Below are 57671 nucleotides of genomic sequence, written 5' to 3'. Positions count from 1 at the left end.
CGGCATGCCGGTCGACATTCACCCGGAAGAGGGTGTGTCGGGTGTCGAGCTGATCCTCACCAAGCTGCATGCGGGCGGCAAGTTTTCCAACAAGAACTACCAGTTCTCCGGCGGTCTGCACGGGGTGGGTATTTCCGTGGTCAACGCCTTGTCGACCGAAGTCCGGGTGCGCGTGAAGCGTGACGGCAACGAATACCAGATGACCTTCAAGGATGGCTTCAAGGCCACCGAGCTGGAAATCGTCGGCACCGTCGGCAAGCGCAACACCGGCACCAGCGTGTACTTCGCGCCGGATCCGAAATACTTCGATTCACCGAAATTCTCCATCAGCCGCCTCAAGCACGTGCTCAAGGCCAAGGCTGTGCTGTGCCCGGGGCTGCTGGTCAGCTTCGAAGACAAGGGCACCGGCGAGAAAGTCGAATGGCATTACGAAGACGGCCTGCGCTCCTATCTGGTGGACGCGGTCAGCGAATTCGAACGCCTGCCGGACGAGCCATTCTGCGGCAGCCTCGCCGGTAATAAAGAAGCGGTGGACTGGGCCCTGCTGTGGCTGCCGGAAGGTGGCGACGCGGTGCAGGAAAGCTACGTCAACCTGATCCCGACGGCGCAGGGCGGGACCCACGTCAACGGTCTGCGTCAGGGCCTGCTCGACGCGATGCGCGAGTTCTGCGAATTCCGCAGCCTGCTGCCACGCGGCGTGAAGCTGGCGCCGGAAGACGTCTGGGAACGCATCGCTTTCGTGCTGTCGATGAAGATGCAGGAGCCGCAATTCTCCGGCCAGACCAAAGAGCGCTTGTCGTCCCGTGAAGCGGCGGCATTCGTTTCCGGCGTCGTGAAAGATGCATTCAGCCTGTGGCTCAACGCCAACCCGGAAACCGGTCTGGCGCTGGCCGAACTGGCGATCAACAACGCCGGTCGCCGCCTGAAAGCGAGCAAGAAAGTCGAGCGCAAGCGCGTGACCCAGGGGCCGGCGCTGCCGGGCAAACTGGCTGACTGCGCCGGACAGGATCCGATGCGTTCAGAGCTGTTCCTGGTCGAAGGTGATTCCGCCGGTGGTTCCGCCAAGCAAGCGCGGGACAAGGAATTCCAGGCGATCCTGCCGTTGCGCGGCAAGATCCTCAACACCTGGGAAGTCGATGGCAGCGAAGTGCTGGCCAGCCAGGAAGTGCACAACATCGCCGTGGCCATCGGGGTCGATCCGGGCGCTGCAGACATGAGCCAGCTGCGCTACGGCAAAATATGCATCCTCGCCGACGCCGACTCCGACGGTCTGCACATCGCGACGCTGCTGTGCGCGTTGTTCGTCCAGCATTTCCGCCCGCTGGTGGACGCCGGTCACGTCTACGTGGCGATGCCGCCGCTGTACCGCATCGATCTCGGCAAAGAGATCTACTACGCCCTCGACGAAGCCGAGCGCGACGGGATTCTCGATCGTCTGGTGGCCGAGAAGAAACGCGGCAAACCGCAGGTCACCCGATTCAAAGGTCTGGGTGAAATGAACCCGCCGCAACTGCGTGAAACCACCATGGACCCGAACACCCGGCGCCTGGTGCAGTTGACACTGGGCGATGATTTTGCCGAAACCTCGGAAATGATGGACATGCTGCTGGCGAAGAAACGCGCCGGTGACCGCAAAACCTGGCTCGAATCCAAGGGCAACCTGGCCGAGGTGCTGGCCTGATGCGGTTTGGCTGGGCCTTGGCGGGTGCATTGCTGCTGAGTGCGATGGGCGTGTCGGCGGAGCCGCTGCAGGAGTTGCGCGTGCTCTCGGAACATCCGGTCGAAGGCATGCGTGGCGGCAACCTGTCGGGACTGGCCATGTGTGGCAGCGAGTTGTGGACGGTGTCGGACCGCGATGACGATCAGATCTATCGGCTCAATACCGCCGGTCAGGTCTGGCAGGCCGAGGCCTTGCACATCGACGTGCCGCTGGTGCCGGAGACCGGTTTGCCGTGGGGATTGCGCTCGCGCAATTGGGCCGCGTCGTTCGTGCGCGGTGGCGACCTGGATTTCGAAGGCATCAGCTGCGACAGCGCCGGCAATCGCTACATTGTCAGCGAGGGCCACGCGGCGGTCTTGCAGGTGCCCGTCAGCGGCCCGGTCAACTGGCTGAAGATTTCGCCGATGATGGTTCGCGAAGCGCGGGCCAGTGGCATGCTCCTGCATTTCAATGCGATCTTCGAAGGTCTGGCGATCAACCCGGCGGGTGATCAGATGTGGCTGGCCGGCGAACGGCAAAACCGCGGCTTGCTGCTGATCAAGCGTCAGCAGACGGTGTGGGATTGCGACGGTCGTTGCGTGCTGCTCAGCGAGGGCGGCAAGGAGATGCAGCCGCTGCAGTTCCCGCATGCCAAAGCGGTCGACCGCGACTTTTCCGACCTTTCGTTGTTCAACGGCAAATTGTTTACCCTTGAACGCAACGCCTTCCAGATTTGTCGGCGCGACGCGCAGACTGCCAAGGTCGAGCGCTGCTGGTCGTACGCCGCTGAACTGTTGCAGGCCAACCGCCGTTACTCGCAGAACTTCGGGTTGGAAGAAGCATTGATCGTTGATGCTGAGGGTGCGTGGGTCGGCGTCGACAATAATTTCGGCCCCCGCGCCGACGGAGAGGTTCGCCCGATCGTCTGGCGCTTCGCCGCGCCTGAAGGTGGCTGGAGCGCCAAACCGTGAGTCAGCAACCGCCGGGCAAACGCGCCGGCCGGGTGTTGATGATTCTGGCCTGGTGCGCGGGGCTGTTTCTGGCCACGCGGTTTTTCGGCCAGTGGGAAGAACGTCAGCAGAATCCGAACGTGGTGGTCACGTCCGAGCAGCATGGCGGCGTGATCGAAGTGAAGCTGGCCGGCAACGCCCAAGGGCATTTTGTCGCCAGCGGCCAGATCAACGGTGAGCCGGTGGAGTTCATGCTCGACACCGGCGCGACCGATGTGGCGATCCCGGCGGATCTGGCCAAGCGCTTGAAACTGGAAGAGGGTTTCGGTGTGACCCTGAGCACGGCCAACGGCCTGAGCCAGGGCTACCGGACAAAGATCGACCGCCTGCAACTGGGCGACATCGTGCTGCGGGACGTCCGCGCGCTGGTGGCGCCAGGTCTGCATGGCGATCAGGTGCTGCTCGGCATGAGCGCCCTGAACAAACTTGAATTTACCCAGCGCGGCGGCACCATGCTGCTGCGCCAGACAACGAACCGATGAGGCCCGCATGAGCGACATCCTTGCAGACAGCTTAGACGGCGTAGAACGCCGATCGCTGGCTGACTTCACCGAAAATGCCTACCTCAACTACTCCATGTACGTGATCATGGACCGTGCCCTGCCGCATATCGGCGACGGCCTGAAGCCGGTACAGCGGCGCATCATTTATGCGATGAGCGAGCTGGGGCTGGACGCCGATTCCAAGCACAAGAAATCGGCGCGTACCGTCGGTGACGTGCTCGGCAAGTTCCACCCGCACGGCGATTCGGCGTGTTACGAAGCGATGGTGCTGATGGCCCAGCCGTTCAGCTATCGCTACACGCTGGTCGACGGCCAGGGCAACTGGGGTGCGCCGGACGATCCGAAGTCCTTCGCCGCCATGCGTTACACCGAAGCACGCCTGTCGCGCTATTCCGAAGTGCTGCTCAGCGAACTGGGCCAGGGTACCGCTGACTGGGGCCCGAACTTCGACGGTACCTTGCAGGAACCACTGGTGTTGCCGGCACGTTTGCCGAACATCCTGCTCAACGGCACCACCGGCATCGCTGTCGGTATGGCCACCGACGTGCCGCCGCACAATCTGCGCGAAGTCGCCACTGCCTGCGTGCGCTTGCTCGATGAGCCGAAAGCCACGGTCGAACAGCTCTGCGAACACATTCAAGGCCCGGACTATCCGACCGAAGCGGAAATCATCACCCCGCGCGCCGACCTGCTGAAAATGTACGAAACCGGCAAGGGCTCGGTACGCATGCGCGCCGTGTACCACGTCGAGGACGGCGACATCATCGTCACCGCGCTGCCGCATCAGGTCTCCGGGGCCAAAGTGCTGGAGCAGATCGCCGCGCTGATGCAGGCCAAGCCGTCGAAAGCACCGCAGATCGCTGACCTTCGTGATGAATCCGACCACGAAAACCCGTGCCGCATCGTAATCATTCCGGTCAACAGCCGCGTCGATCACGAAGCGCTGATGCAGCACCTGTTCGCCAGCACCGAGCTGGAGTCGACCTACCGGGTCAACGTCAACATTATCGGTCTGGATGGCAAGCCGCAGCTGAAGAACCTGCGTGCATTGCTGGTCGAATGGCTGGAATTCCGCGTGCTGACCGTGCGTCGCCGCCTGCAATTCCGCCTCGACAAAGTCGAGCGTCGGCTGCACCTGTTGGACGGTTTGCTGATCGCCTACCTCAACCTGGATGAAGTGATCCACATCATCCGCACCGAGGAGCACCCGAAAGCCAAGCTGATCGAGCGATTTGCCCTCAGCGAGATCCAGGCCGACTACATCCTCGACACCCGCCTGCGGCAGTTGGCGCGTCTGGAAGAGATGAAGCTGCGCGACGAGCAGGACGAACTGCTCAAGGAACAGGCCAAGCTGCAAGCCCTGCTGGGCAGCGAAGCCAAGCTGAAGAAGCTGGTGCGCACCGAGCTGCTCAAAGACGCTGAAACCTATGGCGATGACCGTCGTTCGCCGATCGTCGAACGTGCTGAAGCGAAAGCGCTGACCGAACACGATCTGCTGCCGAACGAGAAAGTTACCGTCGTGCTGTCGGAAAAAGGCTGGATCCGTTCGGCCAAAGGCCATGACATCGATGCCACCGGCCTGTCGTACAAGGCGGGTGACGGCTTCAAAACCTCGGCGGCGGGGCGTTCCAACCAGTCTGCCGTGGTGATTGACTCCACTGGCCGCAGCTATTCGGTCGCTGCCCACACCTTGCCGTCGGCGCGTGGCCAGGGCGAACCGTTGACCGGCCGTCTGACCCCGCCACCGGGTGCGACCTTCGAGTGCGTGCTGATGCCGGAAGACGATGCGCTGTACGTGATCGCCTCCGACGCCGGTTACGGTTTCGTGGTCAAGGGCGAAGACCTGCAAGCCAAGAACAAGGCCGGTAAAGCCCTGTTGAGCTTGCCGAACAACGCCAAGGTGATCGCGCCGCGTCCGGTGACTGATCGCGAGAATGACTTGCTTGCCGCCGTGACAAGCGAGGGGCGGATGCTGGTCTTCAATATCAGCGATTTGCCGCAGTTGGCGAAGGGCAAGGGCAACAAGATCATCGGTGTACCGGGTGACCGTGTCGCCAGCCGTGAAGAGTTTGTCACGGACATTGCTGTGATTCCCGCGGGTGCAACCTTGATCCTGCAAGCAGGCAAACGTCCGTATAAACTGAAAGCTGAAGACCTCGAACACTACAAAGGTGAGCGTGGACGGCGTGGCAACAAGCTTCCACGTGGCTTCCAGCGGGTCGATGCACTGCTCGTCGAAAACCTCAATTAGGCGAAAACGCCCATCTAGAGGCGTCGATCTACGATTTAACGCGTAGATCGACGCTTTGGCGCTGGAGTCGGAACGCATATTCACGGATGATATGGCCTTTCCAAGCGCCGGCGTGGCCGAGCGTTCTTCATATTTATTGAGTATTTTCACTGTGGTCAGCCTTGTGGCGGCCACCTGGACGGGATGATGACTGCTCTGCGCCCCCTTATTTTCCTGCTCGCCGGCGTTTTGGGCCTGGCGGGTTGCAGCGTTCACCAGCCGGTGTCGCTGTATCAGCTGGACAGCGGAAGTCCGGCTCAGCCTGCGCAAAGCACAGGCATGGCGGTTTTGTTGGGTCCGGTAGTCATTGCTGATTACCTGCAACGTGAAACTTTGCTGCAACGTCAACCGGACGGCAGCCTGCAGGCCTCGACCGACGGTCGCTGGGCGGGCAGCCTTTCGTCGGATATCGATCAATTGCTGATGCGTCAGGTGGCCGGTCATCTGGACAGCCAGCGTGTGGTATTGGCACCCGCCACTCTGGGATTTGCCCCGGATGTGCAGGTATTGCTGACCATCACGCGTCTGGACTCCGGTGAGAAGCAACCGGCGATCCTCGATGCACAATGGCGTCTGATCGACCGTCGTGGTCAGGTGCGCGATAACCGCATCGTTCATCTGCAGGAGCTGCATGCCGGTACCACGGCTTCGCAGGTGCAGGCGCAGGGGATTCTGCTGCAGCGTCTGGCCGAGCAGTTGTCGGTGGCGCTCAAGCCATTGGCCAACCAGCCTCCGGTGGCCGAAGCACCGCGTAAGGCAGCGCCTAAACCGGCAGCGCCGGCGGCGGATGCAGAGAAGCAGCCGAAGATTCCGATGGCTTCGCCGATTCGCACGGATATGGAAGTGTTCCGCTTCTGAGTCTGAATCAGCGTCAAACCAGAGCCCGCCTTGTGCGGGCTTTGTTGTATCTGGGGGCTGGAAATCTTTGCCGTCAGTGCGGGCCTCTTCGCGAGCAAGCTCGCTCCCACAGGTCTTGAAGGTGTTCGCAAGGTCTGTGGCAGCCACCGTCCACTGTGGGAGCGAGCTTGCTCGCGAAAGGGCCGGTACAGGCAACAAAAAAGCCCGCAGACAATCACTTGTCTGCGGGCTTCTGTGCATCTGGCCTAAGGCTTACGCCCGACGCTCATGCATCCGCGCCAGTTGTCGCTCGAGCATCGACGGATACGGCTCCATCAAGCGCTCGACACAGCAAGCCCCCTCAGGGCTTGCGATCGGGCGGATCCGCGCACGCTGACGAATCAGCGCATCGTCTCCGATCTTGCGCTCGACCAGCAGCAGGTTGCGACTGTGTTGCGACAGGGCCAGCGCATCCTGAGCCGAATCGGTCAGCAGCAGGTCGATCTGGCTCAGGCCGAACAGCTCGTCGCCCAGGGTCAGGCCCAGTTGCAATTGCAGGGTGATGCCGCTGTCGGCGACTTCAATCTGCAACTGATGGCCCAGCGCCCGCAGCAACTCGCCGCAGCAGATGGCGTTGGTCAGGTAGTCGTCACCGCTGTCTTCGGTGTGGAACAGCATCAGTGTGCTGCCATCGTTCAGGGTTTCGATTTCGCCCTGATACAGCGAAGCGGCCTGATCGAGACAATCGCGATAGCGCTCCAGCAACTCTTCCAGACGGGCACGCGGCAGGCGCCGCAGTTGCTCTTGCGAACCCAGCTGGATCGCCAGCACCGCGCTGTGCTGCGGCACGCTTGGTGTCGCTTTACGCGGCGCCGGAACAGCTTCGGTCAGCGACTCGTCGCGCAGATCGGCAAACGGATCTTCGTCGTCATCATCGTCTTCAACGGTGCTGACCACGTGGCGCGGCGCCGGTTTTTGCGCGGCCATCGGGCGGGTTTCGTCAAAGCTCGGGTCACGCAGGTTGCGCACTTCGAACTCTGGCTCATCCTCTTCCTCGAACTCGGGTTCCGGCTCTGGCTCAGGTTCAGGCGCAGGCTCCGGAGCGTAGTTGGCGTGCAGCTGACGCGCCAGATCGCCGATTTCGTCCTGACGATCTATGCCCGGCGTGTGTTCGTCGATGCGCCGCAGCCAGACGCGCAATTGCAGCAACGGCGTCGACAGATAGCGACCCATGCGCAGGCTCAGGGCCAGCGACAGCGCCAACAGAATCGCACTGAGAATGCCCATGCTTTGCAGGCTGATGGTCATCGGCTGCTGGAACTGATCCATGTCCAGGCTGATGCGCAGCTGCCCGGCCGTTACGTCCTGAAAAGTGATCTTGCTCTCGTACATGCCCTCGGCTTCGCCCAGCAGGCTGTGCTTGGGGCGCTGACCGGATTCGGCGAGGATGCGGTTGTCCACGCTATAGATAGCGGCGTGTGCCACCAGCTTGTTCTTGGTCAGGTTGTTGAGCAGCACGTTGAGGCTGAGGATGTCGTTGGACACCAACAGTTCGGTGGCAGAGGTGGCGGTCTGCGTGGTCAGGCTTTCGCCCAGCGCATCGGCCTGCTCGTGCATGGCCTGCTTGAACTGCAGGCCCATCACCCCGGCATAGATCACCAGGGCCAGAGCGACCAGGATCACGTTATGGCTGGCAATGCGCAATGCAATCGGCACACGGCGATGACGCAGTGCACGGAAGATCAGCAGGAAGAAGTTATCGGTTTTAACTGGCGTGGGCCGGTTCACTGAGCTCGGCTCTTTTGTCCGTGAAGTTGACGCGCAGTATAGCGACAGGCCCTAGACCGGCAAAGCGCTCGCGGTGCCCGATGGTCACTGAAAGTGGGTAGAATGCGGTTTTTTTCCAGTTGCGGGGGTGCGCGTTGCGCGAAATCGTCCTGATTAACATCACGGGAGTCGACCGTCCGGGTCTGACTGCGGCCATTACCGGCGTTCTGGCACAAGGTGGTGTGAACATTCTCGACATCGGTCAGGCGGTGATCCACGACACCCTGTCGTTCGGCATCCTGGTCGAGATTCCCGACTCCGAGCAAGGCAAAGCCGTGCTCAAGGACATCCTGTTCAAGGGCTACGAGCTCGACCAGCAGGTGCGCTTCACCCCGGTGTCCGAAGAGGATTACCAGCAATGGGTGGGCAATCAGGGCAAGAAACGCCACATCGTCACCCTGTTGACCCGCAAAGTGACCGCCGGCCAATTGCAGGCGGTCAGCTCGATCACCGCCAAATATGGCCTGAACATCGACCATATCGACCGTCTGTCGGGTCGCATGCCGCTGGACACTCCGGCGGACAAGGGCAAGGGCTGCATCGAGTTCTCCGTGCGTGGTGAAGCGGCTGATCCGCAGGCGCTGCGTGCCGAATTCCTCAGCGTTGCGCAGGAGCTGAACGTCGACATCGCCTTCCAGGAAGATTCGCTGTTCCGGCGCAACCGGCGTCTGGCGGTGTTCGACATGGACTCGACCCTGATCGAAGCCGAAGTCATCGATGAACTGGCCAAGGCGGCCGGGGTGGGCGAGCAAGTTTCGGCCATCACCGAGCGCGCGATGGCCGGCGAACTGGACTTCCGCGCCAGCTTCAAGGAGCGCCTGGCGTTGCTCAAAGGTCTGGATGTCAGCGTGCTGGACTCGATCGGCGCTTCGCTGCGCCTGACCGAAGGCGCGGAAACCCTGTTCGCCGAACTCAAGCGCCTGGGCTACAAGACCGCGATCCTGTCCGGCGGCTTCACTTACTTCGCCAAGCAGTTGCAGGCCAAACTCGGCATCGACTACGTGTTCGCCAACGAACTGGAAGTGGTCGACGGCAAGTGCACCGGCGTGGCCATCGAGCCGATCGTCGATGCGCAGCGTAAAGCGGATCTGCTGAAGGAACTGGCGCACAAGGAAGGCTTGCGTCTGGAGCAGACCATCGCTGTGGGCGACGGCGCGAATGACCTGCCAATGCTGGCGATTGCCGGGCTGGGTGTGGCGTTCCGCGCCAAGCCGCTGGTCAAACAGTCGGCGAAGCAGGCGATTTCCACCCTGGGGCTGGATGGCGTGCTGTATCTGCTGGGCTTCCGCGATCGCGACGGGCAGCTCTGAAATCTCGGTTGTCTGAGCGGGCCCTTTCGCGAGCAAGCCCGCTCCCACATTGGACTCGGTCTCCTGTGGGAGCGGGCTTGCTCGCGAAGGGCCAACCCGATCTAAAGCGATTTCCACAACGAATCGAAATCCTCCTCGCCCCCGCCATTCTGCGCGGCCTCCAGCGAGCGATAGGCAAACTGATTGAAACTGTGCGTACTCGCCACCCGTCGATCCAGCCCGGCGCGGTGTTCTTCGCCGTGGGTGTTGATCAGCACTTTATTGCCTTCCTGAAACGGCAGGCGTGGTGCGAGCAGGGTCGCGGGCAAGTCGATGGCGCTGATCTCCGGTAGCAGCAGACCGCGCAAATACTGACTGTGATCATCTCGCGAGCGCACCAGTTGCAAACCGCAGGGTTCGGCGTGTGGTGCGACCAGTTCTATGCCCATTTGCGGCCCGCTGCCGCGTACCTGACGAATCCAGCGCACCACCGCAATGCTCCAGCCCTGATTCGTACTGTCCTGAATCCCGAGCATTTCCCCGGCCTGCAATTCGGCGGGCACTTCGCTCGGCCACGCCAGACAATAGCCGCCGGGACTGTGGTTGATCACCGGCAAGCTGTAGGTCGGATAGTGTGGAGGGCTGTCCGTGTTGCTTTCGTCCTCGCCCAGATGGTCGTACTGGATTTCCTCGTAGGGCAGCAACTCTTCAGTTGCGCCCTGCGGTGCGGCGTCGAAGGCCTGGCTCCAGCTGTCCTTTTCGCCCTGGACCACGACGCGACTGAAATTGGCCGCGCGAGCACCGGGATGTTTCAGCAGTTCGCTGAAGCTGCGTTCGCCGCCCAGGTAAAAGTGCAGGGCGCTCATGCCGACGCACACGGTCAGGCTGCCTTGACCGGCGGTGCGCTGAAAACTGCGCTCAGCGGCCTGGCCCCAACTGGCGTGCACATGTTGCAGGGTATCGAGGCTCAGTCCTGCCGGAACCGGTAGCGGCGTCGACGTCTCCTGCTGCAGTAAATGCGCTTCGATCATGTTCACCAGCGGTTGCGGATCGAAGCCCAGCAATGCGCCCTGTTGTTCTTTGCGAAACATGCTGCGGTAGCGCGGGCCGGCGTCCAGTTCAGCGCTGATGGCGAACAGTCCATCCTGCGGGCTGCCGGGATGCAGCTTGAGCAGGGCACTCCACGGCTCCAGCACTTCGGCCAGCCGGGCGATCTGGTTCTGCCGCAGTTGATTGCAACGGGCGCTGCCCAGCAGCAGGGCGGAGATGTAGGTCTGTTCCAGGCTCAGTTCGCTGCTCAGGCTCGCCAGATCGTCATGCACCCGACGCTGTTGCAACTGCAAGGCGCAAGCGCAGCGATACAACTGATGCAGCTCGAACCACAGATGTTCCGGCGGCGGGCTGTACAGCTGCGTCGCCCGCAGCAGTTGCCCCTTGAGCGCATGCGCGGCCCGTTGCAGGGCCTGACTGACCAGCGCCGCACGATCCTTGTGATACTTGGGGACAATGCGCAGAACGATCTGCTTGTAGCCGATAGCCAGATGACTTTGCAGCGCCTGACACAGGTTGCTGATCTTGCGCGAACGGTCATCGAGCATGATCGCCTGATGCAGGAAATGCCGCTCCAGATGCTGGCAGACGAAGTAAACCTCAGGGCGCAGCAGTTCGAGGAGTTGCAGGCGATTGTCACTAGGGGTGAGCAATTGGTTGAGTTCGCCCAGGCCTTGATACAACTGGCGGGCGGTTTCGCCGATGTTGGCCTTGGGCAGGCCGGCGATCCAGCGCTTGAGGTCGCGCGGGGTGGCTTCGCAGAACGACAGGCGCGTTTGCGTCGGGATCGAGGCGCGCAGGGAGGGTTGGGGGCGTGACTCACTCATGCCGTGACTGGCTCCAGCGGCGAAATTGGCAACACCAAGAACTCTAGCAGCTGTGGTCTGTTTCGCCGGATGGCATCAGGCTTTTTGACCGCTGGTCTGCTGGCCGGATGCCATTCAACAAGCCCTACTAGTCTCTCAGACGTGCGATCGGAAACGCACGGTTGCACGGCCTGCCGTCAACCTCGGGCAGGTCTCCCGAAACTTCAAGGAGATGAGGTTCATGTCTAAATATGCAGTGGCAAATCAATGGGGCGGTAGTTCGGCACCGTGGCATCCGGGTGGAACCTGGGTGCTGGGCGGGCGGGACAACCAGCAAGTCGTCGCCATCGAGATCAAGTCGGGCGATGGCGGCAAAAGCTTCACCGGCACCATGACTTACGCCGGCGAAGGCCCGATTGGCTTCAAGGCGCAGCGCACCGGTCAGAATCAATACAACGTCGAGAACCAGTGGGGTGGCAATGATGCCCCATGGCATCCGGGTGGCAAGTGGGTGATCGGTGGCCGGGACAATCAGAACGTTGTCGCGTTGAGCGTCACTTCCAGCGATGGAGGGAAAAACCTCAGTGGCACCAATACCTACGCCAACGAAGGGCCGATCGGCTTCCGTGGGCAGATAGAGTAACGGCGCCTCCCAGGTCGTGTCCGCCCCTTCACAGACGTGTGAAAGGGCGGATCAGCCGGCTCAGGCCGTCGGCAGGGCCAGGGCCTGGCCCATTTGCACTGGCGAACCCGCCACCAGTTCTTCAGCCCATTTCACTTGATCCGGGCCAAACAGCACGATCGCCGTCGAACCCAGTTTGAAGCGCCCCAGTTCCGCACCTTTTTCCAGATGAATCGGTGCACGGGCGGCTTCGTCGTAGCGGAAGGTTTTCAGTTCGCGCTTCGGTGGGGTGACCAGACCGGCCCACACGGTTTCGATCGAGGCGACGATCATCGCGCCGACCAGCACCACGGCCATCGGCCCGCGTTCGGTGTCGAAAATGCATGCTACACGCTCGTTGCGGGCGAACAGCTCCGGAACGTTTTCCGCAGTGGTCTGGTTGACCGAGAAGATCCGGCCCGGGATGTAGACCATCTCGCGCAGGGTGCCGGCCAGCGGCATGTGCACGCGGTGATAATCCTTCGGCGACAGGTAAATGGTGGCGAAGTCGCCGCCCATGAACGGCGCGGCATTCGCCGTGTCACCGCCCAACAGTTCCAGCACGCTGAAGCTGTGGCCCTTGGCCTGGAACACCCGACCGTGTTCGATCGGGCCGAGCTGGCTGACCGCACCGTCGGCCGGGCTGAGGATCGCGCCCGGAGTCTGGTCCAGTGGCCGCGCGCCGTCTTTCAGGGCACGGGTGAAGAACGCGTTGAAATGCTCGTAGGCGGTCAGGTCTTCGACCAGCGCTTGCGACATGTCCACCTGATAACGCTTGGCGAACCACTGGGTGAAGGCATTCTTGAACCAGCGCACGCGGCACTCGGCGACGCAGCCGGCCAGGCGCGACAGCAGGTGATGAGGCAGCAGGTACTGGCTGAGGATAAACAGACGCTCTTTCATTAGTTGTCCTTAGAACCTTGAATCTCGACAGGCGTGTCAGGGTGGTTGCCCCATTCGCCCCAGGAACCGGCGTAGCCCTTGACCCGCGGATAACCGAGGGACTTGGCCACCAGATAAGTGAAGCCCGACCGGTGATGGGTCTGGCAGTGGGTAATGATTTCTTTGTCCTTGGTGATCCCGAGGTCTTCGAGGATCTGCGGCATGTCCGTGCGAATCCGCAATTGACGCGCCTTGTCCATGCCGGCGGTCCATTCGAAGTTCACCGCGCCGGGGATGTGTCCACCCTTGGCGGCCAGCACTTTCTCACCGGAATACTCCAGCGGCCCGCGTGCGTCCCAGATCGCCAGATCGGCGGCGCCGAGACGGCTTTGCAGGTATTCGCGGGTTGCCGTCGGCTCGTCGTGCAGGGTCAGCGCCACCGGGCCGCCGACCGCAGGCGGAACCTGGATCGACATCGGCATGCCCGCTTCCAGCCACGCCGGCAGACCGCCGTCGAGATAGTGATACTTGTCGTGACCGATCACGTCGAGCAGCCAGATGAAACGCCCGGCCCAGCCACCGCCTTCGTCGTCATAGACCACGTAGACCGCGTCCGGGCGATGGCCCAACTCACCGAACAACGCCTCCAGATCCGCTTTGGCCGGCAGCAGCCCCGGCGCCGGCGGCTGGCCGAGCTGGGTGCGCTTGGGATCGACAAAGCGTGCGCCGGGCAGATGGCCCTCGGTATAGCGGGCGGCACTGGTCAGGTCCACCAGAATCAGTTCGCTGGCATCCAGCCGAGGGAGCAGGTCGCTCGGTTCGATGACGAGCGGCAAGCCAGAGAAGTCAGACATGTGAGGTCTCCAGAGCACAAAGGGGGGGATTGTAGCGCAGCCTCATCGGCCACGGCTGCTAAAGCTGTGCAGGGCCTTTTCGATGCACTGCGCGGTTTTGCCGAAAGCCTGCACGCTGATGTCGGCGAACGGCCCACCGCCCTGGTCGGCGACGACGATCATGATCACCCGGCCGTTATTGACCAGCGAACGCAGGAACAGATGCTCGCCACGGAACAGCGCACGCAGGCCCGGCGGCAACAATGCGGAAAATTGTGCGTTGTTCTCGGGGTTGATCCGCACCTGTGCCTGTTGTGCGAGCAGGCGCTGCAAGACTTTGCTCTGACTGACGACAAAATTCAGCGCGGCGGCTTCCTTCGGCAAACCGAAGGTCTGGTTCACCCGCAGATTCGATTGCGTGCGGTCGGCCATCAGAATCATCACCCGGCGCATGCCGCTGGCGACCAGCGCATCACGGGCGGCGACGGTCAGGCTCATGGCATTGGTGAAGCGGCTCGGCTCGGCCAGCAGTTCGGCGCATTGCCGGCGCCATTGAGTCAGATCCTCGGCATTCGGCGCCGCCGCCGGCAGCATCCCGGCCGGCAAGCGATGGGTGCCCCATGGCCATAATAATGAAACGGCCGGGTGCCACAGATCGGGCATGGCATGCTGGCGCGCACTGTTGGCGGCTTGCTGGTGCAACTGCTGCTGCACTTCGTCCATCGAGATTTGCAGATAAAGGCTGGTCAGGTACTGCCAGCGCTCGCTGTGCGGACTGTCCCAGGCCTGTTGTGCCGACAGCGCCAGGCCGTTGGCCAGCAACACGGTGTTGGCCGGCTGGTTGAGCCAGCGGCGCAGGGTCGGATCGTCGTCGAGGCGATTCTGCTGGCGCAACGGATGTTCGCTGTCGCGGGCGATGCGCAGTACTTTCACCAGTTCGCGCTGTTCGCTGAGCAGCAGTTTATAGCCCTGCTGCACCCAGATCGGCAGGTGCCAGACTTGTACCAGCGCTTCGGCGATCTTCAGCAGGCGCACGCCAAACAGTTGCTTCTCGACCGTGCGCGCCGATTGGCCCTTGTGGATAACCCGCAGCTCCCACTCTTCGAGCAATTCGGGAAACGTCAGCGCCAGCGGCCATAACGGCGACAGAAACAACAGGCTGCCCCAGTGGATGTCCTGCCACAGGCGCGCCAGGCGACTGGCAAAAAAACCGTTGGCCTGTTGTGTCGCGTGCTGGCTGATCATCTGCAGTTGGCGCAAGGCCTTGGGGATCTGCATCTGCGGTTCGACGGGCAGACGTGCGAGCAATTCTTCGGTACGCGCCAGGCCCAGACGATTGATCGCCACCTCGAGATTTTCCGCCGGAGCGGCCATGGTGCCGTGGGTGTGACGATTTGCCTCACGGATGATGCTCAAGGCCAGCGCCGGGCTGTCCTGCATCAGGTCGGCGATATCGCGCAACGAGCTGCGGTTGTCGCGGATCGCCCGGCAAACCTTGTCGTGCGCCTCTTGCGGCACGGGCAGGCGCACGCCATCGAGCAGCTTGACCCAGCCCTCGAGCGTGGTCGGTTTTGCGTGTGGGACGTTCGTTTCATTAGCCATGTCTGGACGAGATCTTCACTGACTGTAGACGCGCCCGGCATGGGCTAAATTGGCTTTTCGCCTGAACTGGCTATAGTCTGGCGCAGTTTTGCCGATAAGTAGAAGAAGAGATTTTTTAACTTCCGAATATGACCTTGAACCCGACTTAAATAAGTACTTTCTACCTATGGCTAAAATTATCGGCATCATCGTCGTATTCGCGAGCGTGCTCGGCGGATACGTGCTCTCCCACGGCAAAATTGCCGCCCTGATCCAGCCCTTCGAGGTGATGATCATCGGTGGTGCGGCCCTCGGTGCATTCCTCCAGGCCAACCCCGGTTACATGACGATGCACGTGCTCAAGAAATCCCTGAGCATGTTCAGTTCGCGCTTCAGCCACACGTTCTATCTGGAAGTGCTCGGCCTGATCTACGAGATCCTCAACAAGAGCCGCCGCGAAGGCATGATGGCCATCGAAGGCGACATCGAAGACGCTGCCGCGAGCCCGATCTTCGCCAAGTACCCGGCCGTGCTTAAAGACGAACGCATGACCGCGTTCATCTGCGATTACCTGCGCATCATGTCCTCCGGCAACATGGCTCCGCATGAGCTGGAAGGTCTGTTCGACATGGAACTCTACAGCCTCAAGGAAGACCTCGAGCACCCGTCCCATGCGGTGAACGGCATCGCCGACGCCATGCCCGGTTTCGGTATCGTTGCGGCGGTACTGGGTATCGTGGTGACCATGGCGTCCCTGGGTGAAGGCGATCAGAAGTCCATCGGTCTGCACGTGGGTGCGGCACTGGTCGGTACCTTCTTCGGTATTCTCGCGGCCTACGGCTTCTTCGGGCCGTTGGCGCATTCCCTGGCGCACGATGCCAAGGAAGAACTGAACGTCTACGAAGCCATCAAGGCCTCGCTGGTGGCGTCGGCTTCCGGCATGCCGCCATCGCTGGCCGTGGAGTTCGGGCGCAAGGTTCTGTACCCGGCGCACCGTCCAAGCTTTGCCGAGCTGGAACAAGCCGTTCGCGGTCGCTAAGCCATGGAAAATAATCAGCCGATAATCATCAAGCGCGTCAAGCGCATAGCCGGTGGGCACCACGGCGGGGCGTGGAAAATCGCCTTCGCCGACTTCGCCACGGCGATGATGGCGTTCTTCCTGGTGTTGTGGCTGCTGTCCACCGCAACGCCTGAGCAAAAGATCGCCATCGCCGGTTACTTCAAGGACCCGGTCGGCTTCTCCGAAAGTGGCACGCCGTACATCATTGATCTGGGCGGCACGCCGACCCTGGCCCCGGAAAACACCCTCAACCCTGAGGTGAAGTCGCAGCCGCAACCGGACAAGGTCACGGTCGACACCGAACAGGTCGAAGGCATGGCCGAGCAGGTCGAGAAAGAACGCCTGGAGCTGTTGCTGCAAGAACTGCAGAACAAGGTCGACGAGAACCCGCAGCTGCAGAAGTTCAAGGATCAGATCCTGTTCGAGATCACCCCGAACGGCTTGCGCATTCAGATCATGGACGCGGAAAACCGGCCGATGTTCGACTCAGGTTCCGCACGCCTGAAGCCGTACTTCGAAGACATCCTGCTGGCCATGGCCGACACCATCAAAGCGGTGCCGAACAAGATCAGCATCAGCGGCCACACCGACGCCAAGCCGTACACCGGCACCGGCGATTTCGGCAACTGGGAACTCTCGGCCAACCGTGCCAACGCCGCGCGGCGTGCGCTGGTGGCAGGCAGCTATCCGGATTCGCAGGTGGCGCGCGTGGTCGGTTACGCCTCGTCGGCGCTGTTCGACAAGGAAAACCCGTTCAACCCGGTCAACCGCCGCATCGACATTGTGGTCCTGACCAAAAAGGCCCAGGCCGCCATCGAAGGTTCGCAAGGTGCCGACGCGGCCAAGCCAGCCGCCGAAGGTCAGAACGGCGCCGCTCCGGCGACCCCGGTCGATCCGAACGCGCTGCCGGCGGATCAGCAACCTGTGCCGGCGCACGAGTTGCGCGAACGCTTGAACCTGTTCGACGACGCCGCACCGAAACCGGCAGTGCCGGGGACTGCGGCGCCAGCGCCAACAGCTCCGCCAGCTGCTGCACCGGCCCCTGCGCCGAAGCAGTGAGCGACAAAAAAGCCGACAGTGATGTCGGCTTTTTTGTGGCTGTCGATTGGCCTCAGAAACCGCGCCGAATCCGGTTCTTCAGTTGTTCATGGAAAAGATCGGCGTTGCGCTTATAGGTGCCGCTGAAGGATTCGTTGCTCGAATCCAGCGTCATCGAGCGCTTGCTCGATACTTCTTCACGATAGGCATCGATGAAGAAATTCAGATCACTGGCCGTGCTCAGCTTCGGCCACTTGTCCAGATACTCCGGCAGCTTTGCCGGCCCGGTGCGGAACGAGCAGATCCGGCGGTTGCTGATGGTCGCTTCGCCGATTTCGAACGGCACCCACCACGACAGAGCGGTTTTCTCTGAAACCACCGCGAGCAGGTGTGTGCATTCGGTGATGTTGCGGGTGATCACCCCGGTGATGTCGTCGGTGGTCTGCGACTCCGGATCGAGTACGTCGAGGTAGGTCTTGATGTTGGCCTGCATCAATTGCGCATTGATCGCCATGGCCTGCGGGCGATCCATGTGGCGGTAGCTGATGAATACGGGCATCAGAAGTGTCCTTTGAGGGCGAGTTCACGGTAATAGGCGCCGAGCGCCGTGAGGCGGCAGCCAGTGGAGTGAATGGCGGCGTAGTACATGTGCTCGGCATCCACCGGTTCGATCAGGCTGTGGCGATTGCACATTTGCAGTTGCTTGAAAATGTCGCCGTGCTCGGGGTCGAACAGCGCTTCGGTGGGCTCGTAGCTGGGATCGAGTCTGAAAACGAAGCTCGGCTCCGGGAACCAGTCCTTGAGTTTGCGCAGGGTTTCCTCGGCAATCAGCGGCGCGACCTCGCGCAGCGGTACGAACTGCGAGACATTGGTCTTGAATACCGGACGCTGTTCCCAGGCGCCCAGCGCATTGTCGACAAACGAGTAAACGCTACCGGGGGTGACCTTGCCGAGTACGTTGGCAGCGCCACCGTGCAGCGCTTGCAGCAACAGATCCGTGAAGACGCCATGACCGCGACTTTCCAGGGCGTACTGTTCTTTTTTGCAGGCCGTGAGAATGGTCACGCCTTCGCCGATCACACTGCTGCCGCCACGCAGATTGCGCATGGCGCCTGCTGCGCCGGCCTGGCAGCAATCGAGAATGATGATTTTGTTCTTGATGTGCGGGGCCTTGTCTGCCCACTCCAGAATGTCGCTGATGCGGATCCCGTCTCCGCCAGGCTGATAGTCCTGGGGAATCAGGAGTCCTTCGTCGATGCTGGTGTCGAACTGACCATGGCCGGCGAAGTACAGCAGTGCCACGTCACAGTCGCCTGAAAACAGGCTCTGGATCTGCTGTTTCATGTGGCTGAGCGTGAGTTTTTCTTCGGCTGAAGTCAGCACTTTGCTGCTGAAGTTCGGTCGCCCGTTGGCATGACGCTCCAGCACCGACGCCATGGCCATGGCGTCGTTGTTACAGCCGCTCAAGGGCGAGACGTGGTCGTAGTGGTTGATGCCGATAAACAGTCCCTTGCGCATGGTTACACCGCCGTGTGCTGACGGATCGCACCAATGATGCTGTTGGTGTTCCACGCGCACTCGGCGTGCGCCGCGTCACGCACGACGCTGGAAATACGCTCGGCGCCGAACGGCTTGATCGCGATGATCACTTTGCCCATGCGCTTGGCGATCTCGATTTCCTTGTTGATCCACTTGCTGTAAGTCGAATACATCCCGGCCATGATCAGCACCGCCGAGCACGGGCGAATCTTGTTCTCGATGGCTTCTTCGAGTTGCTTGTCGGTCTGCGCGCCCATGATCGGGTTGTGCGGCGGCACGGAAAAATTCTTGAAACTGAAATCCGGTCTGGCGCCGAGCAGGCGTACCAGATTGTCGTGAGCGTGGGCGTAGTTCCACGAATGGCTGATGAACAAATGGTAGGTCTGCATGGGGTTCCTCGAAGGTCGCGAAGGTGCGAAGGAGGACCCCAATCTAGGCATCTGACGCGAGCCTACAAGGGCTGGGCGGTGAAAGAGAAATGTCCTGCAAACAGGTGTGAACGAGTCTGTCAGAAGAGTCTGACGTTTAACGGAATCGAGGATTTGTCAGGCGCGGTCCGACATCCGGCAGCCCTCGGGCGAGAGGCTGCCGGTGCAGATGTTTAGTAGCCGTTTTCCGGCAGGCTGGCGATGATCGAGCGGTAGCTGTTCATCCGCTGCTGCTGCACGCGGCCGTCTTCCAGGGCCTTGAGCAGTGCGCAACCGGGTTCGCGATCGTGTTTGCAGTCGCGGAAGCGGCAAGTGCCGAGCAGGTCGTTGAACTCGATGAAACCGGCTTCGACGTCGGCGCGGCTGACGTGGCCCAGACCGAACTCACGGATACCCGGGGAGTCGATCAACTCGCCGCCGCCCGGGAAGTGGAACAGGCGTGCGGTGGTCGTGGTGTGCGTGCCCTGACCGGACAGCTCCGACAACGGGCCGACACGGGTTTCGACTTCCGGCAGCAGGCTGTTGACCAGCGACGACTTGCCGACGCCGGACTGGCCGACGAACACGCTGATGCGCCCGTCGAGCTGCTTCTGCAACTGTTCCATGCCATTGCCGTGATGCGCCGAGACTTCCAGCACCGGATAACCCAGCGTGCGATACACCGCCAGCAGGGCGTTGAGTGCCGGGGCGTTCTGCTCGTCGATCAGGTCGAACTTGTTCAGCAACAGCAACGGGCGGATGCCGGCGTGTTCGGCAGCGACCAGGTAGCGGTCGATCAGGTTGGCATGCGGCTCGGGCAGCGGTGCGAAGACGATGACGATCATGTCGACGTTGGCGGCGACCGGCTTGAGCTGGCCACGGCTGTCCGGGCGGCAGAGTTCGGTGCTGCGCGGCAGTTGCGCGACGATCACCCCGATGCCCTGGTTGCCGGCGCGCCAGACCACCCGATCACCGGTCACCAGCGCCGGAAGGTTGGCGCGCAAGTGGCAACGGAAAACCTGACCGGCCTGTTCGCCGTCCACGGCCTCGACTTCGACCTGCACACCGAAGTGGGCGATCACCAGGCCGTGTTGCTCAGGGCCCAGATCGCCGCCCTCGAGGGCTTCGACCGCCGAGGACTCGCGTTTGGCGGCGCGGGCGGCGCGCTCGCCTTGAATCTTTTCGATGCGCCAGTTTTGACGACGATTGAGTTGGCGTTTGGCCATGGGTGTTCCGTCTGAAGAATGCAGCGATTAGGTAAAACGGCCGCGAGTTTAGCACGCCCGGGCATCGGCCTAGGCTAAACTGCGCAGCATTGCCTAGGAGTCCGAATATGCAAAACCCGCAGAACCTGATCTGGATCGACCTGGAAATGACCGGTCTGGATCCGGAAAACGACGTCATCATCGAAATGGCCACCATCGTCACCGACAGTGACCTGAACACCCTGGCCGAAGGCCCGGTGATCGCCATTCACCACAGTGACGAAGTGCTCGCCCGCATGGACGAGTGGAACACCCGCACCCACGGCAACTCGGGCCTGACCCAGCGCGTGCGTGACAGCCGTATCAGCATGGCCGAGGCCGAGGCCGAAACCATCGCTTTCCTCGAGAAATGGGTACCGAAGGGCAAGTCGCCGATCTGCGGCAACAGCATCTGCCAGGATCGTCGCTTCCTTTATACCCACATGAAGGCGCTGGAAAGCTACTTCCACTACCGCAACCTCGACGTGTCGACGCTCAAAGAGCTGGCTGCACGCTGGGCACCGGACGTGCGCGACAGCTTCAAGAAGGGCAGCACTCACCTGGCGCTGGACGACATCCGCGAGTCGATCGCCGAGTTGCAGCACTATCGCAAGCATTTCATCAAGTTCTGATTGAGGGGTGTCTGCCCTGACGTCTTCGCGAGCAAGCCCGCTCCCACAATTTGGAATGCGTTCCCCCTGTGGGAGCGGGCTTGCTCGCGAAGAGGGCGTCAGAGTCCCGTAAGATTCAAGCCAGAAATGCATCCCGGAGCGCGCCCCCTTCTGGTGCGGCGCTGAAATGGCTAGACTGCGCGCCTTCCTGCCAGGACCGCCGCCATGTTGCTGATGCTCTATCTGATCGCCATTACCGCTGAAGCCATGACTGGCGCGCTGTCTGCCGGGCGGCGCGGCATGGACTGGTTCGGGGTGGTGCTGATCGCCTGCGTCACGGCGCTGGGCGGCGGTTCGGTACGTGACGTATTGCTCGGGCACTATCCGCTGACGTGGGTCAAGCACCCGGAATACCTGGTGCTGACCTCGGCCGCCGCGATGCTCACTGTATTCACCGCACGCTGGATGCGTCATCTGCGCTCACTGTTTCTGGTGCTCGATGCGGTCGGTCTGGTGGCGTTTACCCTGATCGGCTGCATGACCGCGCTGGAAATGGGCCACGGCATGCTGGTGGCCTCGGTCAGCGGTGTGATCACCGGCGTCTTCGGCGGCATCCTGCGCGACATCTTCTGCAACGACATCCCGCTGATCTTCCGCCGCGAACTGTACGCCAGCGTCTCGTTCGCCGCCGCGTGGTGCTACATGCTCTGCCTGTACCTGAATGTGCCGAGCGAGCAGGCGATTCTGATTACCCTGTTCGGCGGTTTTCTGTTGCGGTTGCTGGCCATTCGTTTCCACTGGGAAATGCCCAAGTTCGTTTATAACGACGCACCTTGACGTCACGCTGGCGGGCGCGTGGAAATATTCTGTCGGGAATGTTGAATAGATGCTGCGCCTCTAAATAGGGTAAAAAATAAAGCCTAAAAGGGGTATTTTGTCATGAAATACCCTATTTAAGTCTTTTTACCTCATTTAGACGGCTGCCTGAATCATGCACTCACTCACCCCGGAATTTCTTGACGCCTTGCGCTTCGACGGTCTTCAGATTGCGACGCTTCGTGCATTGGGAGAGTTTCGGGGTAAGCAACAACTGTTCGTTGCTCAATCGCCGCAGGTCCTCCAAGGGCTTACGCAGATAGCCGTAATCGAATCCACGGAGTCATCTAACCGACTGGAGGGTGTAACTGTCGCGCCAGCGCGGCTGAAGTCACTGATGAGCAAAAACACTGATCCCAAGAGCCGATCCGAACAGGAAATTGCTGGCTATCGGGACGCACTGTCACTCATCCATGAATCTGCCGATGGGATGCCATTTTCCGAAGGTGTTCTTAGACAATTACACAGTCTTCTTTACCGCTATCTACCTCAGGATGGTGGTGAATGGAAGGCGATGAGCAACGACATCATCGAGCGTCATGCCGATGGTTCATCGCGGATTCGCTTCCAACCTGTTCCTGCTCATATGACCCCTATTGCGGTGACTGAAACCCTGGGGCATTACCACCGGGCGCTGGCATTGAATCTGGCTGACCCTTTGGTTTTAGTGCCGCTTACGGTCCTCGACTTCCTTTGCATACACCCCTTCTCTGACGGAAATGGTCGCGTCGCTCGTCTGCTGACATTGCTGCTGCTCTATCAATTTGATTACCGAGTCGGGCGATTTATCAGTCTTGAACGGATATTCGAGGAGTCAAAGGAGGGCTATTACGCAACACTCGAACTGAGTTCTCAGGGATGGCACGAGGGCACGCATGATGTTCGGCCATGGATGGATTATTTTTGGGGGGCATTGCTTAGAGCGTACAAAGAGTTCGAAGAGCGAGTGGGTACGATTGAGAAGCGTCGAGGTGGTAAAAGCGACCGAATCAGAGACGAAGCCTTGAAGCGAGTCCTCCCTTTTTCCATCTCGGAAATTGAAGAGTCCTGTCCGGGAGTCAGTCGCGATACAGTGCGCCTGGTTTTACGATCACTGAAAGCAGAAGGGCTGATTGAGCCGACAGGTAAGGGGCGCACAGCCAAGTGGAGAAAGCCGGCATAGCCTCAATTACGGCGTTCAGCGTGCTGTTTTAGCGCCCACTCGACGTGTTCACGCACCAGCTCTGATGGGTAGTCACGGCGCGCCTTCAAGGCTTCCAGCACAGGAATGCTCGACGGCGCGTTGCCCAGGCCCACGGCCAGATTGCGCAGCCAGCGCTCGTAACCGGCGCGGCGCAGCGGCGAACCCTCGGTGCTGCTGAGAAATTTGTCCTCGTCCCACATGAACAGCTCCGCCAGTTCGGCGTTGTCCAGGTTGTGCCGTGGCTTGAAATCGCTTTCCCCGGATGGCTTGGCGAAGCGGTTCCACGGGCAGACGATCTGGCAGTCGTCGCAGCCGAATACGCGGTTGCCGATCAGTGGGCGCAGGTCTTCGGGGATGGCGTTTTTCAGTTCGATGGTCAGGTACGAGATGCAGCGCCGGGCGTCCAGCACATAGGGGCCGACGAAAGCGTTGGTCGGGCAGATGTCCAGGCACGCGGTGCAGCGCCCGCAATGTTCGCTGCTGTGCGGTTCGTCCACCGGCAGCGGCAGATCGACGAACAGTTCGCTCAGGAAGAAATAGCTGCCGGCCTTGCGGTTCAGTACCAAGGTGTTTTTGCCGATCCAGCCCAGTCCGGCCTGCTCGGCGATGGCTTTTTCCAGCACCGGGGCGCTATCGACGAAGGCGCGAAAACCGAACGGGCCGATCTCGGATTGAATCCTGTCAGCCAATTGCTGCACACGTTTACGGATCAATTTGTGGTAATCGCGGCCCAAGGCATAACGCGAAACGTAGGCTTTCTCCGGTTGCGCGAGCATTTGCGCCATTTGCGTGTCGCCGGGCAGGTAGTCCATGCGCAGCGAAACCACGCGTAACGTACCCGGAACCAGTTGCTCCGGATGCGAGCGTTTACTGCCGTGGGCGCCCATGTAATCCATTTCGCCGTGGTAGCCGGCGGCGAGCCAGCGCTCCAGGTGCTGCTCATGCTCGGCCAGGTCCAGACCGCTGATGCCGACTTGCTGGAAGCCCAGCTCGCGCCCCCAATCCTTGATCGATTGGGCGAGGGCGGGCAGATCTGTGGTGATGGCGGACATGAGGCGAGAGAAACCGGAGCTGAGGTGCGTATAATTCTGCCAGACATCGGAGCCCGAAGACGCATGCCGCACACGAAAGATCAATTACCCGACGCGCTGTATGGCGCCGCACAGGTGCGAGCACTCGATGCGCGGCTGATCGCTGCGGGCACGCCGGGCTTCGAATTGATGCAGCGCGCCGCGCACGCGACTTGGCGTGCATTGGTGCGGCAATGGCCGTCGGCGAGCGAAATGACTGTGCTTGCCGGGCATGGCAACAACGCCGGTGATGGTTTTCTGATCGCCGCGCTGGCGCACCGGGCCGGGTGGGCGGTGCGGGTGCTGGCCGTCGGTGATCCGCAACGTTTGCAGGGCGATGCAGCACAGGCTTATGCGCAGGCCATCAGCGATGGCGTCGCCGTGCAGGGTTGGACCGCGCAAAGCGAGCTGCGCGGGGTGATTGTCGATGCCTTGCTCGGCACCGGGCTGGCCGGCGATGTCCGTGAACCGTATGCCGCTGCAATCAAGGCGATCAATGCCAGTGGCCTGCCGGTGGTGGCGGTGGATATTCCTTCCGGATTGTCTGCCGATACTGGACATGTCCTCGGCGTTGCGGTTCACGCTGACCTTACCGTGACTTTCATCGGCTTGAAGCTCGGCCTGTTCACCGGGGTGGCGGCGGATCAGGTCGGGGCGTTGGTGTTTAACGATCTGCAAGCCGCCGCCGACATTTACCGTGACATTCCTGTCAGCGCTCTGCGTCTCTCGGCGGCTAATCTTCCACGATTGGCCCCGCGTGCGCCCGCTGCACACAAAGGGCGCTTCGGGCATTTGCTGCTGATCGGTGGCGATCAGGGTTTTGGCGGGGCGATTCTGCTAAGTAGCGAAACGGCCTTGCGCAGCGGCGCGGGCATGGTGTCGCTGGCGACCCGTCCGGAGCATGTCCCGGCAGCGCTGACGCGAATCCCGGAAGTCATGGCCCTCGGCACGTCGTCGGCCAATCAGTTGATGGGGCTGCTGGAAAAGGTTTCGGTGCTGGTGGTTGGTCCGGGACTCGGACAGGCGAGTTGGGGGCGGGCACTGTTGTCCGCTGCCGCCAATGCGCCGCTGCCACAGGTTTGGGACGCCGACGCATTGAATCTGCTGGCGAGCGGATTTGTCAGTCTGCCCAAGGAATGCGTGATCACCCCGCATCCGGGCGAGGCGGCGCGCCTGTTAGGGATCAGCACTGCCGAGGTGCAGGCAGATCGTCCGGCCGCCGCGCGGGCGTTGAGCAAAAAATACTCGGCCGTCGTCGTGCTCAAAGGCGCCGGCAGCCTGATCGCCCACCCCGATGGGCGTCTGGCGCTGTGTCATCAAGGCCATCCGGCCATGGCCACCGCCGGCCTGGGCGACGTACTCGCCGGCTTGACTGGCGCGTTGTTGGCCCAAGGCATGGATGGCTTCGATGCCGCGTGCCTGGCCGTCTGGCTGCACGCCAATGCCGGCGCGCAACAAGGTAAATTCGGCCGTGGACTGGCGGCCAGTGATCTGATTCCAGTCATTCGTCAGTTGTTGGAGGAGCATGCACCGTGTCTGAAGTAACCCTGTACCTGGCCGATGAACAGGCCATGAGCGACTTTGGCGCACGGATCGCCCGCATTACCCAGGGCCACGGCCTGATTTTCCTGGAAGGCAATCTGGGCATGGGCAAAACCACCCTGTCGCGGGGCATCATTCGTGGGCTGGGGCATGTCGGCGCGGTAAAAAGTCCGACCTTCACCTTGGTCGAACCCTACGAGATCGGTGATGTGCGCGCCTTCCACTTCGACCTGTATCGCCTGGTCGATCCGGAGGAGCTGGAGTTTCTCGGCATCCGCGACTATTTCGAAGACGATGCCCTGTGCCTGATCGAGTGGCCCGATAAAGGTGCAGGCTTTTTGCCAAAGCCTGACCTGACCATTACCATTAGCCCGCAAGACAGCGGGCGTTCGCTGAAAATTTTATCCCAGGGCTCGCGTGGCGAGGCCTGGTGTGCCGCTTTGGCATTGGAATCCAATTAAATGATGGGGTTAGGTATGCGCTTTCGCGCGTTGGTGGCTGCCGTTGGACTGATGTTGATGGCAGTAACCGTCAACGCTGTGGCCGAGACAAAGGTCAACAGCGTGCGCCTGTGGCGGGCGCCGGACAACACGCGACTGGTCTTCGACCTGAGCGGTCCGGTGCAGCACAGCGTCTTCACCCTGACCGCACCGGATCGGCTGGTGATCGACATCAATGGCGCCACCCTGGGGGCGCCGTTAAAGGTCTCGACTGCTAACACGCCGATCACCGCGATGCGCTCGGCCCAGCGTACGCCGACCGACCTGCGAGTGGTCATCGACCTGAAAAAAGCCGTCACCCCGAAAAGTTTCTCGCTGGCGCCGAACGCGCAATATGGCAACCGTCTGGTGGTCGACCTGTTCGACAACCCGGCCGATGCCGCGCCGCCGCCTGCGCCAACGCCATCGGTCGCCACCGTGCCGGCAGTGCCTGTGACACCGCCTGAACCGGCGATCAAGTTGCCACCGGCCCCGGCTGGCAAGCGCGACATCATTGTGGTGATCGACGCCGGTCACGGCGGCGAAGACCCGGGTGCGTCCGGCTCGCGCGGCCAGCGTGAGAAAGACGTGGTGCTGCAGATCGCCCGCGAGCTGCAGCGTCAGGTCAACGGCATGAAAGGTTTCCGCGCCGAACTGACCCGTACCGGCGACTACTTCATCCCGTTGCGCGGCCGTACCGAAATTGCCCGCAAGAAGGGCGCCGACCTGTTCGTTTCGATCCACGCCGACGCTGCGCCGTCTGCGGCAGCCTTCGGTGCCTCGGTGTTTGCCCTGTCCGATCGCGGCGCGACATCCGAGACCGCCCGTTGGCTGGCCGACAGCGAAAACCGTTCTGACCTGATTGGTGGTGCCGGCAACGTCAGCCTCGACGACAAGGACCGCATGCTCGCCGGCGTGTTGCTCGACCTGTCGATGACCGCGTCGCTGACTTCCAGCCTCAACGTCGGCCAGAAAGTCCTGACCAACATTGGCCGCGTGACTCCGTTGCACAAACAGCGCGTGGAGCAGGCCGGGTTCATGGTGCTGAAGTCGCCGGACATCCCGTCGATCCTCGTCGAAACCGGATTCATCTCCAACGCCAACGAGGCGAACAAACTATCGGCTTCAAGCCACCAGCAGGCGCTGGCGCGTTCGATCAGCAGCGGCGTGCGCCAGTTCTTCCAGCAGAATCCGCCACCGGGCACCTACATCGCTTGGCTGCGTGACTCCGGCAAGATCGCCCAAGGCCCACGCGATCACCGCGTGAGCCCGGGCGAGACGCTGGCGATGATCGCCGTGCGTTATCAGGTGTCCCCCGCGACGCTGCGCAGTGCCAACAACCTCAGCAGCGATGAGCTGAAGATCGGCCAGCATCTGACCATTCCCGGCACCGAACTGGCGTCCAAAGAATGAATCAGGTGTTGAACGCCGCACGCATCGAACTGCTCAGCCCGCGGCTGGCGAACCAGATCGCCGCCGGCGAGGTGGTCGAGCGCCCGGCTTCGGTGATCAAGGAGTTGCTGGAAAACAGTCTCGACTCCGGTGCCAAGCGCATCGATGTCGATGTCGAGCAGGGTGGCGTCAAGCTGCTGCGGGTGCGTGACGACGGCAGCGGCATTTCCGCCGATGACCTGCCGCTGGCCCTGGCCCGTCACGCCACCAGCAAGATTCGCAATCTCGAAGACCTCGAGCAGGTGATGAGCCTGGGCTTCCGTGGTGAGGCGCTGGCGTCGATCAGCTCTGTGGCGCGCCTGACCCTGACCTCGCGCACCCGCGACGCCGATCAGGCCTGGCAGGTTGAAACCGAAGGTCGCGACATGGCGCCTCGGGTGCAGCCGGCGGCGCATCCGGTCGGTACCTCGGTGGAAGTGCGCGACCTGTTTTTCAATACGCCGGCGCGGCGCAAGTTTCTCAAGACCGAAAAAACCGAATTCGATCACCTGCAAGAAGTGATCAAGCGTCTGGCGCTGGCGCGTTTCGACGTGGCCTTCCATCTGCGCCACAACGGCAAGACCATCCTCAGCCTGCACGAGGCCCACGATGATGCAGCCCGCGCTCGGCGTGTGGCGGCGATCTGCGGTTCGGGCTTCCTCGAGCAGGCGCTGCCGATCGAGATCGAGCGCAATGGCCTGCACTTGTGGGGCTGGGTCGGGTTGCCGACCTTCAACCGCAGCCAGGCGGACTTGCAGTATTTCTTCGTAAACGGCCGTGCGGTACGCGACAAACTGGTGGCCCACGCGGTGCGTCAGGCTTATCGCGATGTGCTGTTCAACGGTCGTCATCCGACCTTCGCGCTGTTTTTCGAAGTCGATCCGGCGGCGGTGGACGTCAACGTGCACCCGACCAAGCACGAAGTGCGCTTCCGTGACGGGCGCATGGTGCATGACTTCCTTTATGGCACGTTGCACCGCGCCTTGGGTGATGTGCGTCCGGAAGATCAGCTGGCCGGCTCTGTCACCACAGCCGTGGTGCGTCCAACCGGTATCGAGGCCGGTGAATTCGGCCCGCAGGGCGAAATGCGTCTGGCGGCCAACGCGCTGCTGGAACAGCCGCAGGCGCAACCGGCGTTCAATACTTCGTCGGGCGCCAGCGCTGGCGGCGCTTATCAGTATCAGTACACGCCGCGTCCGCAGTCGGCTGTGCCGGCCGCCGAGGCACAAGCTGCTTACCGCGAGTTCTTCGCACCGTTGCCGGAAGCGAATGCCAACGCGCTGCCAGTCGGCCAGGAAGACATTCCGCCGCTCGGTTACGCGCTGGCGCAGCTCAAGGGCATCTACATTCTCTCCGAGAATGCTCAGGGTTTGGTGCTGGTGGACATGCATGCCGCGCACGAGCGGATCATGTACGAACGCCTGAAAATCGCCATGGCCAGCGAAGGCCTCAGCGGCCAGCCGCTGCTGGTGCCGGAGTCGCTGGCGGTCAGTCAGCGAGAGGCCGATTGCGCTGAAGAACACGCTGCATGGTTCCAGAAACTGGGCTTCGAGCTGCAGCGTCTGGGCCCGGAAACATTGGCGATCCGCCAGATTCCGGCGCTGCTCAAGCAGGCCGAGGCCAATCGGCTGGTGGGTGACGTGCTGTCGGACCTGATGGAATACGGCACCAGCGACCGGATTCAGGCGCACCTGAACGAACTGCTCGGGACCATGGCCTGCCACGGCGCGATCCGCGCCAACCGGCGCCTGGCCCTGCCGGAAATGAACGGCCTGCTGCGCGACATGGAAAACACCGAGCGCAGTGGACAATGCAACCATGGCCGACCGACCTGGACCCAACTGGGCCTGGACGATCTGGACAAACTGTTCCTGCGCGGTCGTTGATGAGCCAGCTTCCTCCAGCGATTTTCCTGATGGGCCCGACCGCTGCGGGCAAGACCGACCTGGCCATCGAGCTGACCAAGGTGCTGCCGTGCGAGCTGATCAGCGTCGACTCGGCGCTGGTCTATCGCGGCATGGACATCGGTACCGCCAAGCCATCGAAAGAACTGCTGGCCGAGTTTCCGCACCGATTGATCGACATTCTCGATCCGGCTGAAGCCTATTCGGCTGCGGATTTCCGCCGCGATGCCCTGCAAGCCATGGCTGAAATCACCGCACGCGGGAAAATTCCGCTGCTGGTTGGCGGCACCATGCTCTATTACAAGGCGTTGGTTGATGGCCTGGCGGACATGCCGGCGGCGGATCCCGAGGTCCGTGCGCAGATCGAAGAAGAGGCTGCACGCCTTGGCTGGCAAGCCCTGCACGATCAGCTGGCGATCATCGATCCGGTGTCGGCGGCACGCATTCATCCGAACGATCCGCAGCGCCTGAGTCGGGCGCTGGAGGTTTATCGGGTCAGCGGTCAGAGCATGACTGCCCTGCGTCAGCAACAATCTGCGCAAAGTACTGAAGCAGCCGCTTCGGGACGGCAACAATTGCCCTATACTGTCGCGAACTTGGCCATTGCTCCGGCAAATCGCCAGGTACTGCATGAGCGCATTAAACAAAGATTCACAAATATGCTGGAACAGGGGTTCATCGACGAGGTCGTAGCCCTGCGTAAAAGAAGTGACCTGCATTCCGGGTTGCCGTCTATACGTGCGGTAGGCTACCGCCAAGTCTGGGACTACCTGGATGGCAAGCTGTCGTTAGCTGAAATGCAGGAACGCGGCATCATTGCCACGCGTCAATTGGCCAAGCGCCAGTTCACCTGGCTGCGCAGCTGGGAAGAACTGCACTGGCTGGACAGTCTTGATTGCGACAATCTGCCACGCGCCTTGAAATACCTTGGGACCATCTCCATATTGAGCTGAGTCCTTGCAATTGCCGTCTATCCTTGGGGGTGTGGCGGCCAAAGCCATCTGAATTACCTATTTTTATTATTGAATCCTTAAAGGAGTGCGGCACATGTCAAAAGGGCATTCGCTACAAGACCCTTACTTGAATACTTTACGTAAAGAGAAAGTTGGGGTTTCCATCTACCTGGTCAACGGTATCAAACTGCAAGGCACGATCGAGTCGTTCGACCAGTTCGTTATCCTGCTGAAAAACACCGTCAGCCAGATGGTTTACAAACACGCTATCTCGACAGTCGTGCCAGTACGTCCAATTCGTCTGCCTAGCGCAACCGAATCCGATGCAGGTGACGCTGAGCCAGGTAACGCCTGATAGGAGTCTCCTTTGTTCTTTGAGCGCCACGGTGGTGGTGAGCGAGTCATCCTCGTTCACTTGGAAGGTCAGGACCCTGAGGCGCGCGAAGATCCGCAGGAGTTTCAGGAATTGGCTAATTCGGCGGGCGCCGAGACCGTTGCGTTTTTTAACGTACCGCGTCATCGGCCAACCGCCAAATTCCTGATTGGCAGCGGCAAGGTCGAGGAATTACGCGACCTGGTCCATGCCGAAAAGGCCGATCTGGTGATTTTCAATCACATTCTCACGCCCAGTCAGGAACGTAACCTCGAACGTGTTTTCGAGTGTCGCGTGATCGACCGTACCGGCCTGATTCTCGATATCTTCGCTCAGCGCGCCCGTACCCATGAAGGCAAGCTCCAGGTAGAACTGGCCCAGCTTGATCACATGAGCACCCGCCTGGTTCGCGGCTGGACTCACCTTGAGCGTCAGGGTGGCGGTATCGGCATGCGTGGCCCGGGTGAAACCCAGCTCGAAACCGACCGGCGTCTGCTGCGGGTTCGTCTGCGTCAGATCAAGGGTCGTCTGGAAAAAGTGCGCAGCCAGCGCGAGCAATCGCGCCGCGGCCGTTCCCGTGCGGATATCCCTACCGTGTCTCTGGTGGGCTATACCAACGCCGGCAAATCCACGCTGTTCAATAACGTGACCAAGTCCGAGGTGTACGCGGCCGACCAGTTGTTCGCCACCCTCGACCCAACCCTGCGCCGTCTGGAACTGGACGACCTGGGGCCGATCGTTCTGGCGGACACGGTAGGGTTCATTCGACACTTGCCGCACAAGCTGGTCGAAGCATTTCGGTCTACGCTCGAAGAGTCGAGCAACTCCGACCTGCTGTTGCACGTGATCGATGCGGCCGAACCGGATCGCATGTTGCAGATCGAGCAGGTGATGGTGGTACTGGGCGAGATCGGAGCCCAGGACTTGCCGATCCTCGAGGTATACAACAAACTCGATTTGCTTGAAGGCGTTGAGCCACAGATCCAGCGCGATGCCGATGGCAAACCGCAGCGGGTCTGGCTGTCGGCGCGCGATGGCACGGGGCTGGAATTGCTTGAGCAAGCCATTGCCGAGTTGCTGGGCAGTGATTTGTTTGTGGGGACATTGCGCTTGCCGCAACGGTTCGCTCGACTGCGTGCGCAGTTCTTCGAACTCGGTGCGGTACAGAAAGAAGAGCATGACGAAGAAGGCATCTGCCTGCTGGCCGTTCGTTTGCCCCGGGTCGAGTTGAATCGACTGGTAAGCCGCGAAGGATTGCAGCCGATGGAATTCATCGAGCAACACACTTTGCAATAAAAGCCTGGCAAAGCGGTTGTGCCGCAACGGCAGGCATTCTGTAGCATTGGTCGGCGCGCCGTGGGTGCGTCTTTGCTTTATCAGATGGAGAGCGCTATGGCTTGGAATGAGCCGGGTGGCAACTCGAATAATCAGGATCCTTGGGGTGGCAAGCGCCGCAATAACGGCGACCGCAAGGGGCCACCGGATCTCGACGAGGCCTTCCGAAAGCTGCAGGAAAGCCTGAACGGGTTGTTCGGTGGTGGTAAGAAACGCGGTGGTGATGACGGCGGTGGTTCGGGCAGGAGTGGTGGCGGCTTCGGCGGTCTGCTCGGCATCGGCCTCGTGGTGCTGGCGGCTGTCTGGCTGTACAGCGCGGTCTATGTGGTCGACGAGCAGGAGCAAGCCGTGGTGCTGCGCTTCGGCAAGTACTACGAGACTGTCGGCCCGGGCCTGAACATCTATTTCCCGCCGATCGACAAGAAGTACATGGAGAACGTCACGCGTGAGCGTGCCTACACCAAGCAGGGCCAGATGCTGACCGAAGACGAGAACATCGTCGAAGTGCCGCTGACCGTGCAGTACAAGATCAGCAACCTGCAGGACTTCGTGCTGAACGTCGATCAGCCGGAAATCAGTCTGCAGCATGCGACCGACAGCGCCCTGCGCCACGTGGTGGGTTCGACCGCCATGGATCAGGTGCTGACCGAAGGTCGTGAATTGATGGCCAGCGAAATCAAGGAGCGTCTGCAACGTTTCCTCGATACCTATCGCACCGGTATCACCGTCACCCAGGTCAACGTACAGAGCGCAGCGGCACCGCGTGAAGTGCAGGAAGCCTTCGACGACGTGATCCGCGCCCGTGAAGACGAGCAGCGTTCGCGCAACCAGGCGGAAACCTACGCCAACGGCGTCGTGCCGGAAGCCCGTGGTCAGGCCCAGCGTATCCTCGAGGATGCCAACGGTTACCGCGACGAAACGGTTTCGCGCGCCAAGGGTGAGGCGGATCGCTTTACCAAACTGGTCGCCGAGTATCGCAAGGCCCCTGAAGTCACCCGCCAGCGTCTGTATCTGGACACCATGCAGGAAGTCTTCAGCAATACCAGCAAGGTACTCGTGACCGGCAACAAGAACGGCCAGAGCAACCTGCTTTACCTGCCGTTGGACAAAATGATCCAGAACAGTTCGGGCAGCAATGCACCGGTTACCGGTTCGGCTGCCGCCAGCAACAACACGGACGTCGCGCCGCATGTCACTGACCTGCCGCAGACACGTACAAGGGAGACCCGCTGATGAGCAATAAATCGCTGATCGCCCTGATCGTTGGCGTTGTCGTGGTGCTGGTGGGCTGGAACTGCTTCTATATCGTGGCTCAGACCGAGCGCGCGGTGCTGCTGCAATTCGGTCGTGTGGTTCAGGCCGATGTCCAGCCGGGCCTGCATGTGAAAGTGCCTTACGTTAACCAGGTGCGTAAATTCGACGCACGTCTGATGACGCTGGATGCACCGACACAGCGCTTCCTGACCCTGGAAAAGAAAGCCGTGATGGTCGATGCCTACGCCAAGTGGCGCGTGAAAGATGCCGAGCGCTTCTACACCGCGACTTCCGGCCTCAAGCAGATCGCCGACGAGCGTCTGTCCCGTCGTCTGGAATCCGGTCTGCGTGACCAGTTCGGCAAGCGCACCCTGCACGAAGTGGTGTCGGGTGAGCGTGATGCGCTGATGGCTGACATCACCGCGTCGCTGAATAAGATGGCGGAAAAAGAGCTGGGTATCGAAGTCGTCGATGTCCGGGTCAAGGCCATCGATCTGCCGAAAGAAGTGAACCGCAGCGTGTTCGAACGTATGAGCACCGAGCGTGAGCGTGAAGCTCGCGAGCACCGCGCCAAGGGTAACGAGCTGGCCGAAGGCATCCGTGCCGACGCCGACCGTCAACGCCGCGTGCTGCTGGCTGAAGCCTATCGTGAATCCGAAGAGATTCGCGGTGACGGCGATGCCCAGGCCGCTGCGATCTACTCCAAGGCCTACGGTCAGGATCAGGAGTTCTACGGTTTCTACCGTAGCCTGCGTGCCTACCGTGAAAGCTTCGCGAACAAATCCGACGTCATGGTTCTCGACCCAAGCAGCGACTTCTTCCGTTACCTGGAAAAGTCCAAGCCTTGATACGACGTTGACCTGAATCATTCCGCCCGGCGGCTAAAACCTCGGGCGGGGTGATCCTTTGGGAAAACGTGTGTATGATGCGGCAGCCGGGAAATTCCCGGCTTTTTTGCGTCTGCACGTTTGATTGCTGTTTTTTGTTGCAGGCATCGGGTTGAATGGCCCGAGCGTTTTTCGAGGAAAGTGATGGGCGAAGCCGGTAACAGGCCTTTCGCCGCGTCGTTCATGCGCGTGCGTTTTGAACGGATCGGTCATTTTCTGCTTCACTCAAGGCTCGCCCGCAGGCTGGCCGCCCGGATCAAAGGGGAATGGCGTAATGGCAACGGTAGACCGCTGGCTGCTGCCAGATGGCATCGAAGAAGTACTGCCACCGGAAGCGGCGCGCATTGAAGTCGCGCGTCGTCAGGTGTTGGATCTGTTCCAGAGCTGGGGTTACGAGTTTGTCGTGACTCCCCATATCGAGTACCTGGAATCCCTGCTGACCGGTGCGGGCCAGGACCTGGATCTGCGTACCTTCAAGGTCATCGACCCCCAGTCGGGTCGGCAGATGGGGTTCCGTGCCGACATCACGCCGCAAGTGGCGCGCATCGATGCGCACACCCTGCGTCGCGAAGGTCCGAGCCGTCTGTGCTACGCCGGCAGCGTGCTGCATGCCCAGCCGCGTGCACTGTCGTCCTCGCGCAGCCCGATCCAGTTGGGTGCCGAGCTGTACGGCGACGCCAGCCCGAGCAGCGACGTTGAAGTCATCAGCCTGATGCTGGCCATGCTGCAACTGGCCGATGTGCCGGATGTACACATGGACCTTGGCCATGTCGGCATCTACCGTGGTCTGGCGCGTGCCGCCGGTCTGTCCGGTGAAGTCGAGCAGCAGTTGTTCGATGCGTTGCAACGCAAGGCCATCGACGAGGTCATTACCTTGACCGAAGGCCTGCCGGCCGATCTGTCCGGCATGCTGCGGGCGCTGGTCGATCTGTGTGGCGGCCGTGAAGTACTGAGTGCGGCCCGTGAGCGTCTGGCCAATGCACCGGCGCCGGTTCTGGCGGCGCTGGAAGATTTGCTGGAGATCGCCGATCGTCTGGCGACGCGTTTCCCGGAGTTGCCGCTGTACTTCGACCTGGGCGAGCTGCGCGGCTACCACTACCACACGGGTGTGGTGTTCGCGGTGTTTGTCCCGGGCGTGGGTCAGTCCATCGCTCAGGGCGGTCGTTACGACGACATCGGCGCCGACTTCGGTCGTGCCCGTCCGGCGACCGGCTTCTCTACCGATTTGAAAACCCTGGTGACCCTGGGGCGTGCTGAGATCGAGCTACCGTCTGGCGGTATCTGGATGCCTGACAGTACGGATGCGGCACTCTGGCAGCAGGTTTGCCAGTTGCGCAGTGAGGGTCAGCGTGTCGTTCAGGCATTGCCTGGACAACCTTTGGCCGCCGCCCGTGATGCGGACTGCGACCGGCAATTGATTCAGCAGAACGGGCTTTGGCAAGTATCGCCACTGGCTTCTTGAGTTTTCCTGCCGGCCATCGCCGGCACCAAGTTTGCGCGAATGAGGACAAGTGTTATGGGTAAGAATGTCGTAGTCCTGGGCACCCAATGGGGTGATGAGGGCAAAGGCAAGATCGTTGATCTGCTGACCGAACATGCTGCCGCCGTAGTGCGCTACCAAGGTGGCCACAACGCTGGCCACACCCTGGTGATCGACGGCGAGAAAACCGTCTTGCACCTGATCCCGTCGGGCGTGCTGCGCGAAGGCGTGCAGTGCCTGATCGGCAACGGCGTGGTGGTTGCACCTGACGCCCTGCTGCGTGAGATCACCAAGCTGGAAGAGAAAGGCGTACCGGTGCGCGAGCGTCTGCGTATCAGCCCGTCCTGCCCGCTGATTCTGTCCTTCCACGTGGCGCTGGACCAGGCCCGTGAAAAAGCCCGTGGCGAGCTGAAGATCGGTACCACCGGTCGCGGCATCGGCCCGGCTTACGAAGACAAGGTTGCACGTCGTGGCCTGCGCGTGGGCGACCTGCTGAACATGCCGCGCTTCGAAGACAAGCTGCGTGAACTGGTGGATTACCACAACTTCATGCTGGTCGGTTACTACAAAGAGCCGGCCATCGAGTTCGAAAAGACTCTGGCCGAGTGCAAGGAATACGCCGAGCTGCTCAAGCCGCTGATGCTCGACGTGACTGCCGAGCTGCACGACCTGCGTCGCGCCGGCAAAGACATCATGTTCGAAGGCGCTCAGGGTTCGTTGCTCGACATCGACCACGGTACCTACCCGTACGTGACCAGTTCCAACACCACCGCAGGTGGCGTGGCGACCGGTTCGGGCGTTGGCCCGATGTTCCTCGACTACATCCTGGGCATCACCAAGGCTTACACCACTCGCGTCGGTTCGGGTCCATTTCCGACTGAGCTGTTCGACGACGTGGGTGCGCACCTGGCCAAGCAAGGTCACGAGTTCGGCGCGACTACCGGCCGTGCCCGTCGTTGCGGCTGGTTCGACGCCGTCATCCTGCGTCGCGCGATCGATGTGAACAGCATCTCGGGCATCTGCCTGACCAAGCTGGACGTACTCGACGGTCTGGAAACCATCAACATCTGCACCGGCTACAAGGACGCGCAAGGCAATGCCGTGGCGCCGACCGACGCTGACAGCTACGTGGGCCTGCAGCCTGTGTACGAAGAAGTGCCGGGCTGGACCGAATCGACCGTGGGTGCCAAAACCCTGGAAGAGCTGCCAGCTAATGCTCGTGCCTACATCAAACGCGTTGAAGAGCTGATCGGCGCGCCGATCGACATTATTTCGACGGGCCCGGACCGCAACGAAACCATCGTTCTGCGTCATCCGTTCGCTTGATAAGTCGTTGATGTAAAAAACAAAGGCCCCTTAATCGGGGCCTTTGTCGTTTATGCCTGTTGGACGGCATGACCTTTGCTGTAAATCTTCCTACAAGAGTGCCATCAAATTAATGGCGTCAGAAGTAGAGGGATTCACAGTGTCGGCCGTTCTCTCACTGTTACAAAGCCGTTTGTTGCGGCCCGTGTTCGTTACCCTTGGTATCGCCCTTTTGGTGCAAGTGCTGGTGGCAGTCGCCCTGACACGAAGCACGGTCACGGCGCTGGAAGCCGATCTCGGCACTCGTCTGGGCGCTGACAGCCAAAAGCTCTCCGGCGAACTGGAGCAGGCCGGGCGTGAGGTCACCTCAAGCCTCGATAACCTTTCCTCAAGTACCCGGCAGCGCCTGACCGCCGGCCTGTCTTCCCGTCTGAAGGAGGAGCAGGCGCAACTGCGTACGACACTGGAAAAAGATCTCAAGGACTCGGCCAATGACATGGCTCAGTTGCTCGCCTCGGTGGCGCCGCGCGCCATGTGGGACAGCGACGTACCGACCCTGTCCGAATTTGCTCGTCGCGCCCAGCGCAATCCCAACGTGTTGTTCGTGGTTTACGACGATGCCACCGGTCAACACCTGACGCGTTACCTCAACCGCGAAAACCCGATCAACAAGGCCTTGCTGGAAAAAGGCCAGGGCGAGCGCGCGCTGGACAAGGTGCTGGACGCGGCGAAAAACGATCCGTCGGTCTACTACCTTGAAGCTTCGATCAACCCCAACGGCGTGGAAATCGGCAAAGTGCTGATGGGCGTTTCGACCGCGTCGGTGGAAACCGATCTGGCGGCGCTCGACCAGCGCTTCTCGGCGCTGATCGCCAGCAGCGATCAACTGGTCGGCGACAGTCTCAAGGGCGCCGCCGCCGACAGCGCGACGGCAATGCAGGCGCGCCTGCAGTCGGCGCAATCCACCGCGACCGAGATGAAAGCCAATACCAGCAGCACCGTGCAGGAAGCCGCCGCGACCTTGCGCTGGCGCATCGGCATGGGCCTGGCACTCGTCGGTTGCGGCGTGCTGCTGTTGCTGGCGGTGGTGCTGGGGCACCGGGTGGTCAATCGCTTGAAGATGCTCAATGCGGCGATGGACGATCTGGCGGCAGGCGAGGGCGACCTGACTAAGCGCGTGCAGATCAACAGCAAGGACGAAATCGGCGACATGGCCTCGGCGGTCAATCGCTTTGTGGATAAGTTGCAGCCGATCGTGCGCGAGGCGGGCGACGTGGCCCAGCGTACCGGTGTGGAAATCGGCGCCATGACCCTGCGCAATGCCGGTGCCGACGCAGCGGCCGGGATGCAGCGTGACGAAGTGGCGGAAAGCCTGCGCGCGCTGTCGCAAATGGCTGACGAGGCGCAATCGGAAAGCCATGCCATGCAGGCGGCGTTGAAGCAGGTGGTGGATATTCGCCAGGCCACCGATGAAAACACTCGTACCTCGGCGAAAGTCGGCAGCCTGATCGAGGCGCTGGCAGGGCAGGTTGATACCGGGGCGAAAGTCATCGAGCGACTGGCGCAGCAGAGCGAACAGATCGAAGTGGTGCTGACGGTGATTCATGGCATCGCCGAGCAGACTAACCTGCTGGCCCTGAATGCGGCGATCGAAGCGGCGCGGGCCGGTGAGACCGGGCGTGGTTTCGCAGTGGTTGCGGATGAAGTGCGCGCGCTGGCGAGCAAGACGCAAAGCTCTACTGGCGATATTCAAGCGCACATCGTCGCGTTGCAGCAGGGCGCGCGTGAAGCGGTCGAGGCGATCGGTCAGGCCGGGCGTCAGGCCAGCGAAGGCTTGCTGGTGTTGCGCGACAGCGCGCGGTTGCAGCAATCGGTGCAGGCTTCGGTTGAGCAGGTGCATGCGGCGATTGGTCTAGCGACCCAGGCTGCGGCGCATCAGGCGCAGGGCGCGCAGGCGGTGCGTGGGCGGGTCGAAACGATTCATGCCCAGGCCGAGAAAGCGGCGCAGGCGGTGGTGGAAACCACGGCCAGTGGCAAGGTGCTGGATGGGCTGGCGGCGCAGCTGAAGGCCAGTCTGGGACAGTTCAGGGCCTGATGTTTCCCCCTTCGCGAGCAGGCTCGCTCCCGCATTCGATCGCATTCCTCTGGTGGGGCTCGGTCAAACTGTGGGAGCGGGTTTGCTCGCGAAGGCGATTTCAGCGGCTCAGATACATCCGCGTCGTCAGCAGATATACCGGCAACCCCGACACCACAATCAACAACGCCGCATAAGGCGCTGCCGCCGCGAACTCGACATTTGCCGTATGCGCCCAGACCTCGGTCGCCAGCGTGTTCAGCCCGGTCGGACTGAGCAGCAGCGTCGCCGTCAATTCCTTCATCGCATCCAGAAACACCAGCGCAAACGCCGCACCCAGTGCCGGGAAGATGATCGGCAGGGTCACCCGGCAAAACGCGGTGAATGACGATGCCCCCAACGTGCGTGCCGCTTCCTCCAGCTGCGGCGCAGCCTTGTTCAGTGCCGTGCGAATCGGCGCCTGTGCCAATGGCAGGAACAGCAGCGCATAAGCGATCAGCAGCAACGCCGAGGTCTGGTACAGCGCCGGCACGTAGTGCAGGGCGAAATACACCAGCGTCAGCGCGATTACCAGGCCCGGCAAGGCGTGGAGCAGATACGGCAAGCGTTCGGCCCAGATCGCCAGTTGGCCCTTGTAACGCACCACCAGCAGCCCGACCGGCACCGCCAGCAGCAGGCACAGCGCTGCGCCACCCAGCGACAAGGCCAGCGAAGACAGCAGGGCTTCGGTGATCGCCGCGACCGGGAACGCTGCCGATGAGCCAACCGCCAGCCAGTACGCGAGCATGCCCAGCGGAATCCCGCTGCCGACGATCGCCAGCAACAGGCAATACAACTGACCGACACCCGCCCACCGCCCCAGGCGTACTTGTTCAGCCTGCCGCGCTGCACCCTGGCCGGTGCGCACATGGCGACCCTTGCCGCGTACACGCAGCTCCAGCCACAACAGCATCAGACATAGCGCGAGCAGCACCGCCGAAAGCATCGCTGCATTGGCGTTGCTGAATTCCAGTTCGAATTGCTGGTAGATCGCGGTGGTGAAAGTTTGCAGGCCGATGATCGACAGCGCGCCGAACTCGACCAGCATGTGCAGGGCAATCAGCAGCGAGCCGGCCAGCAGCGACGGCCAGAGCAGCGGCAGGGTGACGCGGAAAAACACGCCCCAGCGGTTCTGTCCCAAGGTGCGGGCGGATTCTTCAAGGGACGGATCGAGGTTGCGCAGGGTCGCCGCGACCGGCAGAAAGATCAGCGGATACTTCGACAGGCTCATCACCAGAATCGCCCCGCCGAGGCCTTCGAACTGCGCGCTCAACGACACCCAGGTGAAGCTGCTGACAAACGCCGGCACCGCAAATGGCAGGCACAGAATCACCCCCCACAGGCGTCGTCCCGGCAGATTGCTGCGCTCCAGCAGCCACGCCAGTGACAGGCCGATCACACCGCAAGCCAGCGTCACGCCAACCATCAATGCCAAGGTGTTGCGCAGCAGACCGAAAACGTACGGGCGCCACAACAAGTGCAGCGCTTCGGCCCAACCGGCCTGCCAGGCTTTCAGGCCGACATAGGCCAGAGGCAACAGGCTCATGACCACCAGCAATAAAACCGGCAGCACCAGCCAGATCGACGGCCGCTTGCGTCGTGGTACGAAACCCCCGCGCGCGGCGGGGGCGGATAACGATGTGGCCATCAGTTCAGGCCAACTTCACGTTCTAGCTCCAGCGCTTCTTCGGCGTTGCCCAGGTCGGCCGGGGTCACGTTCGGGGCTTCTAATTCGCTGAACGGCTTGAGTCCGCGATCCGATTCCATGCCTTTGTGCAGCGGATATTCGGCGGTGGTCTGAGTGATCACGCGCTGGCCTTCCTCACTGGCCATGTAGGCAAGGAATTGCTGGGCTTCTTTTGGATGTTTGCTGGATTTCAGCACGGCAGCGCTGGATACAGTGATCAGTCCGCCGACGTCGCCGCCGGTGAAGTAATGCAGTTTCGAGTCGAGTTTGCCTTTCTCACGCTGCAGGGCGAACCAGTAGTAGTTGTTCACCAGCACCGTGGCGACTTCGCCGTTTTCCACAGCTTTGAGGGCGACCATGTTGTTGCTGTAGGTCTTGCCGAAAGCGCGCAGGCCGGTCAGCCATTCTTCGGCGGCGTCGCGACCGTGCATCTTGATGATCGCCACGGCCTGTTCCTGGAAGGCGCCGCTGGTCGGGACGAATCCGACTTTGCCTTGCCATTTCGGATCGGAGAATTCCATCACCGACTTCGGCAGGTCTTTCTCATCGACCAGTTTCGGGTTGTAGGCAACCACGCGAACCCGCGCGGTGACACCGATCCAGGTGCCGTTGCCGGCGACGTATTGCTTGGGCAGCACGGCCAGCGTGGCGTCGTCAGTCTTGGCCAGCAGGCCTTGCTCGCCGAGGTTGTTCAGCGGAGGAGATTCTTCGGTGTAGATCACGTCGGCGGGGGAACGGTCGCCTTCTTCGATGACCTGGCTGGCGAGCTGGTTGCTGCTGCCCTTGCGTACGTTGACGTGAATGCCGGTCTTGGCCTCGAAAGCTTTGGCGATCGCATCGCCGACTTCCTTGTGTTGACCGTTGTAGAGCGTCAGGGAAACCGCATCGGCTGCCTGGGTGAGGGGAGTGGCGAGTGCCAGGCCGAGCAGGGTGAAGGTCAAGCCGCGGCGCAGGGTATTTCGAAACATCATTCGCAGGGTTCCTCACTGTCGCATTGCAAAAACTTGCAACAATGATAAACGATATTGTTTCTCAAGTGCGCCTTGCGACGAGGGCGGAGGTTTGCTAGAGCATGATCTGGTGATCACGTGTGGCGAGGGAGCTGCAGGTTTTCAAACGCCAGAAACGCAAAAACCCGCTTTCGCGGGTTTTTGGGAAACTCAACGTCGTAACCTTGAGTTTGAATTGGTGCCCAGAAGAAGACTCGAACTTCCACGACCGTAAGGTCACCAGCACCTGAAGCTGGCGTGTCTACCAATTTCACCATCTGGGCATTCATCGCGAGCGTTGCCGCTGTTGATGTGGCGCACTATACGGAGCGCTTTTTGATCTGTAAACCCCTGATTTAATTTTAATTAATCGGTTTTAACAAATCCGTTGCCTAGAATGCAAAAAACCCGCTTTCGCGGGTTTTGTGTGAGCCTTGAAACTGATCTAGTCTCAAACTCGAAATTGGTGCCCAGGAGAAGACTCGAACTTCCACGACCGTAAGGTCACCAGCACCTGAAGCTGGCGTGTCTACCAATTTCACCACCTGGGCATCTCGTCAACGTGTGTACGTCGTCGATGGCGCGCACTATACGGAGCGCCTTTTTAACTGTAAACCCCTGTCAGCAAAAAAAATGATTTTTTTTACCAGCGGTGTTCAAAAGGGCTTTCAGGCGTCGATACAAGGCTCCAGAAGGGCCTTATATAGTCGGAAATTTCCCGTTTGATGGCGCCTATGCCAAACTAACCCGCATATAGACAAGGTGAAAACTCTCTAATGGCCGATTGGCAGTCCCTCGATCCCGAGGCCGCTCGTGAAGCGGAAAAATATGAAAACCCTATTCCCAGCCGCGAACTGATCCTGGCGCATCTCGCCGATCGGGGTTCGCCTGCTGCCCGCGAGCAACTGGTCGAAGAGTTTGGTCTGACCACAGAAGACCAGATCGAAGCCCTGCGCCGCCGCCTGCGCGCCATGGAGCGCGACGCTCAATTGATCTACACCCGCCGGGGCACCTATGCGCCGGTGGACAAGCTCGACCTGATCCTCGGTCGCATTAGCGGTCACCGTGACGGTTTCGGCTTCCTGGTGCCGGACGACGGCAGCGATGACCTGTTCATGAGCCCGGCGCAGATGCGTCTGGTATTCGATGGCGATCGTGCGCTGGCCCGCGTTTCGGGTCTCGACCGTCGTGGTCGCCGTGAAGGCGTGATCGTCGAAGTGGTGTCCCGTGCCCACGAAACGATCGTCGGTCGCTACTTCGAAGAGGGCGGTATCGGTTTCGTCGTTGCCGACAACCCGAAGATCCAGCAGGAAGTGCTGGTTACGCCAGGCCGTAATGCCAACGCGCAGATCGGTCAGTTCGTCGAGGTGAAGATCACCCACTGGCCGACGCCGCGCTTCCAGCCGCAAGGCGATGTGGTCGAAGTGGTCGGCAACTACATGGCGCCGGGCATGGAAATCGATGTCGCGCTGCGTACCTACGACATTCCGCACGTCTGGCCTGAAGCGGTACTCAAAGAAGCCGCCAAGCTCAAGCCGGAAGTCGAAGAGAAAGACAAAGAGAAGCGTGTCGACCTGCGCCATCTGCCGTTCGTCACCATCGACGGCGAAGATGCCCGCGACTTCGACGACGCGGTCTACTGCGAAGCCAAGCCGGGCAAGTTGCGCCTGTTCTCCGGCGGCTGGAAGTTGTACGTGGCGATTGCCGACGTCTCCAGCTACGTGAAGATCGGTTCGGCGCTGGACAACGAAGCCCAGGTACGCGGCAACTCGGTGTATTTCCCCGAGCGCGTGGTGCCGATGTTGCCTGAACAGCTGTCCAACGGCCTGTGCTCGCTGAACCCGCACGTCGATCGTCTGGCCATGGTTTGCGAGATGACCATCTCCAAGTCCGGCGAAATGACCGACTACTGCTTCTATGAAGCGGTGATCCATTCCCACGCCCGTCTGACCTACAACAAGGTCAGCGCGATGCTGGAAACCCCGAAAGCCACCGAAGCGCGCAAGCTTCGCGGCGAATACACCGACGTGGTGCCGCACCTCAAGCAGCTCTATGCGCTGTACAAAGTGTTGCTGGCTGCCCGTCACGTGCGTGGCGCGATCGATTTCGAAACCCAGGAAACCCGGATCATCTTCGGTTCCGAGCGCAAGATTGCCGAAATCCGTCCGACCACCCGCAACGATGCGCACAAGCTGATCGAGGAATGCATGCTGGCGGCCAACGTGGCCACCGCCGAATTCCTCAAGAAACACGAAATCCCTGCGCTGTACCGTGTCCACGACGGCCCGCCACCGGAGCGTCTGGAAAAACTGCGCGCCTTCCTCGGCGAGCTCGGCCTGTCCCTGCACAAAGGCAAGGACGGCCCGTCGCCAAAGGACTATCAGGCCCTGTTGGCGAGCATCAAGGACCGTCCGGATTTCCATCTGATCCAGACCGTGATGCTGCGCTCCCTGAGTCAGGCGGTGTACAGCGCCCAGAACGAAGGCCACTTCGGCCTGAATTACGAGGCCTATACCCACTTTACCTCGCCGATCCGTCGTTACCCGGACCTGCTCACGCACCGCGCCATCCGCAGCGTGATCCATTCGAAACAGGACACTCCGCACGTTCGTCGTGCCGGGGCGATGACCATTCCGAAGGCGCGCATCTATCCCTACGACGAAGCGGCGCTGGAGCAACTCGGCGAGCAGTGCTCGATGAGCGAGCGCCGTGCCGACGAAGCCACCCGCGACGTGGTGAACTGGCTCAAGTGCGAGTTCATGAAAGATCGTGTGGGCGAATCGTTCCCGGGCGTTATCACCGCCGTGACCGGTTTTGGCCTGTTCGTCGAGCTGACTGATATCTACGTCGAAGGCCTGGTGCATGTCACCGCGCTGCCGGGCGACTACTACCACTTCGACCCTGTGCATCACCGCTTGGCGGGCGAGCGCACCGGTCGCAGCTTCCGTCTCGGCGATACCGTTGAAGTGCGCGTGATGCGCGTCGACCTCGACGAGCGCAAGATCGACTTCGAGATGGCAGAAAAAACCATCAGCGCGCCGATCGGTCGCAAGAAACGTGGCGCCGATACCGCAGCACCTGCGAGCAAGGCTGTGGAAGACAAGGCTCCGGCGAAAACCGCCAGCCGTCGTCCGGCCAAGGAAAAAGCCGTCGAGGCCTATCGCCCGAGCGATGCCGTGGCGAAAAACGCCGAGCTGCGCAAAAGCCGTGAATTGAAGAAGGCCTTGCTGGCCGAAGCCAAAAGCGGTGGTAAAGCGGCGTCTGGGGGAAAGACCGGACGGTCGGCGCCTGAGAAGGCCGTCGGCGGCAAGCCAGCCAAACCGAGCAAACACCGTAAAGGCCCGCCAAAAGCGGGTTCGGCTCCAGCCAAAAGTGGCGGGTCGCGTAAACCGAAGGCGAAGTCATGAGTCAGTTGGAAAAAATCTACGGCGTTCACGCGGTAGAAGCGTTGCTGCGTCACCACCCGAAACGCGTCAAGCAGATCTGGCTGGCCGAAAGCCGCAACGATCCGCGCGTGCAGACCCTGATCGAACTGGCCAACGAAAATCGTGTGCAGATCGGTCAGGCCGAGCGCCGCGAAATGGACGCCTGGGTTGAAGGCGTGCACCAAGGCGTGGTCGCGGACGTCAGTCCGAGCCAGGTCTGGGGCGAGGCGATGCTCGATGAGCTGCTCGACCGTACCGAAGGCGCACCGCTGTTGCTGGTGCTCGACGGTGTGACCGACCCGCACAACCTCGGCGCCTGCCTGCGTTCGGCGGATGCTGCCGGCGCGCTGGCGGTGATCGTGCCCAAGGACAAGTCGGCAACCCTGACGCCGGTGGTGCGTAAAGTGGCCTGCGGCGCGGCGGAAGTGATTCCGCTGGTGGCGGTGACCAACCTGGCGCGCACTCTGGAAAAGCTTCAGCAGCGCGGTCTGTGGGTGGTCGGCACGGCGGGTGAGGCCGAGGTCAGCATTTATGACCAGGACCTGACCGGCCCGACCATCCTGATCATGGGCGCCGAAGGCAAAGGCATGCGTCGCCTGACTCGCGAGCACTGCGACTATCTGGTGAACCTGCCGATGGCCGGCAGCGTCAGCAGTCTCAACGTGTCCGTGGCCACCGGTGTGTGCCTGTTCGAAGCACAGCGTCAACGCGGCGCCAAGGCCAAGGCAGCAGCCAAGAAATAAGGCTGTACGCAAACAAACTGTGGGAGCGGGCTTGCTCGCGAAAGCGGTGTGTCAGACAACAATAATGTTGCCTGATGAAACGCATTCGCGAGCAAGCCCGCTCCCACAGTGTTTTGTGCGAAGGCGAAGAAATGGTGATTGTTCAAATAATCACCAATTGCCTTGCACCTCCGCAGTCCCTTCTCTACAATTGCGCCCCTTGCTGTGACGGCAGGCACGCATGTGCCCCGCGCCAGCAAGTCCATAAGTGTCATTCACTCCTTGTCTGACCGTTTTTGAGCGGCAGGCTACAACCCGTAAGGAGCATTCATGCGTCATTACGAAATCATCTTTCTGGTCCACCCTGACCAGAGCGAGCAAGTCGGCGGCATGGTTGAGCGTTACACCAAGCTGATCGAAGAAGACGGCGGCAAAATCCACCGTCTGGAAGACTGGGGCCGTCGTCAACTGGCCTACGCAATCAACAATGTTCACAAGGCTCACTACGTGATGCTGAACGTTGAGTGCACTGGCAAGGCCCTGGCCGAGCTGGAAGACAACTTCCGCTACAACGATGCTGTGATCCGTAACCTGGTCATCCGTCGCGACGAAGCCGTTACCGGCCAGTCCGAGATGCTCAAGGCTGAAGAAAACCGCAGTGAGCGCCGTGAGCGTCGCGACCGTCCTGAGCACTCCGACGCTGATGGCGTTGAGGGTGATGACAGCGACAACAGCGATAACGCTGACGAGTAATCCACGGACCTTTTAAGGAGCCTATCAAATGGCACGTTTCTTCCGTCGTCGTAAATTCTGCCGCTTCACCGCTGAAGACGTGAAAGAGATCGATTACAAAGATCTCAACACTCTGAAAGCCTACGTATCCGAGACCGGCAAAATCGTTCCAAGCCGCATCACCGGTACCAAAGCTCGTTATCAGCGTCAGCTGGCCACCGCTATCAAGCGCGCCCGCTTCCTGGCCCTGCTGGCCTACACCGACAGCCACGGCCGCTGAGACCGGGCAGTCGACAAGTAGCAAAGGATTGAATGCATGCGTGCCTTAGCTGAGTTCATCATGCGAGGCCGTATGCAGGCCACTCTCGTGGTGGCCGGATGTGCAACATTGCCGTTGTTGTATTGGTTGGGTGCTGCCGCCGGGAGCCTGGTGCTTCTGCGGCGCGGACTGACGGACGCCCTGGGTGTTCTGTCTCTGGGGCTGCTGCCGGCTTTGGTCTGGTGGCTGTATGCCGATGATCCACGGGCACTTCTGGTGCTGCTGGGGTCTTCGGGGCTTGCGTTGGTGTTGCGCGCAAGCGAGTCCTGGGTTCGCACGCTGCTGGTCAGCGTAGTGATTGGAGTGGTGTTTTCAGTGGTGCTCGGGGCAGCGTTTGCGGCCCAGATCGAGATGCTCGCGCAGGCCTTGATAAAGGTCATGCCGGCGCTTCTTGGTGAAACCTACAAGCAATTGTCGGTCGATGAGCAAGCGCGCTTCGCGTCCCTGATTGCACCAGTCCTGACCGGACTGATTGCGGCTCTGTTGCAGATCGTCAGCGTGCTGAGCCTGATTGTCGGGCGGCATTGGCAGGCGTTGTTGTACAACCCGGGTGGTTTTGGTCGCGAGTTTCGCGCCATCCGGATCCCGCTGGGGCCGGCGATGTTGCTGCTGGCGTTGATGCTTCTGGGCCCGAATCTCGGTGCACAGATGGCCATGTTGACGCCGTTGTGCAGTGTACCGCTGGTGTTCGCCGGACTCGCCCTGATTCACGGGCTGGTCGGGCAGAAGCGACTGGCCGGTTTCTGGCTGGTGGGGTTGTACGTCACGCTGCTGTTGTTCATGCAGCTGCTCTATCCGTTGCTCGTGGTTCTGGCCATTGTCGACAGCCTGATTGATTTTCGCGGTCGTCACGTGTCGAAAGACACCGATAACGCGAACGGTGAAGGTTAAAAGTTAAGAGGATTTCCACATGCAACTGATCCTTCTGGAAAAAATCGCCAACCTGGGCAACCTGGGCGACAAAGTAAACGTTAAGGCCGGTTACGGCCGTAACTACCTGCTGCCTTTCGGCAAAGCTACCGCTGCGACCGCTGCCAACCTGGCTGCGTTCGAAGAGCGTCGTGCCGAGCTGGAAAAAGCCGCCGCAGACCGTAAAGCATCGGCTGAAAGCCGTGCTGCCCAACTGGCCGAGCTGGAAGTGACCATCACTGCCACCGCTGGCGACGAAGGCAAGCTGTTCGGTTCGATCGGTACTCACGACATCGCTGACGCACTGACCGCTTCCGGCGTTGAAGTGCAGAAGAGCGAAGTTCGTCTGCCGAACGGCACCATCCGCAACGTGGGTGAATTCGACGTGGCTGTGCACCTGCACGCCGAAGTTGAAGCCACCGTACGCGTTGTCGTGGTAGCAGCTTAAGCAATACTTGTCGGCTGGCACCCTCGGGTGCTTGCCGGTAACATCGGGCACGATCCTGTTTACAGGTCGTGCCCTTTGTCTTTCTGGTACTCCCGTTTTCAAACCTGACTCCAAGTGGCCATGAACGAAATCACCGCTCCCGAGCAATACGATCTGCAAACCGCTGCCCTGAAGGTGCCGCCGCATTCCATCGAGGCCGAACAGGCCGTACTCGGTGGTCTGATGCTGGACAACAACGCCTGGGAACGCGTGCTCGATCAAGTCTCCGACGGCGATTTCTACCGACATGACCACCGTCTGATCTTCCGTGCGATCGCCAAACTGGCCGATCAGAACATGCCGATCGACGTCGTGACCTTGGCCGAGCAATTGGACAAGGAAGGTCAGACGTCTCAGGTCGGCGGCCTCGGTTACCTCGGCGAGCTGGCGAAAAACACGCCGTCCGTCGCCAACATCAAGGCCTATGCGCAGATCGTTCGCCAGCGGGCGACGTTGCGTCAGTTGATCGGTATCAGCACCGAAATTGCTGACGCCGCCTTCAACCCTGAAGGCCGTACAGCCGAAGAGATCCTCGACGAAGCCGAACGGCAGATCTTCCAGATCGCCGAGGCGCGGCCGAAGACCGGCGGCCCGGTGGGGGTCAACGAACTGTTGACCAAAGCCATCGACCGCATCGACACCCTGTTCAACACCGCCGACGCGATCACCGGCCTGTCCACCGGCTATACCGACCTCGACGAGAAGACCAGTGGCCTGCAGCCGTCCGACCTGATCATCGTCGCCGGCCGTCCGTCGATGGGTAAGACCACCTTCGCCATGAACCTGGTGGAAAACGCCGTACTGCGCAGCGACAAGGCGGTGCTGGTGTACTCCCTCGAGATGCCAGGCGAATCGCTGATCATGCGTATGCTCTCGTCCCTCGGTCGTATCGACCAGACCAAGGTGCGTTCCGGCCAACTGGAAGACGACGACTGGCCGCGCCTGACCTCGGCGGTCAACCTGCTCAACGATCGCAAGCTGTTCATCGATGACACCGCCGGCATCAGCCCATCGGAAATGCGCGCGCGGACCCGGCGTCTGGTGCGCGAGCACGGCGACGTCGGCCTGATCATGATCGACTACCTGCAGCTGATGCAGATTCCCGGCTCCAGCGGTGACAACCGGACCAACGAGATTTCCGAGATTTCGCGATCCCTGAAAGCCCTGGCCAAGGAATTCAACTGCCCGGTGGTGGCGCTGTCGCAGCTCAACCGTTCCCTGGAACAACGTCCCAACAAGCGCCCGGTAAACTCCGACTTGCGGGAATCCGGAGCGATCGAGCAGGACGCCGACGTCATCATGTTCGTGTACCGGGACGAGGTGTATCACCCGGAAACCGAACACAAGGGCATCGCCGAAATCATCATCGGCAAGCAGCGGAACGGCCCGATCGGCTTTATCCGCTTGGCCTTTATCGGTAAGTACACCCGCTTCGAAAACCTCGCGCCGGGCAGTTACAACTTCGACGACGACGAGTAAATGCTTCATCGTTTGAACTGACGCCTTCGCGAGCAAGCCCGCTCCCATACCTGGAATGCATTCAAATGTGGGAGCAACTGTCTTACTGCCACCGTTCGTCACCGCCACTCTGTGCCGTCTCGCAGCATGGCATTCAGTCTGATCAGCAGTATTCGCATACAGGCGATGAGCGCGACTTTCGCGCTCTTGCCCCGTTCTCTTAAGGATTCATAATGGGCCTTGAAGTCGGCCTGGCAACGGATAACGACCCAGCACGACATGTAAAGCGCACGTCTGACGCGCGCTCTCCCTCCGTAAATCTGACGTTTCCCGCTGTGATTTCCACTGTCGTCGTTGTAGGGGGCGATTCCCGCCAGTGCGGCGATCTCTCTGCGATCCAGCTCGCCGAGTTCGGGTAGATAAACCAACAAGCTGGCGGTCGCCACAGTGCCGATGCCTTTGACGGAGATAAGCCGATCGGCTTTTTCCGCATCCAGCTCACGCATGCTTTGATCGATGGCTTTGCCGAGCTGCTTGATCTGGGTTTGCAGGTAGCGAATATGGTCCTTGATCGCCTCTACAACCGCAGGCAACTGGGCCTGCTGGAGTCGACGCTTGTTGTCGTCGCGCTGCTGGACGAAGTGCTCGCGTAATTGAATCAACTCGCGCAGGGCTTCACGCTCAGGCGAGATGGGCTTTTCGCGAGACGCATGCAGGGCTTCGGCAAAATCGGCGAGAACCGCCGCGTCGATGGGATCGGTTTTGGCGTTCTTGCCCATTGCTACGGCAAAGGCTCTGGCCCGGCGAGGATTGATCCTCAACACGCTGAAACTTGCCTGCTGCAATGCCGCCATGACCTTGCGTTCATAGCCGCCTTTGGCTTCCAGCAACACGCGGCCAACCGTGTACTGACCTAAACGCGCGACCAGCACATCAAAGCCTTCAACGGTATTGGGAACTTCAAAGCCGTCTTTCTGTGGTTGAACCCAGACGACCAGATTGGATTTGGAGATATCGATGCCGACCCAGGAAATCATGGCAAAACCCTCTTACACTCAGAAGTGAGAGTGCTCTGGCTTTGCCCACGCTTGTGATTCGAGTGGCGCTCGTCCAACTGTTCGGGCTTAGGGGCCAGAGTAGAAAGGTGGATGGCAGCTTTGCTCCCACTCGTGCTTCAAGCACCGCGGACTCACAGCTTGCCATCCACCCCTCTCACCCCAGAGTTTATTCCCTTACTCAGACACAAGCGGGCTTGCTCGCGAATGGGCGTGGCGCAATTTCCGACCACAGTCGTCGGAATTGGTCAAAATTTGTGCTATATTCCGCGCCCGCGAAATTCAATGAAAGCCAACACCGGTTATCGACATGCAAGCAGCCAAGCCGTTATTTGACTATCCAAAGTACTGGGCCGAATGTTTCGGGCCAGCGCCATTCCTGCCGATGAGCAGGGAGGAGATGGATCAGCTCGGCTGGGATTCCTGCGACATCATCATCGTCACCGGTGATGCCTACGTCGATCACCCGTCGTTCGGCATGGCGATCATCGGCCGGCTGCTGGAGTCCCAGGGCTTCCGCGTCGGGATCATTGCCCAGCCGAACTGGCAGTCCAAAGACGACTTCATGAAGCTCGGCGAGCCGAACCTGTTCTTCGGCGTCGCGGCCGGCAACATGGACTCGATGATCAACCGCTACACCGCGGACAAGAAAATCCGTTCCGACGACGCCTACACCCCGGGTGGCATGGCGGGCAAACGTCCGGATCGCGCGAGCCTGGTCTACAGCCAGCGCTGCAAGGAAGCCTACAAACATGTGCCGATCGTCCTCGGCGGCATCGAAGCTTCCCTGCGCCGCATCGCCCACTACGACTACTGGCAGGATCGTGTACGCAACTCGATCCTGATCGACGCCAGCGCCGACATTCTGTTGTACGGCAACGCCGAGCGCGCCATCGTCGAAGTGGCCCAGCGTCTGTCCTACGGACACAAGATCGAAGATATCACCGACGTGCGCGGCACCGCGTTCATCCGTCGTGACACGCCGCAGGGCTGGTACGAAGTCGACTCCACGCGTATCGACCGTCCGGGCAAGGTCGACAAGATCATCAACCCGTACGTCAACACCCAGGACACCCAGGCTTGCGCCATCGAGCAAGAGAAGGGCCCGGTGGATGATCCCGAGGAAGCCAAGGTCGTACAGATCCTGGCCAGCCCGCGCATGACTCGCGACAAGACCGTGATCCGCCTGCCGTCGATGGAAAAGGTGCGTAACGACCCGGTCCTGTACGCCCACGCCAACCGCGTGCTGCACCTGGAAACCAACCCGGGTAACGCCCGCGCGCTGGTGCAGAAACATGGCGAGATCGACGTCTGGTTCAACCCGCCGCCGATTCCGATGACCACTGAAGAAATGGACTACGTGTTCGGCATGCCTTACGCACGGGTTCCGCACCCGGCGTACGGCAAGGAGAAGATTCCGGCCTACGACATGATCCGTTTCTCGGTGAACATCATGCGTGGCTGCTTCGGCGGCTGCACCTTCTGCTCGATCACCGAGCACGAAGGCCGGATCATCCAGAACCGTTCCGAAGAGTCGATCATTCGCGAAATCGAAGAGATCCGCGACAAGGTCCCGGGTTTCACCGGCGTCATCTCCGACCTCGGCGGCCCGACCGCGAACATGTACCGCATCGCCTGCAAGAGCCCGGAAATCGAATCCGCGTGCCGCAAGCCGTCCTGCGTGTTCCCGGGCATCTGCCCGAACCTGAACACCGACCACTCGTCGCTGATTCAGCTGTACCGCAGCGCCCGTGCCTTGCCGGGTGTGAAGAAGATCCTGATCGCCTCCGGCCTGCGTTACGACCTCGCGGTCGAGTCGCCGGAGTACGTCAAAGAGCTGGTGACCCACCACGTCGGTGGCTACCTGAAGATCGCCCCGGAACACACCGAGGAAGGTCCGCTCAACCAGATGATGAAACCGGGCATTGGCAGCTATGACAAGTTCAAGCGCATGTTCGAGAAGTACACCAAGGAAGCAGGCAAAGAGCAGTACCTGATCCCGTACTTCATCGCCGCGCACCCGGGCACCACCGACGAAGACATGATGAACCTGGCGCTGTGGCTCAAGGGCAACGGTTTCCGTGCCGACCAGGTGCAGGCGTTCTATCCGTCGCCGATGGCCACTGCGACCGCGATGTACCACTCGGGCAAGAACCCGCTGCGCAAGGTCACCTACAAAAGCGACGGCGTGACCATCGTCAAGAGCGAAGAGCAGCGCCGCCTGCACAAGGCGTTCTTGCGTTATCACGACCCGAAAGGCTGGCCGATGCTGCGTGAAGCGTTGATTCGCATGGGCCGTGGTGATCTGATCGGTCCGGGCAAGGATCAGTTGATTCCGCTGCACCAACCTGCCACCGACAGCTACCAGAGCGCCCGTCGCAAGAACTCGACGCCGGCCGGCAGCCACAAGGTCGCGAAAGAGAAGACCACCAAGATTCTCACCCAGCACAACGGCCTGCCGCCGCGTGCCAGCGACGGTGGCAATCCTTGGGACAAGCGTGAACAAGCCAAGGCTGCGGCATTCGCCCGCAACCAGCAGGCGGCCAAGGAGCGCAAGGAAGCGGCCAAGGGCAAGGGGCCGAAGCCGGCGCGCAAGCCCGTCGTTCCGCGCTAAGTCGCTTTTTGTTTCAACAGAACGTCAACCTTCGGGTTGGCGTTTTGCATTTCAGGGTTCAAGAAGTGTGCTGAAACGACTGGCCCTTTCGCGAGCAAGCCCGCTCCCACAGTTGGAATGCGGTCTCCTGTGGGAGCGGGCTTGCTCGCGAAGGCGTCATCTCAGGCACCGCATCTACCACTGCCGCCACATTTAGGCGCAACTTCCTCGAACCATTTCCCCGCATCGCCCGATTTTGGTGCTGTACTGCCCTGAGCATTCCGGGAAAGCGCCCAAGCCTCTGCATGGCATAAGTCTTGCGCGCTTTCGAATACGCTTAGGCTCGCAGGAGGCACGCCGTGTCGATTCATGTCGCATTGCATCACGTCACGCATTACCGCTACGACCGCGCTGTCGAACTCGGCCCGCAGATCGTACGCCTGCGTCCGGCCGCCCACAGCCGCACGCGGATTCTTTCGTATGCGCTGAAGGTCTCGCCCGAGCAGCATTTCATCAACTGGCAGCAAGACCCGCAGGGCAACTACCTCGCGCGTCTGGTGTTCCCCGAGAAAACCGACGAGCTTCGAATCGAAGTCGACCTGCTGGCCGAGATGGCGGTGTTCAACCCGTTCGACTTCTTCCTCGAACCCTACGCCGAGAAAATCCCCTTCACTTACTCGGCCGATGAGCGCAAAGAGCTGGCGCCGTACCTCGAAACCTTGCCGCTGACCCCGGCATTCAAAGCCTATCTGGACGGGATCGACCGTACGCCGCTGCCTGCTGTGGATTTCCTGGTGATGCTCAACCAGCGCCTCAGCGAAGACATCCGCTACCTGATCCGCATGGAACCGGGCGTGCAAACCCCGGAACACACCCTCGAACATGCGTCCGGCTCCTGCCGCGACTCGGCGTGGCTGCTGGTGCAACTGCTGCGCAACCTCGGGCTGGCCGCGCGGTTCGTCTCCGGTTATCTGATTCAACTGACCGCCGACGTGAAGAGCCTCGACGGTCCGTCCGGCACCGAGGTGGATTTCACCGACCTGCACGCGTGGTGCGAGGTGTACTTGCCGGGGGCCGGCTGGATCGGTCTGGATGCTACGTCCGGATTGTTCGCCGGCGAAGGGCATATCCCGCTGGCCTGCAGCCCCGATCCATCCTCAGCCGCGCCGATCAGTGGTCTGGTCGAGCCGTGCGAATGCCAGTTCAGCCACGAAATGTCGGTGGAGCGCATCTGGGAAGCGCCACGGGTGACCAAGCCCTATACCGATGAGCAGTGGCTGGCGATTCAGGCGCTTGGCCGGCAGATCGATGCCGACTTGCTGGAAGGCGATGTGCGCCTGACCATGGGCGGCGAGCCGACCTTCGTCTCCATCGACGACCCGGACGGCGCCGAGTGGAACACCGCCGCGCTAGGCCCGGACAAGCGCCTACTGTCCGCCGAACTGTTCCAGCGCATGCGCCAGCACTATGCGCCGAAAGGTCTGGTGCATTTCGGTCAGGGCAAGTGGTACCCCGGCGAGCAATTGCCGCGCTGGTCGCTTAACTGCTATTGGCGCCGCGACGGCGTGCCAATCTGGCACAACAGCGCGCTGATCGCCGATGAGCAGCAAGACTACGGCGCCAATGGCGAGCTGGCGGGGCGTTTTCTGGCGAGTGTTGCCGAACGCCTGAAACTGCCGGCACGTTTCGTGTTTCCAGCCTATGAAGACAATTTTTATTACCTCTGGCGTGAGGGCGCATTGCCGAGCAACGTCAGCGCTGAAGACTCGCGTCTTGAAGAACCGCTGGAGCGTGCGCGTCTGCGCAAGGTTTTCGCGCAGGGCCTGGATAAAGTGATCGGCCAGGTGCTGCCGCTGGCCCGCACCGCCAAGGGTGATCAATGGCAGAGCGGGCGCTGGTATCTGCGCGACGAGCATTGCCGGCTGGTGCCGGGGGATTCGCCGCTGGGTTATCGCTTGCCACTCGGTTCGCAGCCGTGGGTGAAGGCCGCCGAGTATCCGTTCATTCATCCCAACGATCCGAATCAGGACTTCCCCGCGCTGCCGGACACTAGTCAGCTCAACAGCCATGCCGAATCCGCCGCGGCCGACGAGCGTGCGCCGAAAGTCGACGAGTCCGCCGACTGGCTGACCCGCACCGCCTTCTGCGCCGAAGCGCGCGAAGGGCGTCTGTATCTATTCATGCCGCCGCTGGAGCGGGTCGAAGACTATCTGGAACTGGTGGCGGCCATCGAAGCCACCGCCGAAGAGCTGCATTGTCCGGTGCTGCTGGAAGGTTACGAGCCGCCGAGCGATCCGCGCCTGAGCAACTTCCGCATCACCCCGGATCCGGGCGTGATCGAGGTCAACGTGCAGCCGTCCGCGACTTGGGACGAACTGGTCGAACGCACCGAGTTTCTCTATGAACAGGCGCGGCAGACCCGCCTGACCACCGAGAAATTCATGATCGACGGGCGCCATACCGGCACCGGCGGCGGCAACCATTTCGTCCTCGGTGGCGCGACCCCGGCAGACTCACCATTCCTGCGCCGCCCGGATCTGCTACGCAGCCTGATCAGCTACTGGCACAACCATCCGTCACTGTCCTACCTGTTTTCCGGTCTGTTCATCGGCCCGACCTCGCAGGCGCCGCGGGTCGATGAAGCGCGCAATGACGCCTTGTACGAACTGGAAATCGCCTTCGCGCAGATGCCTGAACCGGGCGAAGCGTGCGCGCCGTGGCTGGTGGATCGACTGCTGCGCAATTTGCTGATCGACGTCACCGGCAACACTCACCGCGCCGAGTTCTGCATCGACAAACTGTATTCGCCGGATGGCGCTACCGGGCGTCTGGGCCTGCTGGAGCTGCGCGCCTTCGAAATGCCGCCGCATGCGCGGATGAGCCTGGCTCAGCAGTTGCTGCTGCGGGCGCTGGTTGCGCGATTCTGGCGCGAGCCCTATGCGCCGCCGAAACTGGCGCGCTGGGGCACCGAGCTGCACGACCGCTTCATGCTGCCGCACTTTATCGAGCAGGATTTCGCCGACGTCATCGTCGAACTGAACAACGCCGGTTATCCATTGCGCGCCGAGTGGTTCGCTGCGCATCTGGAGTTCCGTTTTTCCAAGGTCGGCGATTACGCGGTCAGCGGCATCGAGATGGAACTGCGCCAGGCGCTGGAACCTTGGCATGTGCTGGGCGAGGAGGGTACGGCGGGCGGCACGGTGCGTTATGTCGATTCGTCGCTGGAGCGTTTGCAGATCAAGCTCAGCGGCTTGCCGCCGCAGCGCTATCTGCTGACCTGCAACGGCATTCCGCTGCCGCTGCAACCGACCGGGCGCATCGGTGAGTTCGTCGCCGGCGTGCGCTTTCGGGCCTGGCAACCGGCCAACTGCCTGCAACCGACCATCCCGGTGCACGCGCCGCTGGTGTTCGACCTGCTCGACACCTGGATGCAGCGTTCGCTGGGCGGTTGCCAGTACCACGTGGCGCACCCGGGCGGGCGCAATTACGAGACGTTACCGGTCAATGCCAACGAAGCTGAGAGCCGGCGCATGGCGCGGTTTTTCCGCATCGGACACACGCCGGGGAAACTTCCGATACCGAACCTGACAATCTCCGACGAGTTGCCGATGACGCTCGATTTGCGACGTTTCTAAGTCCTGCACGACATGCGGATTTTTCGTATATCCGCACGTCATGTGCCTGCGTTAGTCTGACCGTTCCCTGCTGTCTGCCGAGCTTTCCATGCCTGACCTGCTAGACCGCTACCCGCTGACCGCGGGCACTTATCACGAACTGCTGAATGACAGCGGGGAAGTGCGCCCGCACTGGCGGCGGCTGTTCGATCAATTGCAGCGCAGTACCCCGGCGCAACTGGTGCAGCGGCAGGCGTTGCTGGCCCGGCAAATTCAGGAAAACGGCGTGACCTACAACGTCTATGCCGATCCCAAGGGCGCTGACCGCC

Annotated in this window: 47 protein-coding genes and 2 tRNA genes (2 of these 49 running past the window's edge); 34 read left to right on the top strand and 15 right to left on the bottom strand. The window is 61.1% G+C overall.

Going from position 1 to position 57671, the window contains the following annotated elements; genetic code table 11:
- The 5 genes from parE to M0808_RS12560 form a co-directional block, all read left to right on the top strand.
- A protein-coding gene (gene parE / locus M0808_RS12580) for a DNA topoisomerase IV subunit B (protein ID WP_007967400.1) crosses the window boundary here: on the top strand, positions 1–1681 show its 3' portion. 227 nt of this gene lie to the left of the window's left edge; the window shows 1681 of its 1908 coding nt (coding positions 228–1908); its start codon lies off the left edge, out of view; it ends in the stop codon at positions 1679–1681.
- Positions 1681–2670, top strand: coding sequence for an esterase-like activity of phytase family protein (locus M0808_RS12575; protein WP_247841287.1), 990 nt, complete (start codon positions 1681–1683; stop codon positions 2668–2670). Before parE ends, M0808_RS12575 begins: the two co-directional genes overlap by 1 nt.
- Positions 2667–3191 (top strand): TIGR02281 family clan AA aspartic protease, encoded by a 525-nt coding sequence (locus M0808_RS12570; protein ID WP_027611396.1) that lies wholly within the window; start codon positions 2667–2669, stop codon positions 3189–3191. Before M0808_RS12575 ends, M0808_RS12570 begins: the two co-directional genes overlap by 4 nt.
- Positions 3192–3198: 7 nt before the next feature.
- A complete protein-coding gene (gene parC / locus M0808_RS12565; RefSeq protein WP_047600727.1) occupies positions 3199–5463 on the top strand; it encodes a DNA topoisomerase IV subunit A in 2265 nt (754 codons plus the stop codon).
- A 186-nt stretch (positions 5464–5649) separates the two neighbouring features.
- A complete protein-coding gene (locus M0808_RS12560; protein WP_095138104.1) occupies positions 5650–6360 on the top strand; it encodes an ABC-type transport auxiliary lipoprotein family protein in 711 nt (236 codons plus the stop codon).
- Positions 6361–6612: 252 nt separating this feature from the next.
- Here M0808_RS12560 and M0808_RS12555 read toward each other — a convergent pair whose 3' ends face one another.
- A complete protein-coding gene (locus M0808_RS12555; RefSeq protein WP_096794755.1) occupies positions 6613–8127 on the bottom strand; it encodes an AhpA/YtjB family protein in 1515 nt (504 codons plus the stop codon).
- A 134-nt stretch (positions 8128–8261) separates the two neighbouring features.
- On the opposite strand from M0808_RS12555, the gene serB reads away from it, so the two are divergent.
- A complete protein-coding gene (gene serB, locus M0808_RS12550) occupies positions 8262–9476 on the top strand; it encodes a phosphoserine phosphatase SerB (protein WP_007967407.1) in 1215 nt (404 codons plus the stop codon).
- Between the two features lie 101 nt (positions 9477–9577).
- On the opposite strand, the gene M0808_RS12545 is transcribed toward serB, so the two are convergent.
- Positions 9578–11332 (bottom strand): molecular chaperone, encoded by a 1755-nt coding sequence (locus tag M0808_RS12545; RefSeq protein WP_247841285.1) that lies wholly within the window; start codon positions 11330–11332, stop codon positions 9578–9580.
- Positions 11333–11552: 220 nt separating this feature from the next.
- Between M0808_RS12545 and M0808_RS12540 the strand changes: the two genes are divergently transcribed.
- Positions 11553–11954 carry a hypothetical protein gene (locus tag M0808_RS12540; protein ID WP_027611401.1) on the top strand — a complete coding sequence of 134 codons (402 nt, stop codon included), beginning with the start codon at positions 11553–11555 and terminating at the stop codon, positions 11952–11954.
- A 60-nt stretch (positions 11955–12014) separates the two neighbouring features.
- On the opposite strand, the gene asd is transcribed toward M0808_RS12540, so the two are convergent.
- Genes asd through M0808_RS12525 form a run of 3 tightly spaced genes read right to left on the bottom strand, consistent with a single transcriptional unit; the run spans position 12015 to position 15289 of the window.
- Positions 12015–12875 carry an archaetidylserine decarboxylase gene (asd, locus tag M0808_RS12535; protein WP_027611402.1) on the bottom strand — a complete coding sequence of 287 codons (861 nt, stop codon included), beginning with the start codon at positions 12873–12875 and terminating at the stop codon, positions 12015–12017.
- Entirely contained in the window at positions 12875–13708 is an 834-nt protein-coding gene (gene rhdA / locus M0808_RS12530) for a thiosulfate sulfurtransferase (protein WP_098966921.1), read from the bottom strand. The genes asd and rhdA overlap by 1 nt, the downstream gene beginning before the upstream one ends.
- 42 nt (positions 13709–13750) lie before the next feature.
- Positions 13751–15289 carry an HDOD domain-containing protein gene (locus M0808_RS12525; RefSeq protein WP_247841283.1) on the bottom strand — a complete coding sequence of 513 codons (1539 nt, stop codon included), beginning with the start codon at positions 15287–15289 and terminating at the stop codon, positions 13751–13753.
- Positions 15290–15455: 166 nt separating this feature from the next.
- Between M0808_RS12525 and motA the strand changes: the two genes are divergently transcribed.
- Positions 15456–16307, top strand: a complete 852-nt coding sequence (motA, locus tag M0808_RS12520) for a flagellar motor stator protein MotA (RefSeq protein ID WP_007952169.1) — start codon at positions 15456–15458, stop codon at positions 16305–16307.
- Between the two features lie 3 nt (positions 16308–16310).
- Positions 16311–17387, top strand: coding sequence for a flagellar motor protein MotB (motB, locus tag M0808_RS12515; RefSeq protein WP_134785299.1), 1077 nt, complete (start codon positions 16311–16313; stop codon positions 17385–17387).
- Between the two features lie 52 nt (positions 17388–17439).
- Here the strand turns inward: motB and M0808_RS12510 are convergent, their stop codons facing one another.
- From M0808_RS12510 to rsgA, 4 genes are all read right to left on the bottom strand, one after another.
- The gene (locus tag M0808_RS12510) at positions 17440–17925 is read right to left on the bottom strand and encodes a toll/interleukin-1 receptor domain-containing protein (protein WP_027611406.1); all 486 of its coding nucleotides are present in this window, start codon (positions 17923–17925) and stop codon (positions 17440–17442) included.
- Positions 17925–18884: a caspase family protein gene (locus M0808_RS12505; protein ID WP_098966926.1), complete on the bottom strand. Its 960-nt coding sequence runs from the start codon at positions 18882–18884 to the stop codon at positions 17925–17927. Before M0808_RS12505 ends, M0808_RS12510 begins: the two co-directional genes overlap by 1 nt.
- A gap of 2 nt (positions 18885–18886) precedes the next feature.
- Positions 18887–19294: a TIR domain-containing protein gene (locus tag M0808_RS12500; RefSeq protein WP_103368233.1), complete on the bottom strand. Its 408-nt coding sequence runs from the start codon at positions 19292–19294 to the stop codon at positions 18887–18889.
- Positions 19295–19506: 212 nt separating this feature from the next.
- Positions 19507–20538 carry a small ribosomal subunit biogenesis GTPase RsgA gene (gene rsgA, locus M0808_RS12495; RefSeq protein ID WP_003221096.1) on the bottom strand — a complete coding sequence of 344 codons (1032 nt, stop codon included), beginning with the start codon at positions 20536–20538 and terminating at the stop codon, positions 19507–19509.
- A gap of 107 nt (positions 20539–20645) precedes the next feature.
- Here rsgA and orn point away from each other — a divergent pair, with 107 nt between their 5' ends.
- The 3 genes from orn (at position 20646) to M0808_RS12480 (ending at position 23205) form a co-directional block, all read left to right on the top strand.
- On the top strand, positions 20646–21188 hold the full coding sequence (gene orn / locus M0808_RS12490; RefSeq protein WP_003221098.1) for an oligoribonuclease: 543 nt from the start codon (positions 20646–20648) through the stop codon (positions 21186–21188).
- A gap of 204 nt (positions 21189–21392) precedes the next feature.
- Entirely contained in the window at positions 21393–22004 is a 612-nt protein-coding gene (locus tag M0808_RS12485) for a trimeric intracellular cation channel family protein (RefSeq protein ID WP_003221099.1), read from the top strand.
- Positions 22005–22158: 154 nt separating this feature from the next.
- Entirely contained in the window at positions 22159–23205 is a 1047-nt protein-coding gene (locus M0808_RS12480) for a Fic family protein (protein ID WP_247841281.1), read from the top strand.
- Between the two features lie 2 nt (positions 23206–23207).
- Here M0808_RS12480 and queG read toward each other — a convergent pair whose 3' ends face one another.
- Entirely contained in the window at positions 23208–24278 is a 1071-nt protein-coding gene (gene queG / locus M0808_RS12475; protein WP_097089863.1) for a tRNA epoxyqueuosine(34) reductase QueG, read from the bottom strand.
- A 63-nt stretch (positions 24279–24341) separates the two neighbouring features.
- Here queG and M0808_RS12470 point away from each other — a divergent pair, with 63 nt between their 5' ends.
- The 12 genes from M0808_RS12470 (at position 24342) to M0808_RS12415 (ending at position 39334) form a co-directional block, all read left to right on the top strand.
- The gene (locus M0808_RS12470) at positions 24342–25841 is read left to right on the top strand and encodes an NAD(P)H-hydrate dehydratase (protein WP_247841279.1); all 1500 of its coding nucleotides are present in this window, start codon (positions 24342–24344) and stop codon (positions 25839–25841) included.
- A complete protein-coding gene (gene tsaE / locus M0808_RS12465) occupies positions 25829–26299 on the top strand; it encodes a tRNA (adenosine(37)-N6)-threonylcarbamoyltransferase complex ATPase subunit type 1 TsaE (protein ID WP_098966932.1) in 471 nt (156 codons plus the stop codon). The genes M0808_RS12470 and tsaE overlap by 13 nt, the downstream gene beginning before the upstream one ends.
- Before the next feature lie 3 nt (positions 26300–26302).
- The gene (locus M0808_RS12460; protein WP_247841339.1) at positions 26303–27730 is read left to right on the top strand and encodes an N-acetylmuramoyl-L-alanine amidase; all 1428 of its coding nucleotides are present in this window, start codon (positions 26303–26305) and stop codon (positions 27728–27730) included.
- Between the two features lie 5 nt (positions 27731–27735).
- Complete coding sequence (gene mutL, locus M0808_RS12455) at positions 27736–29634, top strand: DNA mismatch repair endonuclease MutL (protein WP_247841337.1); 1899 nt, start codon at positions 27736–27738, stop codon at positions 29632–29634.
- Complete coding sequence (gene miaA, locus M0808_RS12450) at positions 29634–30605, top strand: tRNA (adenosine(37)-N6)-dimethylallyltransferase MiaA (RefSeq protein WP_027611415.1); 972 nt, start codon at positions 29634–29636, stop codon at positions 30603–30605. Before mutL ends, miaA begins: the two co-directional genes overlap by 1 nt.
- Before the next feature lie 94 nt (positions 30606–30699).
- Positions 30700–30960 carry an RNA chaperone Hfq gene (hfq, locus tag M0808_RS12445; RefSeq protein WP_003221112.1) on the top strand — a complete coding sequence of 87 codons (261 nt, stop codon included), beginning with the start codon at positions 30700–30702 and terminating at the stop codon, positions 30958–30960.
- 12 nt (positions 30961–30972) lie between these two features.
- Positions 30973–32274: a ribosome rescue GTPase HflX gene (gene hflX / locus M0808_RS12440; RefSeq protein WP_003221114.1), complete on the top strand. Its 1302-nt coding sequence runs from the start codon at positions 30973–30975 to the stop codon at positions 32272–32274.
- 96 nt (positions 32275–32370) lie between these two features.
- Positions 32371–33546 carry an FtsH protease activity modulator HflK gene (gene hflK, locus M0808_RS12435; RefSeq protein WP_007967435.1) on the top strand — a complete coding sequence of 392 codons (1176 nt, stop codon included), beginning with the start codon at positions 32371–32373 and terminating at the stop codon, positions 33544–33546.
- Entirely contained in the window at positions 33546–34415 is an 870-nt protein-coding gene (gene hflC / locus M0808_RS12430; protein ID WP_027611416.1) for a protease modulator HflC, read from the top strand. Before hflK ends, hflC begins: the two co-directional genes overlap by 1 nt.
- Before the next feature lie 313 nt (positions 34416–34728).
- A complete protein-coding gene (locus M0808_RS12425; protein WP_047600701.1) occupies positions 34729–35916 on the top strand; it encodes an ATP phosphoribosyltransferase regulatory subunit in 1188 nt (395 codons plus the stop codon).
- A gap of 54 nt (positions 35917–35970) precedes the next feature.
- Complete coding sequence (locus tag M0808_RS12420) at positions 35971–37260, top strand: adenylosuccinate synthase (RefSeq protein WP_003221122.1); 1290 nt, start codon at positions 35971–35973, stop codon at positions 37258–37260.
- Positions 37261–37399: 139 nt separating this feature from the next.
- The gene (locus M0808_RS12415) at positions 37400–39334 is read left to right on the top strand and encodes a methyl-accepting chemotaxis protein (protein ID WP_225137281.1); all 1935 of its coding nucleotides are present in this window, start codon (positions 37400–37402) and stop codon (positions 39332–39334) included.
- A gap of 100 nt (positions 39335–39434) precedes the next feature.
- On the opposite strand, the gene M0808_RS12410 is transcribed toward M0808_RS12415, so the two are convergent.
- The 4 genes from M0808_RS12410 to M0808_RS12395 all read right to left on the bottom strand — a co-directional run bounded on the left by M0808_RS12410 (position 39435) and on the right by M0808_RS12395 (position 42579).
- On the bottom strand, positions 39435–41000 hold the full coding sequence (locus tag M0808_RS12410) for an iron ABC transporter permease (protein WP_247841277.1): 1566 nt from the start codon (positions 40998–41000) through the stop codon (positions 39435–39437).
- A complete protein-coding gene (locus M0808_RS12405; RefSeq protein WP_098966939.1) occupies positions 41000–42010 on the bottom strand; it encodes an extracellular solute-binding protein in 1011 nt (336 codons plus the stop codon). The genes M0808_RS12410 and M0808_RS12405 overlap by 1 nt, the downstream gene beginning before the upstream one ends.
- A 215-nt stretch (positions 42011–42225) precedes the next feature.
- Positions 42226–42312, bottom strand: a tRNA-Leu gene (locus tag M0808_RS12400).
- 180 nt (positions 42313–42492) lie between these two features.
- A tRNA-Leu gene (locus tag M0808_RS12395) sits at positions 42493–42579 on the bottom strand.
- 225 nt (positions 42580–42804) lie between these two features.
- Here M0808_RS12395 and rnr point away from each other — a divergent pair.
- The 7 genes from rnr (at position 42805) to dnaB (ending at position 50101) form a co-directional block, all read left to right on the top strand.
- Positions 42805–45435, top strand: coding sequence for a ribonuclease R (gene rnr, locus M0808_RS12390; protein WP_027611420.1), 2631 nt, complete (start codon positions 42805–42807; stop codon positions 45433–45435).
- Positions 45432–46196: a 23S rRNA (guanosine(2251)-2'-O)-methyltransferase RlmB gene (rlmB, locus tag M0808_RS12385; RefSeq protein ID WP_003221131.1), complete on the top strand. Its 765-nt coding sequence runs from the start codon at positions 45432–45434 to the stop codon at positions 46194–46196. Before rnr ends, rlmB begins: the two co-directional genes overlap by 4 nt.
- A gap of 309 nt (positions 46197–46505) precedes the next feature.
- Positions 46506–46928, top strand: coding sequence for a 30S ribosomal protein S6 (gene rpsF, locus M0808_RS12380; RefSeq protein WP_003221133.1), 423 nt, complete (start codon positions 46506–46508; stop codon positions 46926–46928).
- 28 nt (positions 46929–46956) lie between these two features.
- A complete protein-coding gene (gene rpsR / locus M0808_RS12375; RefSeq protein WP_002551829.1) occupies positions 46957–47187 on the top strand; it encodes a 30S ribosomal protein S18 in 231 nt (76 codons plus the stop codon).
- A gap of 36 nt (positions 47188–47223) precedes the next feature.
- A complete protein-coding gene (locus tag M0808_RS12370; RefSeq protein ID WP_027611422.1) occupies positions 47224–48117 on the top strand; it encodes a hypothetical protein in 894 nt (297 codons plus the stop codon).
- Between the two features lie 19 nt (positions 48118–48136).
- Positions 48137–48583 (top strand): 50S ribosomal protein L9, encoded by a 447-nt coding sequence (rplI, locus tag M0808_RS12365; RefSeq protein WP_003221136.1) that lies wholly within the window; start codon positions 48137–48139, stop codon positions 48581–48583.
- 120 nt (positions 48584–48703) lie between these two features.
- Positions 48704–50101, top strand: coding sequence for a replicative DNA helicase (gene dnaB / locus M0808_RS12360; protein ID WP_047600693.1), 1398 nt, complete (start codon positions 48704–48706; stop codon positions 50099–50101).
- A gap of 98 nt (positions 50102–50199) precedes the next feature.
- On the opposite strand, the gene M0808_RS12355 is transcribed toward dnaB, so the two are convergent.
- The gene (locus M0808_RS12355) at positions 50200–51117 is read right to left on the bottom strand and encodes an IS110 family transposase (protein ID WP_247841276.1); all 918 of its coding nucleotides are present in this window, start codon (positions 51115–51117) and stop codon (positions 50200–50202) included.
- 328 nt (positions 51118–51445) lie between these two features.
- Here M0808_RS12355 and M0808_RS12350 point away from each other — a divergent pair, with 328 nt between their 5' ends.
- From M0808_RS12350 to M0808_RS12340, 3 genes are all read left to right on the top strand, one after another.
- Positions 51446–53749 carry a YgiQ family radical SAM protein gene (locus M0808_RS12350; RefSeq protein WP_007967456.1) on the top strand — a complete coding sequence of 768 codons (2304 nt, stop codon included), beginning with the start codon at positions 51446–51448 and terminating at the stop codon, positions 53747–53749.
- Positions 53750–54087: 338 nt separating this feature from the next.
- Positions 54088–57363, top strand: coding sequence for a transglutaminase family protein (locus M0808_RS12345; RefSeq protein WP_247841274.1), 3276 nt, complete (start codon positions 54088–54090; stop codon positions 57361–57363).
- A gap of 88 nt (positions 57364–57451) precedes the next feature.
- Positions 57452–57671, top strand: partial view of a circularly permuted type 2 ATP-grasp protein gene (locus tag M0808_RS12340; protein WP_247841272.1) — the 5' portion only. It continues 2267 nt past the right edge of the window; 220 of the gene's 2487 nt are visible here — the first part of the coding sequence; it begins with the start codon at positions 57452–57454; the stop codon falls past the right edge of the window.

This window comes from Pseudomonas sp. MWU12-3103b, assembly GCF_023100615.1.
In the GTDB taxonomy this organism is placed as follows: domain Bacteria; phylum Pseudomonadota; class Gammaproteobacteria; order Pseudomonadales; family Pseudomonadaceae; genus Aquipseudomonas; species Aquipseudomonas putida_A.
Note: the sequence above shows the minus strand (reverse complement) of the source record. Positions and strands in the feature narration are given on the sequence as shown.

Excerpts from the sequence above, each read along its gene's own strand:
- M0808_RS12575 (WP_247841287.1), top strand. The coding sequence starts at position 1,681 with ATGCGGTTTGGCTGGGCCTTGGCGGGTGCATTGCTGCTGAGTGCGATG.
- parC (WP_047600727.1), top strand. The coding sequence starts at position 3,199 with ATGAGCGACATCCTTGCAGACAGCTTAGACGGCGTAGAACGCCGATCG.
- M0808_RS12560 (WP_095138104.1), top strand. The coding sequence starts at position 5,650 with ATGACTGCTCTGCGCCCCCTTATTTTCCTGCTCGCCGGCGTTTTGGGC.
- M0808_RS12545 (WP_247841285.1), bottom strand. The coding sequence starts at position 11,332 with ATGAGTGAGTCACGCCCCCAACCCTCCCTGCGCGCCTCGATCCCGACG.
- M0808_RS12540 (WP_027611401.1), top strand. The coding sequence starts at position 11,553 with ATGTCTAAATATGCAGTGGCAAATCAATGGGGCGGTAGTTCGGCACCG.
- asd (WP_027611402.1), bottom strand. The coding sequence starts at position 12,875 with ATGAAAGAGCGTCTGTTTATCCTCAGCCAGTACCTGCTGCCTCATCAC.
- rhdA (WP_098966921.1), bottom strand. The coding sequence starts at position 13,708 with ATGTCTGACTTCTCTGGCTTGCCGCTCGTCATCGAACCGAGCGACCTG.
- M0808_RS12525 (WP_247841283.1), bottom strand. The coding sequence starts at position 15,289 with ATGGCTAATGAAACGAACGTCCCACACGCAAAACCGACCACGCTCGAG.
- motA (WP_007952169.1), top strand. The coding sequence starts at position 15,456 with ATGGCTAAAATTATCGGCATCATCGTCGTATTCGCGAGCGTGCTCGGC.
- motB (WP_134785299.1), top strand. The coding sequence starts at position 16,311 with ATGGAAAATAATCAGCCGATAATCATCAAGCGCGTCAAGCGCATAGCC.
- M0808_RS12510 (WP_027611406.1), bottom strand. The coding sequence starts at position 17,925 with ATGCCCGTATTCATCAGCTACCGCCACATGGATCGCCCGCAGGCCATG.
- M0808_RS12505 (WP_098966926.1), bottom strand. The coding sequence starts at position 18,884 with ATGCGCAAGGGACTGTTTATCGGCATCAACCACTACGACCACGTCTCG.
- M0808_RS12500 (WP_103368233.1), bottom strand. The coding sequence starts at position 19,294 with ATGCAGACCTACCATTTGTTCATCAGCCATTCGTGGAACTACGCCCAC.
- rsgA (WP_003221096.1), bottom strand. The coding sequence starts at position 20,538 with ATGGCCAAACGCCAACTCAATCGTCGTCAAAACTGGCGCATCGAAAAG.
- orn (WP_003221098.1), top strand. The coding sequence starts at position 20,646 with ATGCAAAACCCGCAGAACCTGATCTGGATCGACCTGGAAATGACCGGT.
- M0808_RS12485 (WP_003221099.1), top strand. The coding sequence starts at position 21,393 with ATGTTGCTGATGCTCTATCTGATCGCCATTACCGCTGAAGCCATGACT.
- M0808_RS12480 (WP_247841281.1), top strand. The coding sequence starts at position 22,159 with ATGCACTCACTCACCCCGGAATTTCTTGACGCCTTGCGCTTCGACGGT.
- queG (WP_097089863.1), bottom strand. The coding sequence starts at position 24,278 with ATGTCCGCCATCACCACAGATCTGCCCGCCCTCGCCCAATCGATCAAG.
- M0808_RS12470 (WP_247841279.1), top strand. The coding sequence starts at position 24,342 with ATGCCGCACACGAAAGATCAATTACCCGACGCGCTGTATGGCGCCGCA.
- M0808_RS12460 (WP_247841339.1), top strand. The coding sequence starts at position 26,303 with ATGGGGTTAGGTATGCGCTTTCGCGCGTTGGTGGCTGCCGTTGGACTG.
- miaA (WP_027611415.1), top strand. The coding sequence starts at position 29,634 with ATGAGCCAGCTTCCTCCAGCGATTTTCCTGATGGGCCCGACCGCTGCG.
- hfq (WP_003221112.1), top strand. The coding sequence starts at position 30,700 with ATGTCAAAAGGGCATTCGCTACAAGACCCTTACTTGAATACTTTACGT.
- hflK (WP_007967435.1), top strand. The coding sequence starts at position 32,371 with ATGGCTTGGAATGAGCCGGGTGGCAACTCGAATAATCAGGATCCTTGG.
- hflC (WP_027611416.1), top strand. The coding sequence starts at position 33,546 with ATGAGCAATAAATCGCTGATCGCCCTGATCGTTGGCGTTGTCGTGGTG.
- M0808_RS12425 (WP_047600701.1), top strand. The coding sequence starts at position 34,729 with ATGGCAACGGTAGACCGCTGGCTGCTGCCAGATGGCATCGAAGAAGTA.
- M0808_RS12420 (WP_003221122.1), top strand. The coding sequence starts at position 35,971 with ATGGGTAAGAATGTCGTAGTCCTGGGCACCCAATGGGGTGATGAGGGC.
- M0808_RS12410 (WP_247841277.1), bottom strand. The coding sequence starts at position 41,000 with ATGGCCACATCGTTATCCGCCCCCGCCGCGCGCGGGGGTTTCGTACCA.
- M0808_RS12405 (WP_098966939.1), bottom strand. The coding sequence starts at position 42,010 with ATGATGTTTCGAAATACCCTGCGCCGCGGCTTGACCTTCACCCTGCTC.
- rnr (WP_027611420.1), top strand. The coding sequence starts at position 42,805 with ATGGCCGATTGGCAGTCCCTCGATCCCGAGGCCGCTCGTGAAGCGGAA.
- rlmB (WP_003221131.1), top strand. The coding sequence starts at position 45,432 with ATGAGTCAGTTGGAAAAAATCTACGGCGTTCACGCGGTAGAAGCGTTG.
- rpsF (WP_003221133.1), top strand. The coding sequence starts at position 46,506 with ATGCGTCATTACGAAATCATCTTTCTGGTCCACCCTGACCAGAGCGAG.
- rpsR (WP_002551829.1), top strand. The coding sequence starts at position 46,957 with ATGGCACGTTTCTTCCGTCGTCGTAAATTCTGCCGCTTCACCGCTGAA.
- M0808_RS12370 (WP_027611422.1), top strand. The coding sequence starts at position 47,224 with ATGCGTGCCTTAGCTGAGTTCATCATGCGAGGCCGTATGCAGGCCACT.
- rplI (WP_003221136.1), top strand. The coding sequence starts at position 48,137 with ATGCAACTGATCCTTCTGGAAAAAATCGCCAACCTGGGCAACCTGGGC.
- dnaB (WP_047600693.1), top strand. The coding sequence starts at position 48,704 with ATGAACGAAATCACCGCTCCCGAGCAATACGATCTGCAAACCGCTGCC.
- M0808_RS12355 (WP_247841276.1), bottom strand. The coding sequence starts at position 51,117 with ATGATTTCCTGGGTCGGCATCGATATCTCCAAATCCAATCTGGTCGTC.
- M0808_RS12350 (WP_007967456.1), top strand. The coding sequence starts at position 51,446 with ATGCAAGCAGCCAAGCCGTTATTTGACTATCCAAAGTACTGGGCCGAA.